The sequence below is a fragment of the Streptomyces radicis genome, assembly GCF_003626575.1.
Classification (GTDB): Bacteria; Actinomycetota; Actinomycetes; order Streptomycetales; family Streptomycetaceae; genus Streptomyces; species Streptomyces radicis.
Genome location: NZ_RBDY01000002.1, coordinates 508,215 through 561,357, shown reverse-complemented (window position 1 = coordinate 561,357; position 53,143 = coordinate 508,215). Strand labels below are relative to the sequence as shown.

At 73.4% G+C, this 53,143-nt stretch carries 57 protein-coding genes, 3 tRNA genes and 1 pseudogene (1 of these 61 running past the window's edge); 36 read left to right on the top strand and 25 right to left on the bottom strand.

Annotated features, from left to right (window positions below):
- Positions 1–148: 148 nt before the first annotated feature.
- The 3 genes from D7318_RS05570 to D7318_RS05560 all read left to right on the top strand — a co-directional run bounded on the left by D7318_RS05570 (position 149) and on the right by D7318_RS05560 (position 3,018).
- On the top strand, positions 149–715 hold the full coding sequence (locus tag D7318_RS05570) for a hypothetical protein (protein ID WP_120745055.1): 567 nt from the start codon (positions 149–151) through the stop codon (positions 713–715).
- Positions 708–2,441: a hypothetical protein gene (locus D7318_RS05565; protein WP_147437623.1), complete on the top strand. Its 1,734-nt coding sequence runs from the start codon at positions 708–710 to the stop codon at positions 2,439–2,441. Before D7318_RS05570 ends, D7318_RS05565 begins: the two co-directional genes overlap by 8 nt.
- A gap of 199 nt (positions 2,442–2,640) precedes the next feature.
- Positions 2,641–3,018: a hypothetical protein gene (locus D7318_RS05560; protein ID WP_120695675.1), complete on the top strand. Its 378-nt coding sequence runs from the start codon at positions 2,641–2,643 to the stop codon at positions 3,016–3,018.
- Positions 3,019–3,077: 59 nt separating this feature from the next.
- On the opposite strand, the gene D7318_RS05555 is transcribed toward D7318_RS05560, so the two are convergent.
- Both D7318_RS05555 and D7318_RS05550 read right to left on the bottom strand, forming a co-directional pair.
- Entirely contained in the window at positions 3,078–5,270 is a 2,193-nt protein-coding gene (locus D7318_RS05555) for a terpene synthase family protein (RefSeq protein WP_120695674.1), read from the bottom strand.
- A 93-nt stretch (positions 5,271–5,363) separates the two neighbouring features.
- Complete coding sequence (locus D7318_RS05550) at positions 5,364–5,507, bottom strand: helix-turn-helix domain-containing protein (protein ID WP_230423399.1); 144 nt, start codon at positions 5,505–5,507, stop codon at positions 5,364–5,366.
- 211 nt (positions 5,508–5,718) lie between these two features.
- Between D7318_RS05550 and D7318_RS05545 the strand changes: the two genes are divergently transcribed.
- The 3 genes from D7318_RS05545 to D7318_RS05540 all read left to right on the top strand — a co-directional run bounded on the left by D7318_RS05545 (position 5,719) and on the right by D7318_RS05540 (position 7,947).
- Positions 5,719–6,633 carry an SDR family oxidoreductase gene (locus D7318_RS05545; protein ID WP_120695672.1) on the top strand — a complete coding sequence of 305 codons (915 nt, stop codon included), beginning with the start codon at positions 5,719–5,721 and terminating at the stop codon, positions 6,631–6,633.
- A 112-nt stretch (positions 6,634–6,745) separates the two neighbouring features.
- Positions 6,746–6,943: a hypothetical protein gene (locus D7318_RS33690; protein WP_230423375.1), complete on the top strand. Its 198-nt coding sequence runs from the start codon at positions 6,746–6,748 to the stop codon at positions 6,941–6,943.
- A gap of 158 nt (positions 6,944–7,101) precedes the next feature.
- Positions 7,102–7,947: a hypothetical protein gene (locus D7318_RS05540; protein ID WP_230423374.1), complete on the top strand. Its 846-nt coding sequence runs from the start codon at positions 7,102–7,104 to the stop codon at positions 7,945–7,947.
- Here D7318_RS05540 and D7318_RS05535 read toward each other — a convergent pair.
- Both D7318_RS05535 and D7318_RS05530 read right to left on the bottom strand, forming a co-directional pair.
- Positions 7,944–8,204 (bottom strand): annotated as a pseudogene (locus D7318_RS05535) (zinc-binding dehydrogenase); the annotation flags it as partial. The gene D7318_RS05540 and the pseudogene D7318_RS05535 overlap by 4 nt on opposite strands.
- 144 nt (positions 8,205–8,348) lie before the next feature.
- Positions 8,349–8,834 carry an RrF2 family transcriptional regulator gene (locus D7318_RS05530; RefSeq protein WP_120695671.1) on the bottom strand — a complete coding sequence of 162 codons (486 nt, stop codon included), beginning with the start codon at positions 8,832–8,834 and terminating at the stop codon, positions 8,349–8,351.
- A 167-nt stretch (positions 8,835–9,001) separates the two neighbouring features.
- Between D7318_RS05530 and D7318_RS05525 the strand changes: the two genes are divergently transcribed.
- Both D7318_RS05525 and D7318_RS05520 read left to right on the top strand, forming a co-directional pair.
- Positions 9,002–9,733, top strand: a complete 732-nt coding sequence (locus D7318_RS05525) for an SDR family oxidoreductase (RefSeq protein ID WP_120695670.1) — start codon at positions 9,002–9,004, stop codon at positions 9,731–9,733.
- A gap of 84 nt (positions 9,734–9,817) precedes the next feature.
- Entirely contained in the window at positions 9,818–10,429 is a 612-nt protein-coding gene (locus D7318_RS05520; protein ID WP_120695669.1) for a DinB family protein, read from the top strand.
- Here D7318_RS05520 and D7318_RS32665 read toward each other — a convergent pair.
- Complete coding sequence (locus D7318_RS32665) at positions 10,410–10,571, bottom strand: hypothetical protein (protein ID WP_183091495.1); 162 nt, start codon at positions 10,569–10,571, stop codon at positions 10,410–10,412. The genes D7318_RS05520 and D7318_RS32665 overlap by 20 nt on opposite strands.
- 41 nt (positions 10,572–10,612) lie before the next feature.
- Entirely contained in the window at positions 10,613–10,975 is a 363-nt protein-coding gene (locus D7318_RS05515) for an SH3 domain-containing protein (RefSeq protein WP_147437622.1), read from the bottom strand.
- A 579-nt stretch (positions 10,976–11,554) separates the two neighbouring features.
- On the opposite strand from D7318_RS05515, the gene D7318_RS34740 reads away from it, so the two are divergent.
- A complete protein-coding gene (locus D7318_RS34740; RefSeq protein WP_329604596.1) occupies positions 11,555–14,107 on the top strand; it encodes a rhamnogalacturonan lyase in 2,553 nt (850 codons plus the stop codon).
- 121 nt (positions 14,108–14,228) lie between these two features.
- On the opposite strand, the gene D7318_RS05505 is transcribed toward D7318_RS34740, so the two are convergent.
- Both D7318_RS05505 and D7318_RS05500 read right to left on the bottom strand, forming a co-directional pair.
- Positions 14,229–14,780 carry a GNAT family N-acetyltransferase gene (locus D7318_RS05505; RefSeq protein WP_183091497.1) on the bottom strand — a complete coding sequence of 184 codons (552 nt, stop codon included), beginning with the start codon at positions 14,778–14,780 and terminating at the stop codon, positions 14,229–14,231.
- A complete protein-coding gene (locus D7318_RS05500) occupies positions 14,767–15,231 on the bottom strand; it encodes a hypothetical protein (RefSeq protein WP_120695666.1) in 465 nt (154 codons plus the stop codon). The genes D7318_RS05505 and D7318_RS05500 overlap by 14 nt, the downstream gene beginning before the upstream one ends.
- A gap of 227 nt (positions 15,232–15,458) precedes the next feature.
- Between D7318_RS05500 and D7318_RS05495 the strand changes: the two genes are divergently transcribed.
- Both D7318_RS05495 and D7318_RS32660 read left to right on the top strand, forming a co-directional pair.
- Positions 15,459–16,751 (top strand): helix-turn-helix domain-containing protein, encoded by a 1,293-nt coding sequence (locus tag D7318_RS05495; RefSeq protein ID WP_120695665.1) that lies wholly within the window; start codon positions 15,459–15,461, stop codon positions 16,749–16,751.
- A gap of 160 nt (positions 16,752–16,911) precedes the next feature.
- On the top strand, positions 16,912–18,024 hold the full coding sequence (locus D7318_RS32660; protein WP_183091498.1) for a hypothetical protein: 1,113 nt from the start codon (positions 16,912–16,914) through the stop codon (positions 18,022–18,024).
- A 63-nt stretch (positions 18,025–18,087) separates the two neighbouring features.
- Here the strand turns inward: D7318_RS32660 and D7318_RS05485 are convergent, their stop codons facing one another.
- Positions 18,088–19,422 carry a cryptochrome/photolyase family protein gene (locus tag D7318_RS05485; RefSeq protein ID WP_120695664.1) on the bottom strand — a complete coding sequence of 445 codons (1,335 nt, stop codon included), beginning with the start codon at positions 19,420–19,422 and terminating at the stop codon, positions 18,088–18,090.
- Between the two features lie 102 nt (positions 19,423–19,524).
- Between D7318_RS05485 and D7318_RS05480 the strand changes: the two genes are divergently transcribed.
- A complete protein-coding gene (locus tag D7318_RS05480) occupies positions 19,525–20,805 on the top strand; it encodes a pyridoxal phosphate-dependent aminotransferase (RefSeq protein ID WP_120695663.1) in 1,281 nt (426 codons plus the stop codon).
- Here D7318_RS05480 and D7318_RS05475 read toward each other — a convergent pair.
- Entirely contained in the window at positions 20,765–21,697 is a 933-nt protein-coding gene (locus D7318_RS05475; RefSeq protein WP_120695662.1) for a MurR/RpiR family transcriptional regulator, read from the bottom strand. The genes D7318_RS05480 and D7318_RS05475 overlap by 41 nt on opposite strands.
- 107 nt (positions 21,698–21,804) lie before the next feature.
- Between D7318_RS05475 and D7318_RS05470 the strand changes: the two genes are divergently transcribed.
- The 3 genes from D7318_RS05470 to D7318_RS05460 are packed head-to-tail and all read left to right on the top strand — an operon-like array spanning position 21,805 to position 24,646.
- The gene (locus D7318_RS05470; RefSeq protein WP_147437621.1) at positions 21,805–22,527 is read left to right on the top strand and encodes a hypothetical protein; all 723 of its coding nucleotides are present in this window, start codon (positions 21,805–21,807) and stop codon (positions 22,525–22,527) included.
- A gap of 12 nt (positions 22,528–22,539) precedes the next feature.
- Positions 22,540–23,724, top strand: a complete 1,185-nt coding sequence (locus D7318_RS05465) for a 4-hydroxybenzoate 3-monooxygenase (protein WP_120695660.1) — start codon at positions 22,540–22,542, stop codon at positions 23,722–23,724.
- Positions 23,708–24,646 (top strand): UbiA family prenyltransferase, encoded by a 939-nt coding sequence (locus tag D7318_RS05460; protein WP_230423373.1) that lies wholly within the window; start codon positions 23,708–23,710, stop codon positions 24,644–24,646. Before D7318_RS05465 ends, D7318_RS05460 begins: the two co-directional genes overlap by 17 nt.
- 22 nt (positions 24,647–24,668) lie before the next feature.
- Here the strand turns inward: D7318_RS05460 and D7318_RS05455 are convergent, their stop codons facing one another.
- Positions 24,669–25,592 (bottom strand): AEC family transporter, encoded by a 924-nt coding sequence (locus D7318_RS05455; RefSeq protein WP_120695659.1) that lies wholly within the window; start codon positions 25,590–25,592, stop codon positions 24,669–24,671.
- 97 nt (positions 25,593–25,689) lie between these two features.
- Between D7318_RS05455 and D7318_RS05450 the strand changes: the two genes are divergently transcribed.
- The 3 genes from D7318_RS05450 (at position 25,690) to D7318_RS05440 (ending at position 28,290) form a co-directional block, all read left to right on the top strand.
- Positions 25,690–27,150 (top strand): M28 family peptidase, encoded by a 1,461-nt coding sequence (locus D7318_RS05450; protein ID WP_183091499.1) that lies wholly within the window; start codon positions 25,690–25,692, stop codon positions 27,148–27,150.
- A 94-nt stretch (positions 27,151–27,244) separates the two neighbouring features.
- Complete coding sequence (locus D7318_RS05445) at positions 27,245–27,541, top strand: type II toxin-antitoxin system VapB family antitoxin (RefSeq protein ID WP_049576857.1); 297 nt, start codon at positions 27,245–27,247, stop codon at positions 27,539–27,541.
- An 89-nt stretch (positions 27,542–27,630) separates the two neighbouring features.
- Positions 27,631–28,290 (top strand): LytR C-terminal domain-containing protein, encoded by a 660-nt coding sequence (locus tag D7318_RS05440; protein WP_230423372.1) that lies wholly within the window; start codon positions 27,631–27,633, stop codon positions 28,288–28,290.
- A gap of 25 nt (positions 28,291–28,315) precedes the next feature.
- Here the strand turns inward: D7318_RS05440 and upp are convergent, their stop codons facing one another.
- On the bottom strand, positions 28,316–28,951 hold the full coding sequence (gene upp, locus D7318_RS05435; protein WP_120695658.1) for a uracil phosphoribosyltransferase: 636 nt from the start codon (positions 28,949–28,951) through the stop codon (positions 28,316–28,318).
- Positions 28,952–29,183: 232 nt separating this feature from the next.
- On the opposite strand from upp, the gene D7318_RS05430 reads away from it, so the two are divergent.
- From D7318_RS05430 to D7318_RS05410, 6 genes are all read left to right on the top strand, one after another.
- A complete protein-coding gene (locus D7318_RS05430) occupies positions 29,184–29,717 on the top strand; it encodes a tRNA adenosine deaminase-associated protein (RefSeq protein WP_120695657.1) in 534 nt (177 codons plus the stop codon).
- 16 nt (positions 29,718–29,733) lie between these two features.
- Positions 29,734–30,246 carry a tRNA adenosine(34) deaminase TadA gene (tadA, locus tag D7318_RS05425; RefSeq protein WP_408055445.1) on the top strand — a complete coding sequence of 171 codons (513 nt, stop codon included), beginning with the start codon at positions 29,734–29,736 and terminating at the stop codon, positions 30,244–30,246.
- 10 nt (positions 30,247–30,256) lie between these two features.
- Positions 30,257–30,343: transfer RNA gene (locus D7318_RS05420), tRNA-Ser, on the top strand.
- 84 nt (positions 30,344–30,427) lie between these two features.
- A complete protein-coding gene (locus tag D7318_RS32655) occupies positions 30,428–30,589 on the top strand; it encodes a hypothetical protein (RefSeq protein WP_183091500.1) in 162 nt (53 codons plus the stop codon).
- Between the two features lie 140 nt (positions 30,590–30,729).
- Positions 30,730–31,512, top strand: coding sequence for an RNA polymerase sigma factor SigF (locus D7318_RS05415; RefSeq protein WP_120695656.1), 783 nt, complete (start codon positions 30,730–30,732; stop codon positions 31,510–31,512).
- 211 nt (positions 31,513–31,723) lie between these two features.
- Positions 31,724–32,596, top strand: a complete 873-nt coding sequence (locus D7318_RS05410; RefSeq protein WP_120695655.1) for an RNA polymerase sigma factor SigF — start codon at positions 31,724–31,726, stop codon at positions 32,594–32,596.
- Positions 32,597–32,693: 97 nt separating this feature from the next.
- On the opposite strand, the gene D7318_RS05405 is transcribed toward D7318_RS05410, so the two are convergent.
- Entirely contained in the window at positions 32,694–32,918 is a 225-nt protein-coding gene (locus tag D7318_RS05405) for a hypothetical protein (protein WP_120695654.1), read from the bottom strand.
- A gap of 164 nt (positions 32,919–33,082) precedes the next feature.
- Here D7318_RS05405 and D7318_RS05400 point away from each other — a divergent pair, with 164 nt between their 5' ends.
- Positions 33,083–34,396 (top strand): glycoside hydrolase family 16 protein, encoded by a 1,314-nt coding sequence (locus D7318_RS05400; RefSeq protein WP_120695653.1) that lies wholly within the window; start codon positions 33,083–33,085, stop codon positions 34,394–34,396.
- Positions 34,397–34,430: 34 nt separating this feature from the next.
- Here D7318_RS05400 and D7318_RS05395 read toward each other — a convergent pair whose 3' ends face one another.
- From D7318_RS05395 to D7318_RS05385, 3 genes are read right to left on the bottom strand one after another with little or no spacing between them, the layout of a single operon-like run.
- Positions 34,431–35,066 (bottom strand): anti-sigma factor family protein, encoded by a 636-nt coding sequence (locus D7318_RS05395; RefSeq protein WP_120695652.1) that lies wholly within the window; start codon positions 35,064–35,066, stop codon positions 34,431–34,433.
- Positions 35,063–35,575 carry a sigma-70 family RNA polymerase sigma factor gene (locus D7318_RS05390; RefSeq protein WP_120695651.1) on the bottom strand — a complete coding sequence of 171 codons (513 nt, stop codon included), beginning with the start codon at positions 35,573–35,575 and terminating at the stop codon, positions 35,063–35,065. Before D7318_RS05390 ends, D7318_RS05395 begins: the two co-directional genes overlap by 4 nt.
- Positions 35,572–35,976, bottom strand: a complete 405-nt coding sequence (locus tag D7318_RS05385; RefSeq protein ID WP_120695650.1) for a hypothetical protein — start codon at positions 35,974–35,976, stop codon at positions 35,572–35,574. The genes D7318_RS05390 and D7318_RS05385 overlap by 4 nt, the downstream gene beginning before the upstream one ends.
- 119 nt (positions 35,977–36,095) lie before the next feature.
- Here D7318_RS05385 and D7318_RS05380 point away from each other — a divergent pair, with 119 nt between their 5' ends.
- The 8 genes from D7318_RS05380 (at position 36,096) to D7318_RS05345 (ending at position 41,990) form a co-directional block, all read left to right on the top strand.
- Positions 36,096–36,578 (top strand): Rieske (2Fe-2S) protein, encoded by a 483-nt coding sequence (locus tag D7318_RS05380; protein ID WP_120695649.1) that lies wholly within the window; start codon positions 36,096–36,098, stop codon positions 36,576–36,578.
- Positions 36,579–36,607: 29 nt separating this feature from the next.
- Entirely contained in the window at positions 36,608–37,495 is an 888-nt protein-coding gene (locus D7318_RS05375) for an LLM class F420-dependent oxidoreductase (protein ID WP_120695648.1), read from the top strand.
- A complete protein-coding gene (locus D7318_RS05370; RefSeq protein WP_183091501.1) occupies positions 37,492–38,121 on the top strand; it encodes an HhH-GPD-type base excision DNA repair protein in 630 nt (209 codons plus the stop codon). Before D7318_RS05375 ends, D7318_RS05370 begins: the two co-directional genes overlap by 4 nt.
- Positions 38,122–38,160: 39 nt before the next feature.
- Positions 38,161–38,568, top strand: coding sequence for a phosphotransferase (locus D7318_RS05365; RefSeq protein ID WP_230423371.1), 408 nt, complete (start codon positions 38,161–38,163; stop codon positions 38,566–38,568).
- 181 nt (positions 38,569–38,749) lie between these two features.
- The gene (locus tag D7318_RS05360; RefSeq protein WP_120695647.1) at positions 38,750–38,983 is read left to right on the top strand and encodes a hypothetical protein; all 234 of its coding nucleotides are present in this window, start codon (positions 38,750–38,752) and stop codon (positions 38,981–38,983) included.
- Between the two features lie 57 nt (positions 38,984–39,040).
- Positions 39,041–39,322 carry a hypervirulence associated TUDOR domain-containing protein gene (locus D7318_RS05355; protein WP_120695646.1) on the top strand — a complete coding sequence of 94 codons (282 nt, stop codon included), beginning with the start codon at positions 39,041–39,043 and terminating at the stop codon, positions 39,320–39,322.
- A 144-nt stretch (positions 39,323–39,466) separates the two neighbouring features.
- Positions 39,467–41,452, top strand: a complete 1,986-nt coding sequence (locus tag D7318_RS05350) for a bifunctional glycosyltransferase 87/phosphatase PAP2 family protein (protein ID WP_120695645.1) — start codon at positions 39,467–39,469, stop codon at positions 41,450–41,452.
- Positions 41,453–41,660: 208 nt separating this feature from the next.
- Positions 41,661–41,990 carry a hypothetical protein gene (locus D7318_RS05345; protein ID WP_120695644.1) on the top strand — a complete coding sequence of 110 codons (330 nt, stop codon included), beginning with the start codon at positions 41,661–41,663 and terminating at the stop codon, positions 41,988–41,990.
- 50 nt (positions 41,991–42,040) lie between these two features.
- On the opposite strand, the gene D7318_RS05340 is transcribed toward D7318_RS05345, so the two are convergent.
- The 3 genes from D7318_RS05340 to D7318_RS05330 form a co-directional block, all read right to left on the bottom strand.
- Positions 42,041–42,262 (bottom strand): hypothetical protein, encoded by a 222-nt coding sequence (locus D7318_RS05340; RefSeq protein ID WP_120695643.1) that lies wholly within the window; start codon positions 42,260–42,262, stop codon positions 42,041–42,043.
- A gap of 181 nt (positions 42,263–42,443) precedes the next feature.
- A tRNA-Arg gene (locus tag D7318_RS05335) sits at positions 42,444–42,516 on the bottom strand.
- Positions 42,517–42,648: 132 nt separating this feature from the next.
- A tRNA-Ser gene (locus D7318_RS05330) sits at positions 42,649–42,738 on the bottom strand.
- Between the two features lie 179 nt (positions 42,739–42,917).
- Between D7318_RS05330 and D7318_RS05325 the strand changes: the two genes are divergently transcribed.
- Together D7318_RS05325 and D7318_RS05320 are read left to right on the top strand one after the other, a co-directional pair.
- Positions 42,918–43,328, top strand: coding sequence for an SSI family serine proteinase inhibitor (locus D7318_RS05325; RefSeq protein WP_120695642.1), 411 nt, complete (start codon positions 42,918–42,920; stop codon positions 43,326–43,328).
- A gap of 114 nt (positions 43,329–43,442) precedes the next feature.
- On the top strand, positions 43,443–46,835 hold the full coding sequence (locus D7318_RS05320; protein ID WP_120695740.1) for a hybrid sensor histidine kinase/response regulator: 3,393 nt from the start codon (positions 43,443–43,445) through the stop codon (positions 46,833–46,835).
- 15 nt (positions 46,836–46,850) lie between these two features.
- Here the strand turns inward: D7318_RS05320 and D7318_RS05315 are convergent, their stop codons facing one another.
- The 6 genes from D7318_RS05315 to D7318_RS05290 form a co-directional block, all read right to left on the bottom strand.
- Positions 46,851–48,512 carry a long-chain fatty acid--CoA ligase gene (locus D7318_RS05315; RefSeq protein ID WP_120695641.1) on the bottom strand — a complete coding sequence of 554 codons (1,662 nt, stop codon included), beginning with the start codon at positions 48,510–48,512 and terminating at the stop codon, positions 46,851–46,853.
- 130 nt (positions 48,513–48,642) lie between these two features.
- Complete coding sequence (locus D7318_RS05310) at positions 48,643–49,197, bottom strand: SigE family RNA polymerase sigma factor (protein WP_120695640.1); 555 nt, start codon at positions 49,195–49,197, stop codon at positions 48,643–48,645.
- Between the two features lie 138 nt (positions 49,198–49,335).
- Positions 49,336–50,274: a DUF1906 domain-containing protein gene (locus tag D7318_RS05305; RefSeq protein ID WP_183091502.1), complete on the bottom strand. Its 939-nt coding sequence runs from the start codon at positions 50,272–50,274 to the stop codon at positions 49,336–49,338.
- Between the two features lie 299 nt (positions 50,275–50,573).
- The gene (locus tag D7318_RS05300) at positions 50,574–50,891 is read right to left on the bottom strand and encodes a hypothetical protein (protein ID WP_120695638.1); all 318 of its coding nucleotides are present in this window, start codon (positions 50,889–50,891) and stop codon (positions 50,574–50,576) included.
- A gap of 169 nt (positions 50,892–51,060) precedes the next feature.
- Positions 51,061–51,819 (bottom strand): hypothetical protein, encoded by a 759-nt coding sequence (locus D7318_RS05295; RefSeq protein ID WP_120695637.1) that lies wholly within the window; start codon positions 51,817–51,819, stop codon positions 51,061–51,063.
- Positions 51,816–52,448 (bottom strand): RNA polymerase sigma factor, encoded by a 633-nt coding sequence (locus tag D7318_RS05290; RefSeq protein ID WP_230423369.1) that lies wholly within the window; start codon positions 52,446–52,448, stop codon positions 51,816–51,818. Before D7318_RS05290 ends, D7318_RS05295 begins: the two co-directional genes overlap by 4 nt.
- A 386-nt stretch (positions 52,449–52,834) precedes the next feature.
- Here D7318_RS05290 and D7318_RS05285 point away from each other — a divergent pair, with 386 nt between their 5' ends.
- A protein-coding gene (locus D7318_RS05285) for a TIGR03668 family PPOX class F420-dependent oxidoreductase (RefSeq protein ID WP_120695636.1) crosses the window boundary here: on the top strand, positions 52,835–53,143 show its 5' portion. The gene runs 111 nt beyond the window's last position; only the first 309 of its 420 coding nucleotides appear in the window; its start codon is at positions 52,835–52,837; its stop codon lies off the right edge, out of view.

The window sequence follows — 53,143 nt, the reverse complement described above, 5'->3', positions numbered from 1 at the left end:
GGGGGGCGCGGGGCTGCGCGGGGGGGGGGGGGGCTCCGGGGGGGGCGGGGCCCACATTCCGGGGGGTTGTCTCCGGCGGCCGGGCGGGCGGGGGACCGCCCCCCCCCCCCCCCCCCCCCGCCCCCCCCCCCCCCCCCCCCCCCCCGCGATGAACGCCGATGCGGTGCGCCGCCTGCACAACCTTCCGCCGTCCGACAGCGAGGTGTTCGAGGGGCGCGAGGCGGAGCTGGCCGCGCTGGCCGCGCTCCCCGCGACGGGCACCGGCGTGGTGGCGCAGGCGGTGCGCGGCATGGGCGGCGTGGGCAAGTCGACGCTGGTGCAACGCTGGGCCCGCGCCCGACTCGACGCCGGGCGAGGGCCCGTGTGGTGGATCGTGGCGGAGAGCCCGGCCCAGGTGGTGGACGGCCTGGCCGGGCTCGCGGTCGCGGTGAGCCCGGTGCTCGCCGCGGTGCCGCTCGAGGAGGCCGCCGACTGGGCGGTCACCTGGCTCCAGGGCCGGGGTGACTGGCTGCTGGTCCTGGACAACGTCGAGGACCCCGAGCATGTGGCGCCCTGGCTCGGCCGGTTGGGAACGGGCCAGGTCATCGTGACCACCCGCCGCGACGCCCCCTGGCCGGGGGTGGGGACGGTGCTGCGCCTTGGGCGGCGACGCGGCGACCCTGCCGCGCATCCTGTCCCGCTGCGCGCCAACACCCCTGCCGCGGACGGTGCTTGACACCGCCCTGAGCACGCGGGACGCGGTGGACGAGGCCCTCGGCCTGCTCAACGCCTACGGCCTGATCACCCTGACCGACACCACGGTCACGGTGCACCGCCTGCTCCAGGCCGTCGTCCGCGCCACGACCTCGGCGCCACCGCGGCGTTCCCGCTGGTCACGGCTGTGGCGCCGCGGGGCGTCACCCGGGCCTGAGGCGATGGCCTTCGCCCTGCTGCTGCGCTCGGTGGAGGCGCACCAGCCGGGAGAGCACACCACCTGGCCGAACGCGCCGCGACCGTCACCGAGTCGGTCCGCGGACCGCACCACCCCGACACCGCCGCACGCCGGGACAGCCTCGCCGCGATACGGCAACACGCCGTCGGGGAATGACCTTCCGCGCCGGGGACGGGTCCCCTTCCCTCGTGGCTACCGTGGGGGGCAAACGGGCGAGGGCGAGGGGCGTGGCATGGCGCGTGGGGTCGTGGTCGACGACGAGACGGGGCAGCAGCTGGGCGTGGACGGGGTCGCCGAGCTGCTGGGGACGCTGCGTCCCGTGGACTGCCAGACGTGTGGCGAGGGGTTCGGGCGGTGGGAGAGGCCCGCGTTGTTCGTGCAGGTCGCCGAGGATGTCGACGGCGGGGACGCGTCGTTGCACCATCGGCGCTGCCGTGCGCCGTCGTGGGCGGAGGTCGGTCCCGGTGACCGGCCCACGCTGCCCGGCTTCCCCCATGCCACCTGGCGCGCGACCCTGTCCGTCCTGCCGACGGGGAACACCCCTGTCATGGTGGTCAACCCCTCCTGCGAGGTGGCCATCCTCCGCCGGAAGAACGGGCGTTGGCGGGTGGCGACGCTCGAACGTTACGCGGCGTACGGTCTCGGCACGGACCTGATGGACGGGGTGTTCGTCGTGCCGTCGCTGGCCCTGGTGGTCGCCGACGACCGGATCTCGGTGCGGATCACCCATGAGGGGAGCGTCGCGCACAGCTGGTCGGTGCCCGCGCCCACGCCCGAGATCCGGAAGGTGCTCGACGTGCGCGAGTGGCTGACCATCGCGGTGACCACCTCCGCCGACCCGCGCGCGCTCGGGCGCGCCAACCCCCTGCCCTCGCTGATCGCCGCGGGTGCCGTGCGGCTGGGCGCCGCGCGCGTCCTCTACACCGAGGAGGCCCAGCTCCCCCGGGCGTCGGACTTCGAGAAGCGGACGCGGGCCGAGATGATCGCGCTCACCGCGGAGTTCGCCCGTCGCTCGCTCGACGTCCAGGCCGACGACACGACGCTGCTGGCGGCGATCCAGTGCGCCCACGGGGAGACCGACCTCCTTCGGGCGCTCGACGACCCCGCCAAGCGGCTGGCGTCGCTGCTGGTCGTCCAGCTCTACGCGACCGGCGCGCGCTCCTCGGCCGGGCGGCCCAACCCCGGGGGCGGCGTGCACGTGATGTGCGCCGACGCGGCCGGGGCCGACGCCTACCGCGCCGACGCCGTCACCCTGGCCCGGCTGACCCAGGGCACCGTGGCCCGTCTTGTCCCCGAGCCGACGCGCGAACAGCTGGCGGAGGCGTATCTGGCCGACACCGTGATCGGCACGCCCGAGGAGTTCCGTGCAGCCTATGCCTTCTACCGCGACGACGCGGGCGACTGGGGCCTGCACCAGTCGCGCGGCAAGCTGGCCCTGGTCCGGGGAACCGACGCCCGGGACCGCGCGGGCGACCTGATCCACCGCTACCCCAGGGTCGTCGTGGTGTGAGGTCAAGAGGTCATGTTCTCCCGATACTTCACCTTGCGTTTCACATTCCCTCCATGAATTCCATGCGCCCTCCATGAGCTTCACGTGCACCCCGCGTGCGTCGTGTGCGCCCTGCTGTGAGGCGCTCTCGCTCAGTAGCGTCTGAGGGGATCCTCCGAGCCGCGGAGGACGCGCTCACCCAGCGCCCCACGGAGGTGCAATGAAACGCGCCAGGATCCTCGCCTTGACGGCCACCGCGATTCTCGTGGCCGGCACCGCCACCGCCGCCGCCCAGGGCGGCGGGAGCGGCCCCGCCCCCGACGTCAAAAGCACGCCCGGCGTCGCAGAGGTGGCGCCGTCAGCGGCTCACAACCAGTACTGGAGCACCCCCGTCACCATCACGCCGGGCTCGTCCGCGTTGGCGTCGGTGACCTGTCCCACCGGCCAGGTGCCCACCGGCGGCGGCGCCGGCACCAGCTCCTTCGACATCTACCTGCTCGACACCCGCCCCTCGGGCAACTCCTGGATCGCCTACGGGAAGAACACCGGCACCTTCGACCAGAGCCTGACGGCGTACGTCATCTGCACGGTGCCCTGACCCTGAGGGGTCCGTCCCCATCCGCACCGCCCGTCTGCCTCCGCCGACGGGCGGTGTCCTCATGCCGCCGGGAGCCTGATCCGGGCGGCCGCCGTGCCAAGGCCGGTGGGGCGCGAGGGCGGCGCCCATGGGCCGAAGGCGTGGCGGCGCAGGTCGGTCTCCCGGTAACGGCGGCAGTGGCGATGCCAGTTGAGGATGCCGACGAGCCAGCTCCGCAACTCGCGCACATAGCCGTCCAGGATCTCCCTGGCCTCCGCGTCCAGCGCGAAGTCGTCGTACATCACCGGGAACTCGTGGGCGGCGACATGCTGGAACTGGCTCATCCTGGACCGCATCAGGTCATCGATGATCCGCAGCCCCGCGGGATAGTCGCAGTCGAAGAAGTCCTGGACGACCAGCACGCCGTTGTGGATCTCGCCCTCGTACTCGATCTCCTTCTGGTACGAGAACACGTCGTTGAGCAGGCAGGCGTAGTCGGCCGCGGCGTTCTCCAGCGAGCGCATCGGACCGGCGTCGTAGACGGCCTCGGGCACGCGCTTGCCGTGTCCGAGGCGGCACAGCGCCATGGTGAGGTCGGAGCCGAACGTCAACCGCCGCATCTCCATGTAGTCGACCGGCTCGGGGATGCGGCCCTCCGTCTGGTTCTCCAGCTCCCACAGCCAGCTCTCCGTCATGACCACGATGGCCTCACGGAACCGGCGCCGCGCCCCCACGTCCATGGGCGTCGCCGTCCGCGTCCACAGGTCGGCGAGGGAACGCTCAAGGGGCGTGACCGGCGCGGGCGTGGCGGCGAGATCCTCGACGGGCATCAACGCCGCGAGGCGCGCCGTGCACAGCTTGGCCCCGGCGAGGTCGCGGGCGCGCCCGTACTGCACGGGGTAGAGGTCGTCGCCATAGGTGCCCCACGCCAACCAGGCGCTCGCGAGGTCCAGCTGATCGGGGGTGGCGTCCGGGTGCAGCCCGGCCGCGCACAGCGGCAGGTCGTAGTCGGCGAGCTTGTCCTCGTCCCACGGCGGCGCGTCGAGGATCCCGAAGCGCCGCGCCCATGTGGCCAGCCGCACCCGCGCCCCCTCCAGGTGCGGGCTGAGCCTCAGGGTGAACGGGATGTCGAACTCGGGCAGCAGCGAGGGCCCGACGCGCTGGTGGGGAACGTGCGTGAAACGTCGGACGCGGGCGGCCTCGGCGCGCGGCGTGGTGGCGACCCCGGCGACCCCGGGCACCGCGAGCGCGCCGGGCGCGGTGCCGAAGGAGCGGTTGGCCCGCTTGTTCATGTACCGGCTGGATCGCATGTGCCACTCGTGGCCGCCGGACTGCCAGTCCTGGAGCCCCTTCACATAGCGCGCCACGGAAGCGGCCCCTTCGCCGTCCACCCCCTTCTCGGCGAGGAGCGGCGGCAGCTCGGTGAGCGCGGTGTGCTCGAACTGCTGGAGCCGCGAGGTCAACAGGTCGTTGACGGCCTCGGCCGCCTGCTGGGTGGAGCAGCCGAGGAAAGTCTCGAGGACGAGGACGCCGTTGGACATCTCGCCCTCGTCGCCGACCTCGCGCTCGTAGGAGAACAGGTCGTTGCGCAGGTGGACGCCGTCGGAGAACGCGTCCCGCAGGACGCGCAACGGGCGGCTGTGCGCGATGACTTCGGGCACCTCGGCGCGCGCGGCGTACTCCACGAGCCCGGCCGACCAGGGCGCACCGCCGACCTTGCGGCGCATCTCGATGTACTCGACGGGGTTGGGCACGCGCCCGGCGTTGATGTTGGACAGCTCCCACAGCGACTCGTTCAGCAGGTTCGCCGTGGAGAGGGCGAACCTGCGGCGCCAGTCGAGCGACATGGCGGGCACCGTGCGCGCCCACAGGTCAGCGAGCCCGGCCTCGACCGGGTTCGTCGGCTCGGGAACGGCCGCCGCGTCGTCCATGGGCATGAACAGCGGCAGCCGGTCCAAGTACGCCTTGCCGCCCGGGCGGTCCTGGGTCCGCTTGAAGATCTCCAGGAAGTGGTCGTCGAAGAAGAAGACCCACACATACCAGTCCGTGACGAGGGACAGGTCGGGCCCGCTGGCGTCGGGGTGGGTGTAGGCACAGAGCAACGCGTAGTCGTGCGCGTCGAGATCGGCCCGGGTCCACACCCCGGACCCCTCAAGCATCCCCATCTCGGCGGCCCACCGCGCGGAGTGCTCGCGCGCCTCCTCCACGTGGGGATTGAGCCGCGCCGGGTACGGCACGTAGAACTCGGGGAGTTCGAAAGGCTGGCTGCTCATGTGAGGCTCCCGGCGAGACGTAACGTAGCGTGTTCGATCTACGCCCCAACGTTACCCTCAGCTACGCCCCCATCATCATGACCCAGCCCATTTTCACCCCTCCGAGTGAATCTTCCGCCCGAATTCCTCGGACGGAGTCAGCACGCCCGACTCGACCGTGCTCACATAGGCCCGCGTATAACCCACTGCCTTGGCGAGCTTGAGCTGCGTGAGCGTCAGTTCATGTGTCCGCACCATGCCCCCGCTGTGATGAGCCATGCGCCCACAAACACCCGACAACACCCAAGGACGAATCGCCGCGCCCGTCGAGCCGCGCCCGTTGAACGGACGCCCCGGCACCACGACACCACACGACCCCACACGCCACGACCCCACACGCCACGCCACGGAGCCGAGGCGGTGGCGATACCCGACACAAGGTGTCGGGTATCGGTGTCACGATCACCGCATGTCAACACCTCTCCACAGCAAGGTCGCGCTCGTCGCGGGGGCGACGCGCGGCGCGGGTCGCGGGATCGCGGTCGAGCTCGGCGCGGCCGGGGCCACCGTGTACGTCACGGGGCGCAGCACACGGAAGCAGCGCTCGGAGTACGACCGCCCCGAGACCATCGAGGACACCGCGGACCTGGTGACGGCGGCGGGCGGGCGCGGGATCGCCGTTCCCACGGACCACCTCGTTCCGTCGCAGGTCAAGGCGTTGGTCGAGCGCATCGACGCCGAGCAGGGCCGCCTCGACATCCTCGTGAACGACATCTGGGGCTCCGAGAACCTGTTCGCGTGGGACGCCCCCGTCTGGGAGCACGACCTCGACAACGGGCTGCGGCTGCTGCGGCTCGCGGTGGACACGCACGCGATCACCAGCCACCACGCGCTTCCGCTCCTCCTGCGCGACGAGGGCGGGCTCGTCGTCGAGATGACCGACGGCACCGCGGCGTACAACCGGGACACCTACCGCAACTCGTTCTTCTACGACATCGCCAAGGCCACCGTTCTGCGCATGGCGTTCGCGCTGGGCCACGAGCTGGGGCCGCGTGGCGCCACGGCCGTCGCGCTGACGCCGGGGTGGATGCGGTCGGAGCTGATGCTCGATCACTTCGGGGTGACCGAGGAGACATGGCGCGACGCGCTGGAGCGCGAGCCGCACTTCTGCATGTCGGAGAGCCCGTCGTACGTGGGACGCGCGGTCGCCGCGCTGGCCGCCGACCCGGGCGTCGCCCGCTGGAACGGGCGGTCGTTGTCCAGCGGGCAGGCCGCGTCGGAGTACGGCTTCACGGATCTCGACGGCAGCCGCCCCGACTTCTGGCGCTACCTGGTGGAGGTGCAGGATCCGGGCAAGCCCGCGGACGCGACGGGCTACCGCTGACGTCAACGGGCGGCGGGGCTGGCGGAGTTCGGCGACGCGCTCCCTTTTCGGACGGATGCTCGACCCCGAGAATCCGACCGAACGCCACATCGTTGGACCACAGGAGCGCCGGATGACCTCTTCGCCCCGTCGTCTGTCCCGCCGTGGTCTCCTGGGGGCCTCGGCCGTCCTCGGCGCGGCCACGGCCCGTGCGACGGGCGGCCCGAGGGCCGTGGGGCGTGCGGCGGGCGCCGCCGCCGCGAGCGAGGTCGTGCCCATCGACTGGGGCGGTCTCGGCTCGTACGACGCGCGGGACGCACCCGCAACCTGATCCGCACGCTCGCCGCCCGGCACACGGCGAACAACGCGGACGCCGCCACCCGTTGGGGCGGTGGCTGGCAGACCGCGCTGTGGGCGTACTACACCGCTCTCGCCGCCTGGCTGTTCTGGGACGAGCTGGACGCCGCCGAGCGTGGCCACGTCGCCGCGATGGCGGCCTGGGAGGCGGACCGGCTGACCACGGGCGACGACGTCCACCTGGTCGGGACCAGCGGTCACCAGCTCTACGAGCGGCGCCGCGACGGGACCGTGGTGACGCCGGGCGACAGCAAGGCCGAGGAGAACAGCTGGAGCGCCGCCGTGCTCTCGCTGGCCGAGATCATGATCCCGGGCCATCCGCACGCCGAGGCGTGGCAGCGCCGCAACGTCGAGCTGCTGATCGCCGCCGCGGCCTGCCCCGCCGACCTCACGGGCGGCGAAACGATCAACGGCATCGAGCTGTCCCGCTGGCTGCGGGGCACGAACATCGCCGACGACGGCACCCTCGACAACCACGACCGCCTTCACCCGCTCTACATGGTCTCCTTCGACCAGAGCGTCTACCAGGGCTTTGTCCACGGCCTCGCGGACCGCGTCGCGCCCCGCGCCGCCCTGCACAACATCACCCGGGTCTACTCCGCGCTGGTCGACAAGCCCTTCCCGGCCGACGACGGCACGACGACGACGATCTACCAGCCGGGCTCCGGCGAGATCCACTACCCCGAGGGCAACGACGGGGGCACTCACTTCCCCTTCTACTTCGGCAACTTCGACCTCCTGGTGTCCCTCACCGCCCAGGACACGGGCATCGACCCGGCCGCCGCCGTGTGGGAGCGGCTGCACAACGAGGAGCAGCTCAGGCTGATGGACCGCTTCACGGACGGGCGGACGTACGACGCGCCGGGGGAGAACACGTACTACGGCCGCGAGCACCGCATCGGCGCGATGGCGGGGCAGGCGTTCCTCACACTGTTCGTGGCGCGGAACGACACGGAGAACAGGCTGCGTTTCTCCTAGCACGCTTCCCGCGTGTGTCCGCGCTCGGCGTAGGCGTACGCTTCCGCGACCTGTTCGAGCGGGTAGGTCCGCTCGACGCGCGGTGTGTAGCGGCCTTGCCGACCGAGTTCGCCCGCTTCGGCGAGGAGCGTGGAGTCGTTCTCCGCGTCGGCCGGACGCACCCCCAGGCGACGCGCGTTGGCGTGGTCGGCGACCGTCGACACGCGGGCGGGGTCGCCCACGATCGCGACGAGATCGGCCAGGGACCCGGGGGCCGCGACGCGGACGCGGATCTCGCCGGGCCCGGGACGGGGGTCAGGCACCTGCTCGACCACGAACGGGCTCTCGTGCGCGGCGCGTTGGGGCGTGGGCGCCAGGCGCGTGGGGTGGGCCACCGGCGCGTGGGGGTGGGCCCGGCGCGTTCACTCCTCGGGTGCGCCCCCGGGGCGCAGCCACGCGCCGATGCGGGACAGGGCGCCCTCGCCGTATCCGGCCTCGACCTGGCCCGCCAGGTCGGCGATCGTCACGGCCCGCAGGGCCGCACGCCAGGCCGACTCCGCCGAGGCCATGGCGGCGGCGATCGCGCAGGGCGTGGTGCACGCCTCGGGCGGGGTCGCCATCGGGCCGCGCCGGCGGATCTCCGTGCACACGAACGCCGGGCCCGGCCCGTCGATCGCCTCGACCACGTCGAGCACCGTGATCCGCTCGGGCGAACGGCCCAGCACATAGCCGCGCGAGGGACCCACCACCGACCGCACCAGCTCGGCGCGCGAGAGGGCCTGGAGCTGCTTGGCGAGATACGTGGGCGAGACGTCGTGCAGCCGCGCCAACCGCGCGGCGGGAACGGGCCCTTCCGTCGAGGTCAGCACCACACAGCAGTGCAGCGCCCACTCCACGCCGCCCGACATCCTCACGCCCTCACCCTACCCGGGGCGCCCTTGACTCGGACAACACATGTCCGAGTACTATCTCGGATAGCGCATGTCCGAGCATGCACATAAGGTGCATATACGGTCTGAACGGATCGGATCAGATCGGATGCGGCACGCGCGTCGATCAAGAGAAGAGGCATGCCATGAAGGTCGCGGTCATCGGCGGAACGGGACTGATCGGGTCACAGGTGGTGACCAACCTCAACGCATCCGGGCACGAGGCCGTGCCGCACTCCCCGTCCACAGGTGTGGACAGCGTCACCGGCGAGGGCCTGGCGGCGGCCGTCGCGGACGCGGACGTCGTCGTCAACCTGACGAACTCACCGACGTTCGACGCCGCTTCGGCCGACTTCTTCCGGACCTCGATGGACAACCTCGTCGCGGCGTGCGAGAAGAGCGGGGTCCGGCACGTCGTGATCCTCTCCATCGTCGGCGCGGACCAGGTCCCCGAGCTGGACTACTACCGGGCGAAGGTGCTCCAGGAGGACATCCTCAAGGCCGGGCCGATCCCGTACTCGATCGTGCGCGCCACGCAGTTCATGGAGTTCGTCGAGGCGGTCATGTCCTGGACGGCCGACGGCGACACGGTCCGCCTGCCGCACACGCCCGTCCAGCCGATCGCCGCCGCCGACGTCGCCCGCGCCGTGGCCGATGTGGCGGTGGGCGACCCGCTGAACGGCGTTCTCGACATCGCGGGGCCCGACGTTCTCCCCCTGGACGAGCTCGGCCGGATCACCCTCGACGCCAAGGGCGACGGGCGCGCCGTCGTCACGGATGACGGCGCGGGGATGTTCGCGGCCGTGCGCGGCGACGTTCTCACGGCTCCGACCGACGCGCGTATCGCGCCGACGCGTTACCGCGACTGGCTCTCCTGAGGCGGCGCCCCCGCTCCCCCGCCGCTCCCCCGTCGTCGGGGCGACGCGGGTCGGCTGTCAGTGGCGGGTGCGAGACTCCGGGGTATGGACGAGACAAGGCCGAAGGCCGACCTGCGGCGCTATCTCCAGGAGGCCAGGGACGCGCTCCTGTGGAAGCTGGACGGGCTCTCGGAGTACGACATACGCCGCCCGATGACGGGCACAGGCACCAACCTGCTCGGGCTGGTCAAGCACATGGCGGCGAACGAGATCGGCTATTTCGGCTGGACGTTCGGGCGGGCGTTCGGGCGGGAGCTCGCGGAGGAGCTGCCGTGGATATCGGCCGACGCCGAGCCCAACGCCGACCTGTGGGCGACGGCGGAGGAGTCGCGGGAGGACATCGTCGGGCTGTACCGGCGGGTGTGGGCGCACGCGGACGCGACGATCGAGGAGCTGCCGCTCGACGCGCCGGGGCGCGTTCCGCACTGGACGCGGCAGGAGGTCACGCTGCACCGGATCCTGCTGCATGTCACCGCCGAGACACACCGGCACGCGGGCCACGCGGACATCGTGCGGGAGCTGATCGACGGCGCGGTGGGCCTCAGGTCGAACGGGGACAACCTCCCGGAGGTCGACGCGGCCTGGTGGAAGGGGTACCACACGCGGCTCGAGGAGGTGGCGCGGACGGCGGGCGGCCTCACCCCTCCTCGGGCGTGAAGCCGAGGACGGCCGTGCCGTCCTCGACCCCCAGCACCTCGAACGCGACGAGCCCGGTGTTGACGTTGCCGAAGCTTCCGCTTCCGCCGAGTCCCGCTGAGGTGTAGGCGTGGACGCCGTCCTCGTCGGACAGTTCGGTCACGGTCGCCAGGGCGGGGTCCCGGTGCGGCCTCCCGCGCGGGGTCAGCAGTCGATGAAGTCCCGCTTGATGTAGGCGAAGCGGCGCCCCTCGACATCGCCGCCCATCCACATCTGCTGGTTGGTGTCCCAGTAGGTCTTGGCGTTGAACATGCGGTGGCCCCGGTGCACCTGGCCGTAGGACGTGTACCCGGCGCCGGGGCCCGAGCGGTAGTTGACGTTGTTGCTGTTGACCGTGCAGGTGATCGCGGCGGCGGTGCTGCCTGCCCGCGAGAAGTCCCGCCCGAAGTCCCGCCCCGTCGCCTCCGCCGCGGGAACGGCCGTCAGGGACACGCCGATCGCCGCGGCGGCCACGGCGACCCCCCTGGCCATCCGGCGCACGCGCGTTCCGCCATGTGCTTTCCGCATCCTCGTCTTCCTCTCTGTGGGACATGGGCGTTGTTCCGCCCTCACCCTCCGCGCGAGCGCGTGCGGCGACAAGGGAATCCGGCTACGCACAAGTGCGGCATCGCCTTGTCCCGCTGGTCAGCGGGCCACGAAGAGTGGTTGGCGGGCCTGCCTGGCCGCCGCCATCGTCGTTCACCGCGCGCACGTTGAGCTCAGGTGGCGGGCCCGGTGCTCATCTGCCGCTTACCCGAGGTCGGGCTCTCTTCTGAAACGGGGCACACTTTGTTCAACACAAGCCGTGCCCAGCCTCGGAGGGGATCACCCCGCACCGGTCCACCGACGCGCCGCCACCCGCGAAGCGGTATCCGCCGCGCCCGTTCGGCGAACGGCCTCAGCGACCGAGCAGAGACCGGTGACCGGGACGGCCGCCACCCACCACGAGACGGGAACGGCGGGCGACGACACCCCACAAAGCCGGCGCAGCGCACCCCCTTGACGACCCACCCCCCACCCCATAGCGTCGCCGCCGATTGTTTGAAACGTCTCATTGAAACGAATCAAAGGGCGTCGACGATGACACCTCACAGACAACATCGCTGGTTGGCCGGTCCGTTGGCCGGGCTGGTGGCGGCCGGGCTGCTCGTCGCGGCAGGCGGTCCCGAGGCCCGCGCCGAGGACCGCGGGGCCGAGGGCCGCGGCGACCACCGCGGAGCGGTCCAGCTCGAACAGCTCGACCGCGGCCTGGTCGCCGTGTCCGCCGACGAGGGAACGTTCCTCAGCTGGCGCCTGCTCGCCACCGAGGTCACCGGCGCCTCCGACACCGGGCTGACCGGCGCCGACTTCCACGTCTACCGCGACGGCGAACGCCTCGCCACCGTCACCGACTCCACCAACTACCTCGACCCGGACGGCACCGCCACCGGCGAGTACCGCGTCGCCGCCGTCGTCGACGGCGTCGAGGTGGACCTCAGCGACCCGGTCACCGCGTGGGACCAGGGCTACTACGACCTGCCGCTGCGCAAGCCCGCCGACGGCGTCACCCCCGCGGGCGAGGCGTACACCTACTCGGCCAACGACATGAGCGTCGGCGACGTGGACGGCGACGGCACCTACGAGTACGTCGTCAAGTGGTACCCGTCCAACTCCAAGGATGTCTCGCAGGTCGGCTACACCGGCAACATCTACATCGACACCTACAGGTTCGACGGCACGCTCCTGCACCGGATCGACCTGGGCCGCAACATCCGCGCGGGCGCGCACTACACGCAGTTCCTGGTCTACGACTTCGACGGCGACGGCCGCTCGGAGATGATGTTCAAGACCGCGCCCGGCACCAGGATCACGCGCTACGACGCCAACGGCGAGGTCGCGTCGGAGCGTTACATCACGCTGCCGCGCGAGGACCGCCGCGCCGGGTACTCCCACGACGACGACTACCGCATGAGCGCCGCCGACTACTACGACCATGTCGTCGAGATGTTCCAGGGCTGGCACGAGCACCCCGAGGTCGTCGACGGGAGCTGGCCCGCCACGCTCGAAGAGGCGTTCGGCATCGATCCCGCGTACGACTACCCGCTCGCGCGCGAGGACGCCGAGGCGCTGGCCGACCACTTCATGGACGTGTACGCGCCGAGCCGCAGCAGCAGGAACAACCTGCGCGCGTTCGAGGGCTTCGTCGTCGACGGGCCCGAGTATCTGTCGGTCTTCGACGGCGCCACCGGCGATGAGCTGGAGACCATCCGCTACAAGCCAGGCCGCCACGACGACGGGCTCATGTGGGGAGACTACGCGATGAGCCGGATCGAGCCGGGCAACCGCGTGGACCGTTTCCTGGCGAACGTCGCCTATCTCGACGGCGAGCACCCCTCGGCCGTCTTCGCGCGCGGCTACTACACGCGTTCCACCCTGGTCTCCTACCGCTGGGACGGCGAACGGCTGCGCGAGGACTGGTATGTGGACAGCGGGTGGGGGCCGATGTCGAACCCGTTCAACGACTCCCCGCACGGCGTCGACGGCACCGACCCCGAGTACGGGACGCTCACCACGCAGGGCTTCCACTCGATCAGCGCGGCCGACGTGGACGGCGACGGGCGCCAGGAGGTCGTCTACGGCTCCGCGACGATCGACGACGACGGCTCGCTGCTCTACAGCTCGTTCGACGAGATGCCCGAGGGCAGCGCGACGCCCGGCGTCCAGGCGCGGCTCGGGCACGGCGACGCGATGCATGTGACCGACATCGACCCCGACCGCCCAGGCCTCGAGATCTACACCGTGCACGAGGGCGCGAGAAGCGCGCCGCTCGGCTACGCGCTGCGCGACGCGGCCACGGGCGAGGTGCTGTACGGGGGTTACACGGGCGTGGACACCGGGCGCGGCATGATCGGCGACGTGCTGCCCGACGAGCCGGGCCTCGAGACCTGGGCCAACCACCCGGAGGGCGGCGAGAATCCGGCCGGGGTCGGGCTGTGGACGGCGGACGGGCGGCGGGTCGACGGGGCGACGCCCGGCACCAACCAGAGCATCAGATGGGCCGCCGACCTCACGACGCAGCTCGTCCACGGCGCCACGACGGAGACCTACCAGACGCCGACGATCGAGGACTGGCGGCGCGGCACCCTGCTCACCGCCGATGGCACGACCACGAGCAACTGGACCAAGGGGAACCCCTCGCTGGTGGCCGACGTGTTCGGCGACTGGCGCGAGGAGTTGCTCGTGCCGCTGCGGGACAGCTCGGCGATGCGGGTGTTCACATCGACCGAGGTGACGGGCCACAAGCTCTACACGCTCATGCACGACCCGCAGTACAGGGCGGAGGTCGCGCGGCAGCAGACGACCTACAACCAGCCGTCGTACACCGGCTTCTACCTGGCCTCGGACATGGACTTCGGCGAGGTCCCCGTGCCCGACCTGTGGGCGCCCGGCGCGTTGGACGCCCTGCGGGGGCAGCTGGCCGAGCGGGTGGACGGCGCGGCCGAGCGGCGTCTCGCGGCGCTTCTCGACCGGGCGGAGCGCGCGCTCGAGCGGGGCGACGAGCGGCGGGCCGTCGATTCCCTGGAGCGGTTCATACGGGATCTGGACCGGCGCGGGGTCTCCGAAGGGGCGCGGGCGGCGTTGACGTACCACGCGCAGACGCTGATCGCCTCGCTGCGGTAACGGGACGGGCCCCGCGTGGTGCAACGGGCCCGCGCGCCTCGACTCCCCCCGCGCGCGGGCCCGTTGGTCCTGTGGGACGCCGACCGCCGTCCCTCCCCAGGGGAACGGCGGCCGGCGCGTCTCAGCCCGGGAGCAGCGTGCTCCACGGGTCGGTCGCCGCCTGCCACGCGCCGCGGGTGTGCAGGCAGGTCACCTGGTCTTCGGTCGCCTCGCGGAGCACGAACCCGGCGCGGGTCAGGACCCGGCGGGCTGCCGTGTTGTCCCGGTGGTGCCTGGCCCTGAGGATGATCAGGTCCAGATCATCGAAGGCGCGGGGCAGGACCAGGGCGAGGGCGCGGGTCGCGTGGCCGCGGCCCCACACGTCCTCGTGGAGGATGAACGCGATCTCGGCGGCGTAGCGGGCGCGGCGCACAAGCCTGATGACGCCGATGAGCGGGGGCTTTTCATGGGGCACCGCGGCGGGTCCCGCGGTGATGCCCCATGTGGTCAGCCGCCAGGGGCCGGGGCGTTCCCGCAGATGCCGGGCGAGCCACGCGTCGGCCTGGCGGGCGTCCATCGGTGGCCGCGGCAGATGGCGGACGGCGCCGGGGCCGTAGATCCGCCTGATCGCGGCGGCGTCGGTCGTGGCCAGCGGGCGCAGCGCGGTGCGGCCCCCGGGGTCAGGCGGCGGCACCGCTGGCGCCAGGGCCAGGGCCGCGGGCGGCGCCGCGGCGTTCGACGAGGTGGGTGGGGCGGGGCGAGCAGATCCACTCGGCGCGGGTCACGGTGCCGGTGCGGTGGTACTCGCGGCGCAGCGGCTCGTTGACCACGCCGTCGGCGCCCATGAACCACGCGTCGGGGAGGGTGCCGAAGCGGCGTTCGTAGTCGACGATCCAGTTCACCGGGCCGCTGCCGGTCACGGGGGCGTGCGCGACGGGCTCGCCCGCGTGCGCGGCGCACAACTCCGCGTAGGCCACCGGGTCCTGCATCTTCTCGTGCCAGACGCGGTCGATGAGCCCCGAGAACATCTGCGGTGACTCCTGGCCGGTGGCGAAGCGGTGTCCTGTGATGCTGAGGTAGCGGGCCAACTCGGCTTCCAGTTCGGCCCGGGTGATCCGGGTGGCCCGGGTCGTCCGCGCGGTCATGCGCCCTCCGTTGCTCAGGCGGTGCTCGGAAACGGTGCTCGGTCGTGGTGCTGGGTCGTGCTGGGTCGTGCACGGTCGTGGGGGTGCGGACACAGCCAAGCAGGGGCGCGCGGGGGCGCGTAAGGGCCGCACTGTCGTCCACGTGTCGTCCATTCGCCGTCGGGCCCCTCCCCAGGGAGCGCGTGCGATGGTCCAATGAGTAGGTGGATTTCCCGATCCGCCATCCCTTGACTTATTTACGCCTCCAGCGCGGCTGGAGCCTGGAGGAGCTGGCGCGGCGCGTTCGGCTGGCCGCGGGGGCGCACGGCCTGCGGTCGGGCATCACGCGCCAGCGCATATCCCACTTCGAGCACGGGAAGCGCACGCCGAACGAGGAGACGCAGCTGCTCTTCGCGGAGGTGTTCGCCGTTCCCGCTCGCGAAGTGAACCCGTTCACCTGGCCCGAGTGGCTGCCCGCCACCGACTCCCCTCTCTCCCTGGGCCCGCGTAGCACACTCGCCGCCGTACGAGAGGCCAAGACCGTGGATCGCCGAGCATTCGCCGCCTACACCGGGGCCGCCCTGACCTCCCTCGCCCATCAGTGGACCCTGCTCGAACCCGCCCGGCTCACCGGCGCGTTGGGGGGCAAGAGCGTGGACAGCGAGCTGCTGGCCTGGCTGGAGAGCTCGACCGCGCGCCTCGCCGAGCTGGCCACCGCGCAGCGGCAGCACACGGTGCGGCTCCTCGACGCGCACCTGGCGACGCTGACGGATCTGCTGCGCGAGGCGCGCTATCCGGAGGAGACCGGGCGGCGCCTGCACATACAGGTGGCGCGGGTGGCGCAGACGATCGGCTGGCACCGTTTCGACCAGGACAGGCACGGGGCCGCGAGCCGGTTCTGGCACGCCGCGCTGCACAGCGCGCACGCGGCGGGGGACCGGGACCTGGGCGCGGGGATCCTGAGCGATCTCGCCTACCAGGCGGTGTGGTTGCGGCAGCCGGGGACGGCGGTGGAGATCCTGGCGCACGCGATATCGCGCGCCGGGCACCCGGCGTCGCGTTCGCTCCTGCATCTGCGCCGCGCGCGGGCGTACGCGCTCCTCGACGATCCGCGGGCGTGCCACCGGGACATCGCCGCGGCCGAGGCGCGCCTGGGCGCGGCGGCGCACCGGTCGCCGCCGAGCTGGTGCGCGTGGCTCTCGCCCGCGGATCTGAGCGTGGACACGGGCCGGTGCTTCCTCGACCTGGGCGCGGAGCGGGAGGCGCACCGCCATATCGCGGACGGCGTACGGCAGTTGCCCGAGGCGCGGGCGAAGACAAAGGCGGTGTTCCTGGCGTACGAGGCGGACGGGTACCTGCGTTCGGGCGAGGTGGAGCGCGCGGTGGACAGCGCGCGCCAGTCGCTCACGCTGGCGAGCAGCCTGGGCGCCGACCGCTGCCTCGGGCTGCTGCGCGAGCTGATGCCGGGCTTCTCCGGGCACCAGCGGGTGGCGGGGGTGCCCGAGCTCGAGGGCGAGGCGCGGATCGCGCTGGCGTCGTGAGGCAACGCGCTCGACACCGCGTGCGACACCGCGTCCACCGCCGAGCCGCCCAACTCTGAGCTGGATCTGAGGCTTCGGCGGAACCGCGGGGCCCCGTCGGCGCGCCTTCTCCCCTGAACGTGCCCGACGAACGTGCCCGACGGCGGAACAGGGGCCTGACATGCGGAACCTCGGCGTGACGCACTACGAGGAGCGGTCGCGCAACCCGCTCGCGGGAGTCGTGTCGCTCAGCGACAGGGAGCTGCGGACGCAGCGGCGCACGGTGCCGCTGACCCAGCTGAACACGCCGGCCACGGCGGAGGCGTATCTGCGCGGCCGGTGGATCGGCAGCGGCGGGACGGAGCGGCCGCTCGAGATGATCCCGTCCGGGCCCGGGAAGGTGCCGCTCATCAGGCTGAGCGGCTCGGCCTGGCCCGTCAAGGTCCGGCAGGCGGCCGAATTCGCCCATGCCTACGGCGAGTTGGCGGTGCGGCTGAGCGGCGGCCCGGACGCGGTGCGCGCGGCGGCGGAACGGGCGGCGCGCGAGGAGGTGCCGCTGTGGATCGCCCGCCGGGTGGCGGACAGCCCCGCGGGCCTGGTGCTTGTGGCGGTGGACCGGCGGCTGGTGCGCGCGGACGTGTGGCCGGGGAACGGGTCGACGCCGCCGCTGCGGCTGCGCGGGCCCGAGGGGATCCGCGCCTCCGACCTCCAGGTGGAGGCGCCGCCGCTGACGGTGCTCGTGGGGACCGAGCGGGCGGCGTTGACGACCGAACGCGGCTGGCGGAAGGCGCGGCGGTCCGTCACCGTGCGCACGTCGTCGGCGTCGTGGACGCTGCGGCGGCACAACGCGACCGGCTCGGTCCTCGAACGGGACGGCCTTCAGGTGGCGTTGATCACGCGTCCGCGCACGCGTGCGACGCGCCCCGGGGTGCTGCTGCCGCTGGCCGCGCTGACGCACTACCACGCGGACCCGCTGGACGCGGTGATGGCGCACTTCTTCGCGGTGGTGTGCGCGGTCGGCGACGGAACGGGCGGCATCCGCTTCGGCGTCGCCAAGCCGCTGCCCGAGCTGGACGACGAGATCTGGGCCGAGCCCTGGTACACCGGGGTGGCCTGGGGCAGCCACGACTCGGGCCCCGGCGGGGGCGGCGACGGCTGGGGCGGCGGGGACAGCGGGGGCGGCGACGGCGGAGGGGGCTTCGGCGGCGGAGGCGACGGCGGTGGGGGCGGGGACGGCGGTGGGGGCGGGGACGGCGGTGGCGGCGGGGGCGGCGGTGGGGGCGGCGGCGACTGACCGCGGGGGGGGACCGACGGCGGCGGCGGGCGCGCGGGGGTACGGGCGCGCGCGGGGGCGCGTTCAGTCGGGTGGCTGGACGATGGGCGCCGGGTAGTCGAGTCGCTCGGGCACCCGCCAGGGGCGGTGCACGGCCGAGCCCCTGAGGGCGGCGAGCTCCGGCACCCAGCGCCGCACGAAGGGGCCGCCGCGGTCGTGACGCAGGGCCTGAGTCAGGGGGTTGAGGACTCGGTTCGGCCGGGTGTCAGTGCCGGTGCCCGCGGCCCACTGCCAGTTCAGCTGGTTGTTGGCCAGGTCGCCGTCCACCAGCAGGTCGAGGAAGTAGCGGGCGCCGACGCGCCAGTCGACGTCGAGTGTCTTGGTCAGGAAGCTGGCGACCAGCAGCCTGGCGCGGTTGTGCATCCAGCCCTCGTGCCGCAGCTGGCGCATCGCCGCGTCGATGATGGGGAAGCCGGTGCGGCCGTCGCGCCAGGCCGCCACCCCCGCGGGGTCGTCGCGCCAGCCGGTGCGGCGGCGGTAACGGAAGTCCTCCCACGAGGAGTTCGGGCGGGCGGCCAGCATCTGGTGGTAGAAGTCGCGCCAGGCCAGCTGGCGCACGAACGCCTCGGCCCCGTCGCCCCCGCGCTTCCTGGCGCGCGACACGAGCTCCACGGGCGAGACGCAGCCGAAGTGCAGATAGGGCGAGAGCCGCGACGTGCCGTCCTCGGCCCCGGGGGCGTCGTGCCGCTCGGCGTAGCGGTCCAACGGGCCGCGCTCCCACGCGCGCAGTCTGCGCCGCGCCTCGTTCTCGCCGCCGCGCGGCAGCGCGGGCGACGCCTCGCCCGGCGCCAGCTCGCCCGGCGTGGGCAGGGGCGCGGAGCGCACATCGGGGATGCGCACCACGCGCGGCGCGCCCCTGACGGCGCGCAGGCTCTCCACGTCCCACCGTCGGAAGTACGGCGTGAACACGACGAAGCGGTCCTTGCCCCTGCCGCCCGGCGTGAGCGCTCCCGGCGGCACGGCGGTCAGCGACGCCTCGTGGACCGTGAGCCCCCGGCCCGCCTCGGCGAGCGCGGCCCGCAGCCGCCGCTCGCGGCGCGTGGCGTAGCCGCTGACCCCGGCCGCCAGATGGACCGTCGCCGCGCCGGTCGCCTCGGCCACCCGGCATGTCTCGGCGACCACGTCCCCGCGCGCCACGACGAGCCGCCCGCCCCGGTCGCGCAGCGAGGCGTCGAGGTCGGCGAGGCAGTCGGCGAGGAACGCGGCGCGGTTGGGCGCGGGGAAGCCCGTGCGGGCGATGCCGGAGTCCACGACGAACAGCGGCACCACGCGCTCGGCCTCGCGCAGGGCGGCGCGCAGCATGGGATTGTCATGGACGCGCAGGTCCGAGGTGAACAGCGCGACGGCCACATCGCTCATGCCCTCATGTTTCGCCCGCCCCCGGGTAGGCGCAATTCGGCGACCCCAGATCCACGCAAGGAATATTGCATTCACCTATCTGTATGCAGTAGAACCTGCATCATGGTGATCCACTCGGCAACCCTGGCCATCGACGAGACCATTCGCGCCCGGCGCGCGGCCGGGGAGCGGCTGCTGCATCTGGCGTTCGGCGAGGCCGGGTTGCCGGTCCCCGACGAGATCGCCGAGCGCCTTGCCGCCGCGGCGGGCCGCAACGGCTACGGCCCCGTGGTCGGCTCCGCCGAGGCGCGCGAGGCGGCGGCCGGGTGGTTCACCCGGCGCGGGCTCGACACCGGGGCGCGCCAGATCGTGTTCGCGCCGGGCAGCAAGGCCCTGCTCTACGCCCTCATCGCCGCGCTCCCCGGCGATGTCGTCCTGCCGCGCCCGGCCTGGGTCAGCTACGCGGCGCAGAGCGCGCTCGCCGGGAAGCGCGTCATCGGCGTGGACATCCCGGCCGAAGGGGCGGGCGGCGTTCCCGACCCCGAGCGGCTGGCCACCGTGCTGCGCGAGAGCCGCCCCGGCGTGCTGGTGCTGACCGTCCCCGACAACCCCACGGGCACCGTCGCCGACCCCGAACGGCTGCGTGCCGTGTGCGCGTTGGCCGAACGGCACGGCCTGGCCGTGATCGCCGACGAGATCTACGCCGAGCTCGTCCACGACGGGACGCGCCCGCCGGGCGCCGCCGCGCTCCACCCCGAGCGCACCGTGGTGACCAGCGGGCTCAGCAAGTCCCTCGCGCTCGGCGGCTGGCGCATCGGCTTCGCGCGGCTGCCCGCCGGGCCCTGGGGCGACGCGCTGCGGTCGGAGCTCACCGGCGTGGCGAGCGAGGTGTGGTCGAGCCTGGCCGCCCCCATGCAGGCCGTCGCCGCCCATGTCCTCGCCGATCCGCCCGGCGTGACGGCGCACATAGCGGCGGCAAGACGCCTGCACGCAACGGTCGCGCGCGCCGTGCACGCCGAGTTCACCGCCGCGGGGGCGCTGTGCCGCCCGCCCACCGCCGGCTTCTACCTCTACCCCGACTTCGCACCCCTGCGCGACGCCCTCGCCGCCCGCGGCGTCACCCAAGGCGCCGCGCTCGCCACCGCGTTGCTCGAGCGGCACGGGGTCGGCGTGCTGCCGGGCGAGGCGTTCGGCGACGCGCCCGAGGCGCTGCGCGTCCGGGTGGCCACGAGCCTGCTCTACGGCGAGACGGACGAGGAGCGTTGGCGCGCGCTGCGCGCCCCCGACCCCCTGGCCCTGCCCTGGGTCGCCGACGCGCTCGCGCGGCTGCGCGCCGCCCTGGCCGGTCTCACGACGGGGCCCGTCACCGCGTCGACGGGGGAAAGCGCGCCTCGTACACGCTGAACCGTTCCAGCAGCTCCTCCTCGCGCAGCAGCGAGGAGCGCACGTCCTGCCCACGCGCCCGCGCGACCCCGGCCGCGAGCGCCTGCACGAGCGCCGTGAACGCCGTCAGCGAGCGCAGCACCGAGGGCCCCGACGCCTCGACGTAGAAGACGTGGTCCGCGGGGGCCACGAGCGGCGACGCGGGGTTGTCCGTCAACACCACGCAGCGCGCGCCCCGTTCCCTCGCGAACTCCAGCGCGCGCACCGTCTCGGCGGTGTAGCGGTATATCGAGAGCGCCACGAAGCAGTCGCCCTCCCGCACCCGCCGCAGATCGTCGGTGAGCGTCCCTGCCCCGGTCGTCAGCGTCGCCACCTCGTCGCGCACCATCCGCAGCAGATAGCCCAGCAGATAGGCCGGGGCATGGCACTTGCGCAGCCCCATCACGTGCACCCGCGGCGCCTCGGCGAGCGCCCGCACCGCCGCGGAGAACGTCTCGCGCTCGACCCGCGCGAAGGTCCGCGCGATGTTCGCGCTGTCCAGCGCCACCACGCGGTCGAGCAGGTCGCCCTCGCCCTCCTCGCCCTCCGTGTCGAGCTGTTCGAGCGTGCGGTAACGCCGCAGCAGCTGCGCCTGTTCGCGCAGCCGCTCCCGGCACAGCCGGGTCAGGCCCGGGTAGCCCTCGAGCCCGAGCCCGGTGGCGAAGCGCACGACGGTCGCCTCGTTGACGCCGACGGCCGCGGCCAGCTCGGAGACGGTCATGAACGCCACGCCCTCGGGATCCGCCATCACCCGCTCCGCGAGGAGCCGCTGGGACCGGGTCAGCGCGTCGCGCCGGTCCTGGAGGGCGGCGAGCAACTCGTCGTAGGTGCGCGGCGCGGGCGACGGCGCGCGGGAGGAGTCTGCGGGAGCCATGCCATGGATTCTCCACCCGCGCCCCCGTGCGGGCGGGGCCGGGCCGTGACCTGAAGGGCCGACGCGCGTTGGCCCTTGAGGATGCATGCCGGTGAGGAGTGATCAAGATGTCGGTTCCGACGCCGTGTGGCGTCTTCCAACCCGCCCATCCCGCGGGCCGCCCCGCCGATCCCGCGCGCGGCCCCGCCCGCCCGGTGGGCGGCCCCCCGCTCCCCCCCTCGGTCCCACCCCGATCGTTCCCCCTGGAGTTCCCGCTCGACGTCCCCCTCGACGTCCCGCTCGACGCCATCTTCGGCGCCGCGCTCGGCGGCGCCGCCGACCCGCGCACCAAGATCCGCCGCTTCGCCTCCCCCCTGACCCGCATGCTGCTCACGAGCGAGGGGCTGACCACCACGTTGCTCGAGGCCATGGCTGGTGAATCGTTGCATCTCCGCTGTCTCGCGCAATTACGAGCCCCCGCCCACGCGACCGGCGACGGCGTTCCGCCGCTGCTCCGGATCGACGCGGGCGGGGACGTCCTGGTGCGGTACTCCGCCACGACGCGGCGCGGCGGCCCCGCCCTCTCGGTGAACCACGTCGTGGCGCGCCTCGGCCTCGCCCCGGGGATCCAGGCGTGTCTGACCAGCACCTCGATCCCGCTCGGGCCCGCGCTGCACGCGGCGGGCACGGGCCACCGGCGCACGCTGCTCGACGCGGGCCGGCGCGCGTGGCGCGGCGAGGGGGGCGTGACAAGACCCGCCTGCTACAAGACGTATCTGGTCTGGCACGGCGACGAGCCGCTTGCCCTGATCGACGAGCTGTTCAACCCCGGCACCGTTCCCGCCGGGTGAGGTGGAAGAGTCATGCGGCGGCTGCGTACCCAGGTGGCCATCATCGGCGCGGGACCCGCGGGTCTGGTGCTGGCGAACGTGCTCACGCGCGCGGGGGTGGACTGCCGTGTGGTGGAACGGCGTTCGCGGGCGCATGTCGAGGCGCGGGCGCGCGCCGGGCTCCTCGAGCACCGCACGGTCGCCACGCTGCGGCGCCACGGTCTCGCCGGGCGGCTGCTCTCCGACGGCGTGCGGCACGGCTGGTGCGACTTCCGGTGCCTGGACCGATCCGTCAGGGTGGACTACGGAACGCTCTCGGGCGGCCATGCGCACTGGGTCTATCCGCAGCAGTTCCTCGTCCGCGACCTGATCGAGGCGCTGGGGCGCGGGGGCGTGCGGCCGTTGTTCTCGCAGACGGTGCGCGCCGTCGCGGACATCGACACCACCCGCCCGCGCGTCCGGTGCGACACCCTGGAGATCGCCTGCGACTACGTCGTCGGCTGCGACGGCTTCCGCGGCGTCTCGCGCGCCGCGCTGCCGCGCGCGCACCGCGTCGTCCCGCACCGCTACCCGTACGACTGGCTGACGGTGCTCGCCGAGGTGGACGAGGCGGCCCCCGGCGTGGTCTACGCGGTGGGCGCGGAGGGCTTCGCGGGGATGATGCCGCGCACGAGGCACCTGAGCCGCTTCTACCTCCAGTGCGCCGCCGGTGACACGGAGGCGCACTGGCCGGCGCGCAGGATCCGCGAGCAACTGCACGCGCGCCTCACGCCGTTGCCGCGCATCGAGAGCCTCCCCGAGGTGCGCGTGCTGCGGATGCGCAGCAGCGTCACCGAGCCGCTGCGCCACGGGCGGCTGCTGCTGGCCGGGGACGCGGCGCACGTGCTGACGCCCTCGGGCGCCAAGGGCATGAACCTCGCGATCGCCGACGCCGCGGGCGCGGCCGAGGCGCTGGTGCGCGGCCTGCGGGAGGGCGACGCCGGGGCGCTCGCCGCGTACTCGGGGCGGCGGCTGGCCGAGATCTGGCGCGTCCAGGAGTTCTCCGACCGGCTGTTGCGGCTGCTGCACCTGCCGCCGGGCGAGGACCCGCGGTTCGCGCTGCGGATGCGGCTGGCCGCGATCGAGCGGCTGGCCGAGCCGGGGCCGCACGCCGCGGCGTTCGCCCACCAGTACGTCGGCTCGGGCGCCGAGGGGAGTGGCGATGGCCGCCCTGACTGACCTGCCGGGGCAGGTCCGCGCGCTGTACGGCTTCTCGCGCGGGACGCAGGCGACGCTCAGCGTGGCGCAGCCGCTCATGGGCGCGCTGCTCGCCGACAGCACGCCGCCGCCCGAGCGGCTGCTGCTGTGCCTGGGCGCGGCGTTGGCGGGCTATGTCGCGGTGTTCGCGTCGAACGACCTGATCGACGCGCGCCTCGACCGGCAGCGTTTCCGGCACCTGCGGGCGTACTCGGGCTTCGACATCGACGGCGCGGGGGGCCGACACCCGCTGGCGCAGGGGCGGTTGAGCCCGGCGGTGGCGACGACGTGGGTGCTGGGCCTCGGCACGATCGCGCTGGTGCTCGCGGCGATGCTGAGCTGGGTGTGCGCGGTGCTGCTCGCGGTGGCGGCGCTGCTCGAGGCGATCTACTGCGCGCTGGCGCGGGTGACGCCGTTCAAGTTCCTGCTGACGGGCGTGATGGTGGCGCTGGGCGGGTGCCTGGGCTGGTTCGCGATGACGCCACACGTGGACAGGCCGCAGCTGTGGCTGTTCTGCGTGTGGCTGGCCGCGTGGGAGATCGGCGGCCGGAACATCGTCAACGACTGGGCCGACGTCGAGGAGGACGTGCACCTGGGCGTGCGCACCGTGCCCGTGGTCTACGGGTACCGGGTGAGCGGCCTGCTCACGGTCGGCGCGCTGCTGCTCGCCGCGGTGGCGGGCGCGGGGATGGTGTGGACGGCGTTCCCCTCGGCGGGCGCGCCTGGCGTCGCGGTGGTGCTCGCGCTGGGCGCGTACGCGCTGCTCGCGCCGGGCGTGCGCCTGTTGCGCGACCCGGCGCCCGCCCTGGCGATGGCGCTGTTCAACCGCGCGAGCCTCTACCCCGCCGTCACCCTGGCGGTCATCACGTCGGGCCTGCTGACGCACCGCCTGCTCGAGGTGTGACTCCGCCGCGCGGGCGCCCCGCTCAGCCGAGGAGGGCCGCCGTCACCGTCAGGGTGGGGACGGAAAGGGCCGTGGACAGGAGGATGGACTCGCGGGCCAGTTGGGGCGCCGTGCCGTAGTGCGACGCGTAGGTGAAGAGGTTCTGGGCGGCGGGCAGGGCGGCGGTCACCACGACGTTGAGCCGGTCGTCGGGCGACAGGTCGAACACCCACGTGGCCAGCGCCCACGCGATCAGCGGCTGCGCCCAGGACTTGAGGACCACGGAGAGCAGCACGGGCCCGCGCTCGGGGCCCCGGCCCGGCACGGGGCTGCCGCGCAGCGAGATGCCGAACGCCAGCAGCACGGCGGGGACCGCCATGTTCCCGAGCAGCGTGGCCGGTTCGAGCAGGACGCCCGGCGGGGTCCAGCCGGAGAGGGCGACCGAGACCCCGGCGAGCGAGCCGAGGACGACGGGGTTGCGGAACGGCGTGGTGATCCGCTGCCAGGGCGTGCGACGGCCCGCCGACGGGCCCGTGAGGTCGAGGACCGTCAACGCGACCGGGGACAGGACCAGCTGCTGGAAGAGCAGGATCGGGGCGACGAGCGAGGCGTCGCCCAGGACATAGACGGCGATGGGGATGCCGAGGTTGCCCGCGTTGACATAGGACGAGCACAGCGCGCCGATCGTGGTCCGGCCCGCGCCCCAGCGGCGCAGCGCCCCGACGGCGATGAAGACGCCCGCCGTGGCGAGCGTCGCGATCGCGCTGAGCAGCAAGGGTGGCGAGAACAGCTGCGCCGGGTCGGAGTGGGCCAGGGTCACGAACAGCAGTGCGGGCGTGGCCACATGGAAGCCGAGCCTGGTCAGCACCTCGCGGCCGTTGTCGCCGAGGGAGCCGCGGCGGCCCAGGAGGTACCCGGTGGCGATGACGGTGGCGATGATGGCGAAGCCGGTGATCACACCACCCACGTCGCCACCCTTCCGCTCACATTCGAACGATCGGACGTATTTTCCCCGAGGTCAATGGGCGCTCACATGGCGAGATCGAGGGATACAGTCCCATTTCATGACTTTCTTCTCCCGGCTGATCGTGCCCGTGGTCCTGGCCGCCGCCGCGCCCGCGCTGCTGTTCGCGGCCCCGGCCGAAGGACGGGGGGCGGTGAACGAGGGGGCGCTGAACGAGGCGGCGCTGAACGAGGGGGCGAACGGCGCGCGCGACGATGACGCGCTGGCGCGCGCGCTGGTCGACTCGGTCACGGCCGAGGGCGCGATGCGCCACCTGGCCGCCTTCCAGCGGATCGCGGACGGCGCCGACGGCACCCGCGCGGCGGGCACCCCGGGCCACGAGCGCTCGGCGCGCTACGCCGGCGAGCTGCTCGAAGAGGCCGGATACGACGTCACCTACCAGCGCTTCGACTTCCCCTACCGCGAGGCGGTCACCCAGCGGCTGACCGCGCTGGATCCCGAGCCGCGCGACATCCCGGTGCGCGCCCTGACCTACACCACGAGCACCCCGCCCGGCGGCGTCGAGGCCGAGCTCGCCCCCGCGGGAACAGGCTGCGCCGCCGAGGACTTCGACCCCGCGGCGCACCGCGGCCGCATCGCCCTGATCGAACGCGGCACGTGCACGTTCGCCCAGAAGGAGGCCAACGCGGCGAGCGCGGGCGCACTCGGGGCGCTCGTCGTCAACAACACGCCCGGCGCGCTCTCCGGCAGCCTCGGCGGCCCCGACGACTCCACGATCCCGGTCGGCGGCCTCACCCGCGAGGACGGCGCCGCCTTGGCCGACGCCGTCGAACGCGGCGAGAGGGCAGGCGAGACGGTGGAGGTCAGGCTCGAGCTCGAGGAGGTCGCGGAGCGCCGCGAGACGTTCAACGTCCTGGCCGAGAGCCCGGGCGGCGACCCCGACCACACGGTGATGGCCGGCGCGCACCTCGACTCAGTGCCCGCGGGCCCCGGCGTCAACGACAACGGCTCGGGCTCGGCCGGTGTCCTGGAGACCGCGCTGCGCCTCGCCGAGGCGGACCCGCGGGGCCGCCACCCGCACCGCGTGCGGTTCGCGCTCTGGTCGGCCGAGGAGTTCGGGCTGCTCGGCTCCGAGCACTATGTCGACGGGCTGTCCCGGACGGAGCGCGACGCCATCGACGTCTACCTCAACTTCGACATGATCGGCTCGCCCAACCACGGGCACTTCGTCCACGAGGGCACACCAGGCGTCGCCGCCGACATCAGCGCCTTCCTCGGCGAGCGCGGCGAGACGACCCGCCCGGCGGCGCTCGACGGCCGCAGCGACTACGCCCCCTTCGTGGCCGCCGGCATCCCGGTGGGCGGCACGTTCACCGGCGCCGAGGGCATCAAGTCCGCGGCGGACGCGGAGGTTTGGGGCGGCGAGGCGGGCGAGCCCCACGACCCCTGCTACCACGCGGCGTGCGACACCTTGGAGAACGTCAGCCCCACGGCGTTGGGCACCCATGCGAAGGTGATCGCGCACCTGGTCGGCGGCTACGCCTGGCGGCTGCCCGAGTGACGCGCGCGGCGCGGCGCCCCGGCGTTTGACGCGCCCCACTCCTCCCCCTGACATGAGGCTGCGACGGAAGCGTCCCTCCCGGTAGGCTCTCCGTGTGATCTTCAAGCGCATCGGCAACGGACGACCGTACCCCGAACACGGCCGGGACCACACCCGGCAGTGGGCGGACGTCGCCCCGCGCCCGGTGCGCCTCGACCAGCTGATCACCACCAAGCAGCAGCTCGACCTGGAGACGCTGCTGGCCGAAGACTCCACGTTCTACGGCGACTTGTTCGCCCATGTCGTCAAGTGGCAGGGCGATCTCTACCTGGAGGACGGCCTCCACAGGGCCGTGCGGGCCGCGCTCCAGCAGCGCCAGGTGCTGCACGCCCGCGTGCTCGAGCTCGAGTGAGGGGCGCGGCGTTGCTGCGTTCGGGTTCCCCGGGCAGGTGAGCTGATCATTTAGTAGGCGGGCGCGTCTCATCTGACTACGCTGCGGCCATGAGCATGCTGACGCCCCCGGGCATGGGCGGCAAGAAGTTCCGCGTCACGGGCGACCGATACCCCAGGATGCGCCCTCGTCGGCGCCGCGGCCGCGCCGCCTTCCTGCTCGTCGCCGGCGTCACGGCGCTCGGCATGCTCGGCTACGGCACGCTCCAGCTCGTCGACGTCTTCTCCGGTGACGACGACGGCGGCCGCGCGCCCCGCGCACAGGCCGGCGCGCGCGCCGGTGAGGACTGCACCCCCGCGAGCACCGCCGAGCGACTCCCCGAGCCCGCCGCCATCACCGTCAACGTGTTCAACGCGACGGCGCGCACCGGACTGGCCCAGGACACCGCCGACGCCCTGGCCGAACGCGGCTTCACCATCGGCGAGGTCGCCAACGCCCCCGAGGAGTACGACGGCCAGGTGAACGCCTCAGGGCTGCTGGTCGGCACCGCCCAGACGGAGGAGTCGGGCGCCCTGACGGTGCTCGCGACCCAGCTGGACGGCGTGGAGACCGCCGAGCCGAGACAGCCCGCGGGGGAGGAGGAGCCCCCGCGGGTCGTGGACCTGATGATCGGCGAGGGCTTCACCGAGCTGACCGCCGCGGACGAGGCCGAGCGCCGCCTCGCCGAACTCACCGCGCCCCCCGCGGCGGACGCCTCCCCCGCCTGCTGAGGTCCCCGCCCCGGGAACGCCCGCGTCAGTCCGCCGTGCCGTACATGCGGTCGCCCGCGTCCCCGAGCCCCGGCACGATGAACCCCTGCTCGTTCAGCCGCTCGTCCAGCGCGCCGGTGACCACCGTCACCGGCGCCCCCGCGAGCTCGCGCTCGAGGCGCTCGACGCCCTCGGGCGCGGCGAGCAGGCAGATCACCGTCACATCGTCGGCGCCCCGCCCCATCAGCTCCCTGATCGCCGCGACCAGCGTCCCGCCCGTCGCCAGCATGGGGTCGAGGACATAGACCTGACGCCCCGAGAGGTCCTCCGGCATCCGGCTCGCGTACGTCGACGCCTGCAACGTCTCCTCGTCGCGGATCATCCCGAGAAAGCCCACCTCGGCGGGCGGCAGCAGCCTGACCATCCCGTCGAGCATGCCGAGACCGGCCCGTATGATCGGCACGACCAGGGGTCGGGGATGGGACAGCCTGACACCCGTGGTGTCCGCCACCGGCGTCGTGATGTCGACCAGCTCGGTGCGGACGTCGCGGGTCGCTTCGTAAGCCAGCAAGGTGACCAGCTCGTCGGCCAGCCGCCGGAACGTCGGGGAGTCGGTACGCGTGTCGCGCAACGTGGTCAGCTTGTGCGCCACCAACGGGTGGTCGACGACATGGGTCCGCATGGGCCCGACAGTATCGAACGCGTATGACACTCGCGCTGACCGGCCGTTTCACAGCCCGCCCCCCTGGTGGACAATGAGCGACGGTGCCGTGGAGAGTGGTGTCCGGAGGTGAGGACGAGCCGGGCGCGGCCCGCGCGGACATTCCGTTGGTGAACTGCCGAGTTACCCGACAGCGCACCCCTTTTCTGCCACGATGCAGGTGGCACTGCCTAACCGAGTGGGGAGAGTCACGGTGTACTTCACCGCACTGCTCGCGCGGACCGATGATGGTTGGGAAGCGAGTGACACAGAGCTCGATGACGTGGAGAGCCTGGACGAGCTGGCAGAGCTGGCCCGTGCCTCGGCTCCGGACGACGAGACCGTTCTCGTCTGCATCGAGCAGGAAGGCGCGTGGTTCGGCCTCGTCCGCGTGGACGGCGAGGACGACCCGAGGGTCTTCGTATCGGATGCCGCACGGGCGATGCGCAGCGCGTACGGCGAGATCCTGCTCACCGACGAATTGCTCGGCCGGGAGCCCGACGACCAGGACGTGCTCGACCAGCTCGTCGACCTCGACGGCACCGAGGACGGCGCCGTGGACGAGGACGAGGGCGACGACGAGCCCGCGGGGCCCGATGCCGTGCCGCGTGGGCCGCTCGGCGACGCCGACATCCTCGCCGACCTCGGCATCGAGGCCGGGACCGTGCTCAAGCTCGCCCCCGACGACGCGCTGAGCGAGATCGCGGACGCGCTCGGCTGCGCGGACGTCCTCGAGGCCGTGAGGTGAGGGCGGCCCGGCACCGGTGAACGCGCCCGACCCGCTGCGCGACCCATGGGTCCCCGCGATGCGGCAGGCGCTCGCCGAGGCCGAGGCCGCCCCAGGCACGGGGGACGTGCCCGTGGGGGCGGTGCTGCTCGGCCCCGGCGGATCCCGCGGCCCCGTGCTCGCCCGCGCGCGCAACGAGCGGGAGGCCACCGGCGATCCGACGGCCCACGCCGAGGTGCTCGCCCTCCGCGCCGCGGCGTCGTCGTCGGGCGCCTGGCGCCTGACGGGCTGCACGCTCGTGGTCACGCTCGAGCCGTGCGCCATGTGCGCGGGCGCCGCCGTGCTCTCCCGCGTGGAGCGCGTGGTGTACGGCGCGATCGACCCCAAGGCGGGCGCGGCGGGCTCCCTGTGGGACGTGCTCCGCGACCGCCGCGTCAACCACCGTCCCGAGGTGATCCCCGGCGTCCTGGCGGCCGAGTGCGCCGCCCCCCTCACGGCGTTCTTCCGCGCTCGCGATACCGATTGTCGGCCGACCCCCGGCGTGGGATAGGCTTCCTCCCGGTAGCGTGTCCGAGCGGCCTAAGGAGCTCGCCTCGAAAGCGAGTGTGGGGGCAACTCCACCGAGGGTTCAAATCCCTCCGCTACCGCTCGTCAGCAGGAAGACTCCGGGGCTGGCCCGTTCGACGGGTCGGCCCCTTCGTCCATCGCGGCGCACCGATCAGGAGGTGGCCATGACCATCGCGCTGGCGCGCAGGGCCGCGCTCTATCTGCTCCTGGTGGCGGTGTTCGCCGCCGTCGTCCTCTCGCCCACGCGCTCGGCCGAGTTCGTGGCGCTCGCGTTCGAGGCCGTCTCGGGGGCCGTGGACGGGGTCGGCGACCTCGTCGCGCGTTGACCGTGGTCCGTTGACCGTGGCGCGTTGACCCCGGCCCTTGATCAACACGTCGTCGCCCGGTGCTTGCACACAGTGGACATGTCTTGTGATGCTATGACTGCTTTTGCCGGTTGTGACGGCCGTGAAGGGGTGGTCGGCAGGTGGCGGCGACGCAGAGCCCGGGTGCGGAGGCACGCGCGCTGACGCAGAGCCTGTTCGAGCGGCTGGCCGGCTGCGCGACCGGGACCGCCGAGCACGCCCGGATCCGCGGGGCGTTGATCGAGGCGAACCTTCCGCTGGTGCGCTACGTCGCCGTCCGCTTCCGCGGCCGCAACGAGCCGATGGAGGACATCGTCCAGGTCGGCACGATCGGGCTCATCCACGCGATCGACCGCTTCGACTGCGAGCGCGGCGTGCAGTTCCCGACATTCGCCATGCCCACGATCATCGGGGAGATCCGCAGGTACTTCAGGGACAGCGTGCGCAGCGTGCACGTGCCGCGGCGGCTGCACGAGCTGTGGGCGCAGGTGCGGGTGGCCGCGGACGAGCTGACGGTCGCGCGCGGACGGCGGCCCACCGCCGGGGAGATCGCCGAACGGCTGCGGGTCCCCGAGGAGGACGTGCTGGCCAGCCTGGACGCGGGCCGCGCGTACCGCGTCGCGTCCCTCGAGGCGGCGAGCGAGCGCGACGACGGGATGCCGGGGCTGATCGACCGGCTCGGCTACGAGGACCCCGAGCTCGCGGGCGTCGAGCACCGGGCGCTGGTACGGCACCTGCTGGTCCAACTCCCCGAGCGGGAACGCCGGATCCTGCTGATGCGTTACTACCGGAACCTGACGCAGTCGCAGATCTCCGCCGAGTTGGGGGTTTCGCAGATGCACATCTCCCGGTTGCTGACCCGGAGCTTCACACGGCTGCGCTCCGCAAATCCGATCGACGCCTGAGTCGGACGAGCGACCCCGGACCGGGAACTCCCGTGCGCGCTCTGCCGTTTTATCGACATGAAGCTACGTCGCGTTGATGACATGTGACATTCTGTTGGAACCGCGTTTGCCGTGGCGGCAGGACCGGTATCCACGAGAGGGCGCCCTCTCGTCGGACGCCCCATCCGTCCACCGCGCCGTCGCGACCCGTCCACGACCTCAAGGGGGTGGCATGTCCGTAGAACTGGGCAGCTCCAAGGTGCTCACCACGAACGGCACGCCGCACGTTCCCGCGCCGCACGTACCCTCGTTGCCGCACGAAGCTCCCGCGGAGACCGACAACCTCGACACCCGCACGCTCTCGCGCTCGCTGTTCCTCAGGCTCGCCACGCTCGACGTGGACAGCCCGGAGCGCGGGTATGTGCGGGACACCCTGATCGAGCTCAACCTGCCGTTGGTGCGCTACGCAGCCGCCCGGTTCCGCAGCCGGAACGAGCCGATGGAGGACATCGTCCAGGTCGGCACGATCGGGCTGATCAAGGCCATCGACCGCTTCGACTGCGAACGCGGCGTGGAGTTCCCGACGTTCGCGATGCCGACCGTGGTCGGCGAGATCAAGCGCTTCTTCCGCGACACGTCCTGGTCGGTGCGCGTCCCGCGTCGGCTCCAGGAGCTGCGGCTCGCGCTGACCAAGGCGAGCGACGAGCTGTCGCAGCGGCTCGACCGCTCCCCGACCGTCCCCGAGTTGGCCGCGTGCCTCGGCGTCACCGAGGACGAGGTCGTCGACGGCCTCGCCGTGGGAAACGCGTACACCGCGAGCTCGTTGGACTCCCCTTCGCCCGAGGAGGACGGCGGCGAGGGCTCGTTGGCCGACCGCCTCGGGTACGAGGACAGCGCCCTGGAGGGCGTCGAGTACCGCGAGTCGCTCAAGCCGCTGCTCGCCCGGCTGCCCGCGCGCGAGCGGCGGATCATCATGCTCCGCTTCTTCGGGAACATGACGCAGTCCCAGATCGGCGAGGAGGTCGGCATCTCGCAGATGCACGTCTCCCGGCTGCTGACACGGACGCTGGCCCAGCTGCGCGAGGGCCTGACGGCCGAGGAGTGAAGGGACGGACCGGCGGAGGGCGGTTCCGCCGGTCCGAGAGATCAACGGGCCCCGTCAACGGGCCTGAGCGGCCCCGGCGTTCGGCCGAGGGAGTCGTTCAGCCGAGGGCGAGCCAGGCCACGGCCGCGATCACCACGACCGCCGCCACCACCACCCCGGCGATCAGGCCGGTGCGCGAGCCCGCGCCCTGCGTGGCCGTCGGCGTCGAACGCCGCGCGGTGGAGTCGTCGTTCACGAACGCCTGGAACATCTGGGTGCTGCCCGCCGGGTCGTGGTCCTGCGGACCCTGGTGCGGCTGGGGAGTGTGAGGGTTGTGCGCCATGCCTGCCGACCCTAGCGAACGGACGCCCGCGGCCAACACCCGGCCGCCGCCGACGGGCCCGTTCGTTCCGGAACTTACCGGGTCGCACCAACCCCTTGAATTGGTCTACGCCACGCTGTGAAATGGGGCGCCCCCACAACTCCCCCTGACTGGATGTGGTGTCCATGAAGCGTGCCAGACGCGTGGTCGCCGCGGCGGTGGTCCTCGCCGTGAGCTGGACGTTGCAACAGAACGGCGCCTCGGCCGGAACGGCCGGTGAATCCGCTCCACCCGCCGCCTCCCGGCCCCTCACCGAGCAGCTCAGCTCGGCAGACCAGGCCACCTCCGATGACGCGGTGCCCATGGCCGTCGTCTTCGAGGACACCTTCGACGGCCCCGCCGGCTCGGGCGTCGACGGCGGCAAGTGGCAGCTCGAGGTCGGCGACAACGTGAACAACCACGAGCGGCAGTACTACACACCGGGCAACAACAACGCGAAGCTCAACGGCCAGGGCCAGCTGGTGATCGAGGCCCGCCGCGAGAACCCCGGCGACTACCAGTGCTGGTACGGCCGGTGCGAGTACACCTCGGCCCGGATGAACACCGCGGGCCGCTTCACGGCCCAGTACGGGCGCGTCGAGGCCCGCATCAAGATGTCGCAAGGCCAGGGCGTCTGGCCCGCGTTCTGGATGCTGGGCAACGACATCGGCGACATCGGCTGGCCCGCGAGCGGCGAGATCGACGTCATGGAGAACATCGGCTCCGAGCCGAGCACCGTCCACGGCACGATCCACGGCCCCGGCTACTCGGGCGCCGAGGGCATCGGGGCGGCGTACACGCTGCCGAACGGTCAGCGGTTCGCTGACGGCTTCCACACGTTCGCGGTGGACTGGTCGCCCGACCGGATCACCTGGTCGGTCGACGGGAACACCTACCAGACCAGGACGCCGACCGATCTGGGCGGCGACGCCTGGGTGTTCAACAAGCCGTTCTTCCTGATCCTCAACCTGGCGATCGGCGGCTACTGGCCCGGCGACCCCGACGGCTCGACGCAGTTCCCGCAGCAGCTCACGGTCGACCATGTGCGCGTCACGACGGACACCGGATCGGTCGGCCGCACCGGCCCGATCACCGGCCTCGGCGGCAAGTGCGTGGACGTCGCGGGGGCGAGCAGCGCCAATGGGACCCCTGTGCAGCTTTACGACTGCAACGGAACGAGCGCGCAGCAGTGGACGCTCGGGAGCGACGGCACGGTGCGCGCCCTCGGCAAGTGCCTCGACATCACGGGCGACGGCGTGACGGACGGGTCGGCGCTCCAACTCTGGGACTGCCATGGCGGACCCAATCAACAGTGGGTCGTCAGCGCCGCGAACGACATCGTCAACCCACGCGCCGACAAGTGCCTCGACGTGCGGGACAACACGAGCGCCAACGGCACGCGGTTGCAGCTCTGGACGTGCACCGGGGCGGCGAACCAGAAGTGGAACGCGCCCCGTTGACGCCCCGTTGACGCGCCGTCGGCGTTGACGCGGCTCAGGGCGTGAGCCGCAGCACCGTGACCCCGCTCGGCGTGCGGACCTCGAGGGCCTCGATGTCCGCGCGCCGCAGCGGGGTCCCGACCTCGAGGGACGCGGAGTCGCGCGGAAGCGCGTACCAGCGCGCGAGCTCCTCCGTGCCCCCGTCGCGCCCGACCGCGACCAGCAGGTAGTCCCCGCCGCGGTCGCCGCCGTACCGGCACTCCATCTCGACGCGCGTGCCCCACTCGGCGTCGTCGAGGCGCAGCGTCGCCGAGACGGGGTAGGAGCCGACGGGCGTCATCGCGGCCGACGCGGGGCCGTCGTCGCCGTCGAGCCGCGCGGCCGTGAACACCAGGGCCAGGCACGCCGCGAGGGTCACCGCCGAGGCCGCCACGACCGCGATCACCCGGCGCCTGCGCCGCGCCGCGGCCACCTCCCCGAGCATCGCGGGCAGCAGGCCCTCCGGCGGGCGCTCCACGACGGCCGCCGTCTCGGCCCCGGCCAGCAGCCCGGGGAGCCCGGCGAGCTCGCGCACGGCGCGCGCGCAGTCGTCGCACTCCCGCAGGTGCTCCTCGAACGCGGCCCGGTCCTGCGGCGAGAGGGCGCCGAGCACATAGGCCCCGTCGAACACGCGGTAAGGATCCCCGCTCATCGGGTCACGCCCTTCTCCTCGAGCGCCAGGCGCAGCGCGCGAAGGGCGTAGTGCGTCCGTGACTTGACCGTTCCCTCGGCGATCCCCAGCCGCGCCGCGGCCTCGGCCACCGAGAGCCCCTGGAAATAGCAGAGCACCACCACCTCCCGGTGGCGCTCGGACAGCTCGCTCAGCGCGTCGGCGACGAGCCAGCCCTGGACGGCGCGTTCGGTGTCGTCGGGCACCGCCTGTTCGGGGGGCGCGTCGGTGGTGATCTCGGCGCGCGCCGCCGCCGAGCGCCACCCGTCGATCACGATGCGCCGGGCGACCGTGAACAGCCACGAGCGGGCGGAGCGCGCGGACTGGTCCAGCACGCCGGGGTGGCGCCACGCGCGGAGCAGGGTCTCCTGCGTGACGTCCTCGGCCCTGGCCCGGTCCCCGCCGGTGAGCTGGAGGGCGAACGACCAGAGCGCCGCGGCATGTTCGTCATGCAGGGCGCGCATCAACTGGTCCTCCGCCCCCTCGCTCATGCGCGCGCGCCCTGCCGCTCCCGCGCACCCCGGCGCGGGACGTTGAACCGCAGCGCGAGGAGCGCGAGGCCGAAGAGCACGCATCCCACCTCCGTGATCACGCCCCAGACCTCCTCATCCGTGCGGAACTGCTCCTCGACCCCGAAGAATCCGACGGTCAGCGAGAGCACGTACGCCGCAAGCGTCGCCGCGCCGAACGCGACCGCGGCCAGCTCGGGCAGCCAGTGCCCGCGCCACGCGAGCACGGCGACCGCGATCACGACGCCCGCGCCGACGTTCACCAGGAACATCGGGCCCACCTCGTCGTCGTAGCGCGCCCAGTCCTCCCAGACGACCCAGTGCACCCACGCCGACCCGAGCAGGCCGAGCGCCACCAGTATCCGCAGTCCCCAGCCGATCATGGTCCGACCGCCCTCCGCTCTCGTTCCTCCCTCCCTCACGAGGCGGCGGGCGGAACGGTTCACCGTAGAACCTTTCCGCGGCGGTGAACCCGTCCCGGGGTCGCTCCGTGTGGACGGGTATGACTGCGACCCCACACACGCGCCGCGCCCTCCTCGCCGCCACGGCCGCCTCGGCCGGTGCCCTGGCCCTCACCGCGTGCGGCGACGACTCCGGCGGCTCGGGCGGCTCCGGCGGCTCGTCCGGCCCCGGCGCCGACGACGAGGCGGGCTCGGACGGCGGCTCGGGCGACGCCGACTCCGGCGGCGCCCCCGGCTCCCTGGCCGCGCTCGACGACGTGCCCGTCGGCGAGGCGTTCGCCGCCACGACCCCCGACGGCGAGGAGGCGTTCCTCTTCCGCGCCGACGAGGCGACCGTGGCGGCGTTCAGCGCGATCTGCACCCACGCGGGCTGCTCCGTGGTGGCCGAGGGCGCCGAGCTGGCGTGCCCCTGCCACAACTCGCGCTTCGACGCGGCCACCGGCGAGGTCCTCCAGGGCCCGGCGGGCGAACCGCTGCCCGCCATCGGGGTGAGAATCGAGGGCGACCGGATCGTCGCGGAATAGCGGTCTCGCGCACGCGGGTTGTGGCCCGCATGGACACTTCACTCGCGCACGACCTCGGCCGCGTCGGGATCTGGAGCACCGCGCTGCGTTCCGGGGACCCCGCTCGCGGCGGCGAGATCGCGGAGACGGCCAAGGAGCTCGAGACGCTGGGCTACGGCACGCTCTGGGTCGGCGGCAGCCCGAGCGTCGAGCAGGTCGTCCCCCTGCTCGACGCCACCACCGGCATCACCGTCGCCACCGGCATCCTGAGCATCTGGGAGCACGAACCCACGGACGTGGCCGCGGCGTTCACCGAGGTGAACGCCGCGCACGAGGGCCGGTTCGTACTGGGCCTCGGCGTCAGCCACAGCGCGCTGACCGACCGCTACCGGCGGCCCGTCGAGGCGATGGTCCGCTTCCTCGACGCGCTCGACGACGCGCCGACGCCCGTGCCCGCCGAGCGCCGCGTGCTCGCCGCCCTCGGCCCGCGGATGCTGCGCCTGGCCCGCGACCGCGCGGCCGGGGCGCACCCGTACCTGGTGACGTCCGAGCACACCGCGACCGCGCGCGAGCTGCTCGGCGAGGCGGCGGTGCTCGCGCCCGAGTTCAAGGTGGTGCTCGACACCGACGCGGAACGCGCCCGCGCGAGGGCCCGCGCGTATCTGTCCGGCTATCTCCAGCTGGAGAACTATGTCCGCAGCTTCCGCCGCCTCGGCTTCGGCGACGAGGACTTCGCGGACGGCGGGGGCGACCGGCTGCTCGACGCGGTGTTCGCGATCGGGGACGCGGAGACGATCGCGCGCAAGGTCAACGCGTTCTTCGCGGGGGGCGCGAACCATGTCGCGCTCCAGGTCGTCACCGATGACACGCGCGGCGAGCTGCCGCTCGATGCGTACCGCGCGCTGGCGCCCGCGTTCGGCCTCGGGGGCGGTGCGTGACGGCGCGCGAGCCGGGGCGGGAGCGGGCGGAGGGGGCGTCGGAGGGGCGCGGGCTGCGGATCGCGCAACGGCCCGAGGCGGACGCGCTCCTCGCGCGCAGCCCGCTCGCGGCGCTGACCGGGATGCTGCTCGATCAACAGGTGCCGATGGAGTGGGCGTTCACCGGACCCCACACCATCGCGACCCGGATGGGCCGCGACGACCTGGACGCGCGGGAGATCGCGGCGTACGACCCCGACGCGTTCGCCGCGCTGCTGGCCGCCAAGCCCGCCGTGCACCGCTACCCCGCGTCGATGGCCGGGCGCGTGCAGCGGCTGTGCCAGCACGTGGTCGACCGGTACGCCGGGGACGCGGGCGCGGTGTGGCGCGGGGTGGCCACGGGCGGGGAGCTGCTGAAGCGGCTCGAGGCGCTGCCCGGGTACGGGCCGCAGAAGGCGCGGATCTTCCTGGCGCTGCTCGGCAAGCGGCTCGGGGTGCGGCCCGAGGGCTGGCGCGAGGCGGCGGGCCCGTACGGCGACGAGGGCGTCTTCCGCTCGGTCGCGGACATCACCGGGCCCGAGGCGCTGGCCCGGGTGCGGGCGACCAAGCAGGAGGCGAAACGGGCCGCGGGGGAGCGCTCGTCGTAGCGCGGGGCGCGTTCGGGGGGCGCGCGTAGGCTGGCCGGGGTGGTGGTGCGCGCGGGAACGTTGCTCGGCCGTGGCAGGAGCGCCGATGTGTACGCGGTCGCCGGGGACGACACGCGCGTGCTGCGCCGTTACCGCGACGGCGCCGACGCGCGGGGCGAGGCGGCGCTCATGGCCGAGCTCGCCGCCGCGGGGTACCCGGTGCCCGCCGTCCACCCCGGCGCGGCCCCCGCGTTCACCGATCTGGTGCTCGAGCGGATCGAAGGGCCGACGCTGCTGGCGGCGCTCGGGTCGGGCGCCGCGAGCCCGGCAGAGGCGGGCGCGCGGCGGGCGGCCGATCCCGGGCTCGCGAACGGTGAGCACGCGGCGGTCGGGGAGGCGTTGGCGCTGGTCGCGCGGCTGCGGTGGCCGGATGTCGCGGGGGAGGCGGCGGCGGGGCTCAGCTCGTAGCCCACCCGCGGCTCGCCCATGGCTCACCCACGGCTCACCCACGGCTCAGCTCGAACCTCAGACCGAAGCTCAAATTTACCTCTGAGTAAGGCCGTGCGAATTGTCGAAGACCCCATGAGCGGGCAAGTGAGGGAAGAATGCTGATCGCACCGGCACGGAATCTCCTCCCCCGGAGTCCGCTATGACTGGCACACCCCCCACGGCCTTCCCCGAGGTCGGCACGATGGTCCGCGACACCTCACGCGACAAGGTCGGCCGCGTCATGGCCCACCTCCACGGCACCCTGTGGCTGCGCCCACCCGGCGGTGGCCAGGAGTGGACCGCGTATCCGCAGGACGTGCTGCCGCTGAGCGCGAGCGAGTCGCTCAGCTCCCGCGTCGCCGAGTTGAACCGGCGCGCTCGTCAGCCATATTGACGCGCGTTGATGCCGACACATCAACCTTTGTCGGATTTCTTTTGTTTTCTTCCGCCGATGCGGATTGACCGGGCGCCCCGTGGGCACTCGGCGACCGTGACAGGGGATGAGGGACGCGCTCCCGAGAGGCTCCGCCGGGGCGACCGTGTGTCCTGGCGGAGCCATGGGAGCGTGGCCGTGGGCACGGTCGTGCGCGAGATCACCGAGCGGACCGAGGCCGCAGGGCGCACCGTGAACGCCTCGCCCAACGCTCCCCGTTACGAGGTCGTCAGCGAGGCGTCGGGGGGCACCGCGGTGCACAGGCCCGAGGCGCTGACCCGGCTGGACGACCGTTCCTGACCGTTTCCCGCATGCCACCGCGCCACTGACCGGTCAGATCCGCTCGATCATCGCCCCACCGCGTCACCGTTCGCCACGCTCCGGGTAGGTTCGTGGTCGTCGGCCGTTCACTTCGCCGACGCGGAGCGTTCGGGTGGCGGAGACGTGACGGACAGAGCGGGAACGGCGGAGACGTCGGGGACGGCGGCGGGGGCCGGGGTGGCGACGGACGAGGGGCGGGGCGGGCCAGGGGCCTGGTCGGTCTGGTGCCTGTGGCTGCTCGCCGGGCTGCTCGCGGCGCGGCAGGCCGCGGAGGCGCTGCGGCTGCCCGTCGACGAACGGCTCGCCCTGCCGCCCGAAGGACACATCCTGGGCGGAAGCCCGTTCGCCGCGCTGCTGATCGAGCCGCTCACCGCCGTTCCCACCGCCCAGGTGGGCGCCGTCTGGGCGTTCGGCACGCTGCTCGCGCTCGTCGCCCTCGGCGTGCTCGCCGCCCGCGGGCTGCCCGAGGCGCAGCGCGCGTGGGCCACGCCCGTCGCGATCTCCCTGCTGCTGATCGTCCTGCCGGTCCGCGACACGTTCACCCTGGCCCGACCCGGCCTGCTGGCCGTGCTGTTCGCCCTGGCGGGCTGGCTGCTCGCGGCGCGCGCGTACGAGGGGGCGCGTGCGTACGGGGGAGCGCGGGCGTACGAGGGGGCGCGCGGGCGCCGAGCCGTGGGCGGGCGGCAGGTCGCGGGCGGCGTCGCGCTCGGCCTTGCGGCGGCGACGCAGCCGACGCTGCTGCTGTTCGCCGCGCTGCTGTGGCTGATGGGGCGGCGCGGGGGCGCGTTCACCATGGTGGGGGCGTTCGCGGCGGCGTACGCGCTGGGTTGGGCCGCGACGCGCGGGGGCGGGGTGGCGTGGGAGGCCGCGCCCGACGCGTTGAGCAACCAGTCACTGCACGGCGCGCTGCTGCGCCTCGGCCTCGAAGGGCCGGGCGGGACCGCCCTGTTCGTGGCGCTCGCCGTTGCCGTGTGCGCCCTGGCGCTGCGCCGCGCGACGCGCTACGCCGCCGACGGGCAGCCGCTGCTCGCCGCCGCGATCATCGGGTGCGCGGCGCTCGCGGCGACGCCCGAGGCGTGGCAGCACCAGCAGGTGTGGATCCTGTTCGCGCTCGCGGGCCGGGCGGGGCGGCGCACGGCGGACCGGCCGATGTGGCCGGTGTTCGTGGTGCTCGCGCTCGCGCTCGAGGGCACGGCGCTGGTGCCGAGGCTGGAGTCGCTCGCCGTGATCGGCGAGAACATCCCGTTGATCGCCGCCCTGTTGACGGCGTGCGCGATGCGTTTCCTGTCCCGCGACTCGGCGCTGTGGTCGCACCCGGTGCGCGCGGGCCTGGCCTCGCGCCCGAACCTCCTGCTCGAGCTGCTGCTGATCCGCGTCGGCTACTGGGCGTACTCCTGGGTCCGCTCGTACGCGCGCGGGGACCGGGAGACGGCCGAGGCGCACGGCCACCAGATCCTGGACATCCAGCGCTTCCTCCACATCGACATCGAGCACGGCCTCAACCAGCTGGTGGCCGAGACCCGTTGGCTCGCCGACGCGATGGACCTGTACTACGCGACGTTCCACTTCGCGGTCCCGCTGACGATCCTCGGCTGGCTGCTGATCCGGCACCCCGCCGACTACCGCTGGGCGCGGCGCTGGCTGGCGTTGACGACGCTGTTCGGCCTGGTCGGCTTCTGGCTCTACCCGCTGGCGCCGCCCCGCCTGATGCCGGGCCTCGGCTACATCGACACGGCCAACGGCCCGCAGGACCTCAACGACCCGCGCTACGGCGCCCTCACCGGGATCACCAACCCCTATGCCGCGATGCCGTCCCTGCACGTCGGCTGGTCGCTGTGGTGCGCGCTCGTCCTGTGGCGCACGGCCCCGTACCGCTGGCTGCGCTGGGCGGGCTTCGCGTATCCGCTGCTGACCACGGTGGTGATCATGGGCACGGCGAACCACTACCTCCTGGACGCGGCGGGCGGCGCGGCGGTGGTGGCGGCGGGCTGGGCGGCCTCGATGGCGGTGCACCGCGCCCTGACGACGATGTCCGCGCTCCCGGCGCACGCCCCGGCGCCTGCGCACAAGCCCCCGACGCCGCGCCCGACGGCGGGGCTGCCGAGCTGAGCCGACGGGCTCCGCCCGTACGGCCCGCCGCCCGCACTCCGGACAATGGACGGCATGAGCTTTCCTCGCGATCGTCCGGGGATGGCCGAGGAGGCTTCTCGGCGAGGGGGCGGTGGGTGGCGCGTTCCCCGCTCGACGACCCGTTGACGTTCGTCGCGATGGCGCGCGGCCGGGCGCGGCTGGCATCCTCGGCGGTGAGGAGGTTTCCATGGCTCTGGTCCGCAAGGGAGCGCGGCGCATCGTCGTCGACGGCACGGCCTATCGCTGGCGGGTGCGACACAAGCCGAGCTACTGCCAGGCCCTGGCCTGGAGCCCCTGTACGTTCGCGGTGGAGCACGCGGACGCCGCGGGGACCACGCTCGTGGTGACCACGGGCCAGCCGCACCCAGGCAACTGGCTCGGGCGCGAGGCCAGGCCGGTCCTGCCGTCCGACGTGGCCCGCGCCGTCCAACTCGCCCTTCGCCAGGGCTGGATCCCCACAACCCCCGGCCCTCCGGTCCGCCTCGACCTGTCCGCGGGCTTCACGCCCTCGCCCTGAACGACGAACGGCGAACGTCCGAGCCGCGGCCCGTGAACGGCACAGGGGTTCTAGAGCTTGCTCATCTTGGTGTACGGACTCAAGATCCGCTCTCGCACCGAACCGAAATCGACAAGAACCGCGATTTCGGCGTCGACGCTGAGCACTCGGCCCAGGCCGTACACGTCGTGGGTGACCTGGTCGCCCACGGCGAACTGCTTCGGGGGCGGCGCGACCGGGGCTTTGAAGGGACTGGTGGGCAAGTGGCGCTTCGGTACCGCTGACTTTGTCATCGCTGCCAGTATGCGCCTGCGTGTCGCCGTCGGCGGCGGCCGTCCGCGTCCGCTGTTCGGCGAGGGCCCCGGGCGCGCCCCCCTCGCCGCACGGTCGCCGGCGCGCGTTGGCGTCGAACGTGGGGGTCACCGCCCACGCGAAAGCCCCCGTCGAGTGATCGACAGGGGCTCTGACCTGGTGCGCGCTCGGCAGGATTCGAACCTGCAACCTTCTGATCCGTAGTCAGATGCTCTATCCGTTAAGCTACGAGCGCCTGCCCTGGGGGCCGGTGTGGGGAACACACTACATGACCTCGGGCAGAGGGTGAAATCAGTTCCGCGGGCGCGCGATCGGGGACGAGAAAAGCCCTGGTCAGCGGGGCTGGACCAGGGCTCTCGTCAAGGTGCGGAGGCTCCGGGATTTGAACCCGGGATGGGGGGTTACCCCAAACCGCATTAGCAGTGCGGCGCCATAGACCAGACTAGGCGAAGCCTCCTCGCACGCGGGCGTGCGAGCAAATGATGCCACAGCCCGAACGGCCGCAGCCAATCGGATTCCACCCTATGGGCGTGTGGCCGTCGCGTCGAGTTGCGCAACGCGATCGGGGCGGGAGCGTTAGCAGTGGGAGCGGAGGCGCGCCCGGCGCCTCCTCGATCATGGAGCTGGAGCACCCCCATGCCGCACAAGACCCTCGCCGCCGCCCTCGCGCTCGTCGCGTCCGCCGCCGCGCCCGCCGCCGCGCACGAGCCGCAGGAGCCCCGGGGGCGGCAGGACGCCCACCGGCTGGTCATCACCGTCGCCAACAGCGGTGCGGACGACGGCACCTACGAGCTGCGCTGCCACCCCGCCGGGGGCGAGCACCCGCGGCCGACCGAGGCGTGCGCGGCGATCGACGGGTCCGCGGCGCCGTTCGCCGCGGTGCCGAAGGACGCGATGTGCACCTATATGTGGGGGGGTTCGGCCACCGCCGAGGTGGAGGGCGTGTGGGCGGGCGAGCCCGTCAGGGCGACCTTCAGCCGGGTCAACGGCTGCGAGATCGAACGGTGGGACGCGCTCGTGCCCGCCTTGCCCAGGATCGACGGCTGAGCAGCGACTTCGGAACGGACCGTCGCGCCCGTTGCGCCGGGCCGTAGACTCCCTCTGATGACACGCACGGGCTACGTGCACCTGAACACGTGGGTCAAGGGAGGAACCGACGTCGTGAGCAGCAGGCCAGCGAGGGGCGCTGCTCGCCTCGCCGCCATACTCGACGCGCTGCCCGACGCACTGTTGCTCGTCAACGGCAACGGCACCGTCGTGAACGCGAACGCCATCGCCGTGGAGACCCTCGAGGTACCCGGCGCCCCCCTCGTGGGGCGCGGACTCCTCGACATCGTCCCGGACTTCGACCCGCGCCGGATCCCCGGCTCGATGCGCCGCCCCGAGGAGGATCCCAGCATCAGAACGCGGCCGACGCGGATGGTCGCGCGGCGCACGGACGGCACCGAGCTGCCCGTCGAGGTGACCAGCGCGGGGCTCAACGCGGGCCACGCCCCGTACGCTTCCGCCATCGAGGCCGCGTTCGCCGACGACTACTCCGGTGAGGAGCTCCTGGTGCTGGTGGTCCGCGACCTGTCCGACGCGTTGGACACCGAGGCCGAGCTGGTGCGCCAGCAGCGGCAGACCGAGATGATCCTGCGCGCCGCCTCCGAGGGCGTCGTGGGCGTCGACACCGCGGGCCGGATCGTGCTGGTCAACCCCGCGGCCGCGCAGATCCTCGGGCACCGGGCCAGCGCGCTCGGCGGCCAGGAGCTGCACCCGCTGGTCCAGCACTCGCGGGCGGACGGGACGCCGTTGGCGTTCGAGGAGACGCCGCTGCACGACACCCTCACCTCGGGGCGCAAGCACCGCGTGCGCGGGCAGGTGCTGTGGACGAAGGAGGGCCGCGCGGTGCCGGTGGACCTCACCACCGCGCCGGTGCGGGACGGGGACCAGCTGGTGGGCGCGGTGCTCGCGTTCACCGACCGGCGCGCGATGGACTCGCTCGTCGCGCGCAACGCGCAGCTCGTGTCGGTGCTGAGCGAGGGCCTGCGCGGCCCGCTCGAGCAGCTGCGGAACGAGCTGTCCGCCCTCGCCACCGACCCCGCGGGGCAGCTGTGGCCCGAGGCGAACCAGGTGCTGCACCATCTGGCCGCCGGGTACACGCGGATGACGACCCTGGTGGACAACGTCCTCAGCTATCAGCGGCTCGACGAGGGCCACGAGAAGCTGGCACTCGAACGGGTGTCGCTCGACGCCGTCGTGTCGGCCGGGGTCGAGGGGGCGACCGAGCTGATCGGGCCCGGGCGCGCGCAGTTCGCGGTGCACGCCCCGCCCATCGAGGCCGAGGTCGACCCGGAGCGCATGGCGCAGGCGCTGGCGCACCTGGTGGCGGATGTCGCCGGGGTGGACGCCACGGGGAGCGCGGTCACCGGGGGCGCGCCGGCGGGGGACTCGACGATCGTGGTGGCCGCGGCACAGCGCGGCGACGTGGTGCGGATCGAGGTGCGCGGCCCCTATCCGGGCGGGGACCAGGTGCACCAGCCGATCGTGCGGGGGATCGTCAAGCAGCACGGGGGTGTGCTCCAGACGCATGACGTGGCGGGAACGGCCGCGTATGTGCTCGAGGTGCCGGTGGCCGCGGGCGGTGGTACGGCGCCGGTGGCCAAGCCGCGGGACGCCAGCGGCGACACGACGGTGATGCCCGTTCCCGCGCAGCCGGTGCGGGGGACGGGGGCGGCCGCGAGGAAGGCGCCCGTGGCGATCGAGCCGGTGCCGCAGACGCCGACGGGGCGGCGGCGCAGGCGGGCGCCCGAGCAGCAGCAGCCGGAGCAGGGGCCGTCGGGGCCCGAACAGCCGGGTCAGCCAGGGCAGTCGGGACAGCCGGGACAGCTGGGTCAGCCGGGTCAGTCGCAGGAGGCGCCGGGCGACGCGGCGCGGCAGCAGTCCGGGAGCCAGGGGCGGGGTCAGGTGTACGGGCCGCTGCCCGAGGGCGCGCGGCCCGAGCTGCCGCAGCGGCAGCCGCAGCAGCAGGCCCCACAGGCGCATGAGCAGCGCGCGGAGGGCGACACGGGCAACGGCAGGCGCCGGCGTGCGCTGGCGCCCACGGCCGAGGCCCCGCGCCCCGAGGCGCCCGCCGACGAGGCGCCGACCGGGCGCAGGAGGCGGGCCAAGCCGCCGGTCGATGAGCAGGCCCCCTCGGGCGCCGCCGCGCTCGAGCCCGCCGTCGCCCAGCCCCCGCAGCAGCACCAGCACCAGCAGCAGCCGTCGCCTCCCCAGCCGCCACAGGCCGAGGAGTCCGACGAGCCGCCCGTGGTGGAGCACTCGGTGGTGGCGGCCAGCCCGATCCTCGACGGGAGCACGCCGGTCGGCCCGTCGCCGCGGCAGCCGCGCGCGTTGCCCATGCCGGGCAGCGAACGCGCCAAGTCCGACGCGCGCGCCCCCGGCGTCAGCGTCCAGACGCTCGGGCAGGGCGTGCCCGTGGTGCCCCAACTCCCCGCGCCACCCGCGCAGCACCAGCCCGCACAGCACCAGCCCGCGCCCCAGGGCGCCGTGGCGCCGCCGGCGCGCAGGCGGAAGCTGGCCACGCCCCCCGCGGAGGACCCGCGCCTCGACGCGCCCGAGGGCACGCCCCCGCACGCGCTCCCCTCCGCGCCCCCGCAGCCGGGCCAGCCAGGCCAGTCGGGACAGCCGCAGGAGACGCAGGGCCGCGGGCGGCAGTTCGCGATCGGCGCGCCCGCCGCGGGCGCCGCCGAGGGCCCCGAGCCGCTCGACGGGCCGAACGGCGCGGTCGAGGTGATCGACGAACGGCGGCTCCCGAAGCGCCCGCCCGCCCCCGCGGACGACGAGCTCCCACCCGAGCCGCTGGACAACCCCCGCCGCCTCCTGGTGTGGCCCGAGCCCGACGTGTCGACGCAGCAGGCGTTGACCGACCGCGGCTACCGCCCCGTGATCGTGCACTCGCGCGAGGAGGTGGACGCGCAGATCGCGGCGTATCCGGCGGCGTTGTTCGTGGACCCGCTGACCGGGCCGATCACGCGGACGGCGTTGCAGTCGCTGCGTTCGGCCGCGGTGGCCGCCGAGGTGCCGGTGCTGGTGACGGCCGGGCTCGGGCAGGCGAGTCGTGAGGCGGCGTACGGGGCCGATCCCGCGGTGCTGCTCAAGGCGTTGGCGCCGCGCGACAGCGACCAGCACCCGCCGCGGGTGCTGCTGGTCGAGGAGCACGACACGATCGCCAAGGCGCTGACGATCTCGCTCGAGCGGCGCGGCATGCAGGCCGCGCACGCGACGTCGGACGCCGAGGCGATGGAGGTCGCGTCCCAGCTGCGGCCGAACCTCGTGGTCATGGACCTCAACCAGGTCAGGCGCCGCCGCGCGGGCATCATCGACTGGCTGCGGGTCAACGGCCTGCTGAACCGCACGCCGTTCGTCGTCTACACCGCCGCCGAGATGGACCCCGCGCAGCTGCCGCTGCTGGCCTCGGGGGAGACGGTGCTGTTCCTCGCGGAGCGCTCCACCAACCCCGAGGTCCAGGCGCGGATCGTCGACCTGCTCACGAAGATCGGCGCGCACTGAGCCAGGGCCGGGGGCTCAGGTGAGGTGGGTGACGAGGAGGGCGCCCTCGCGGTGGAGGGCGCGCAGCGCCTTCTTGTCGAACTTGCCCACGCTCGTCTTCGGCACGGCCGCCACCCGGGTCCAGCGCTCGGGGAGCTGCCAGCGGGGGAAGCGCTCGGCCAGGTGGGCGCGCAACTCCTCGGGGGGAACGGGGGGTTCGCCGTCGTCGGCGGGGACCACGGCGGCCAGGGGGCGTTCGCCCCACTTCTCGTCGGGGACGGCGATGACGGCGGCCTCGGCGACGCGGGGGTGGGCCATGAGGTGGTTCTCCAGGGCGACCGATGAGATCCACTCGCCGCCCGACTTGATGACGTCCTTGGCGCGGTCGGTCAGGGTGAGATAGCCGTCGGGGGATATGACGCCGACGTCGCCCGTGCGCAGCCAGCCGTCCGGGCTGAACCTGTCGTCGGGGCGCAGGGGTTCGGCGTCGGGGCCGCCGTGGTAGGCGGCGGCGATCCAGGGGCCGCGGACCTCGAGCTCGCCCGCGGAGGCGTTGTCCCAGGGCAGGAACGTTCCGTCGGGGCCGGCGAGGCGGGCCTCGACGCCCGCGGGGAACCGGCCCTGCGAGACGCGGTAGGGCCACTCCTCCTCGGCGCTCAGCCCGGGCGGCGGCTGCGACGTGGTGCCGAGCGGCGAGGTCTCGGTCATGCCCCACGCGTGGCAGACGCGGACGCCGTGCCGCTCGTCGAACGCCTTCATCAGCGCGGGCGGGCACGCCGAGCCGCCGATGGTGACGGTGGCCAACGACGCGATGTCGCGGGGGCGTTCGGCGAGCTCGGCGAGGAGGCCCTGCCATATCGAAGGAACGGCGGCGGCGTGCGTGGGGCGTACGGTCTCGATCATCTCGGCGAGCGGGCCCGGCTGGAGGAAGCGGTCGGGCAGCAGCAGGCTCGCCCCCGACATGAGGGCGGCGTGCGGGATGCCCCAGGCGTTGACGTGGAACATCGGGACGACGGGCAGCGACGTGTCGGCCGCGGTGAGGCCCATGGACTCGGCCATGTTGACCTGCATCGAGTGCAGATAGATCGAGCGGTGGGTGTAGACGGCGCCCTGGGGGTGGCCCGTGGTGCCCGATGTGTAGCACAGGGCCGCGGGGGTGCGTTCGTCAAGCTCGGGCCAGTCGTGGTCGGTGGGGCGGCCTTCGATCAGGGGCTCATAGGCGTGAACGGTGGCGCGCGCGCCGTCCAGGGGCGCCGTGTCGCCGGGGCCCGCGACGATGACGTGCTCGACGGAGGGCAGGTGGGGCAGCAGGGGCGCGAGCAACGGGATCAGCGTGCCGTTGACGACGATGACGCGGTCGGCGGCGTGCCGGACGACCCAGGTCAACTGGTCCGTGGGCAGGCGCAGATTGAGCGTGTGGAGGACGGAGCCCATGGCGGGGACGGCGAAGTAGCACTCGACGTGCTCCGCGTTGTTCCACATCAGGGTGGCGACCGCGTCGCCTGGGCGGACGCCGCACTCCTCGCGCAGGGCGTGGGCGAGCCGGGCGGCGCGGGCGCCGGTCTCGGCGAACGTGCGGCGGTGCGGCGCCGCGGGGTCGCCGGTCCAGGTGGTGAGCGTGGATCCGGCGTGGACCGTCGCGCCGTGCCGCAGGATGCGGCTCACCAGTAGGGGTACGTCCTGCATCGTGCCGAGCACCGGGCCTCCCTGCGGCTTGGGTATCCGGTGATTGTGGTGCGGGGGCGCCGTCCGGCACCAGCCGTCTGCACCAACTCCGCGGCGCGACGCGGCTCTTCCCTGGTCGGCCAACGGCCGGTCGGGGGATCGGTCAGGCGGCCGCGGCCACCGGGATGGCGCGGCGGGCGACGTCGGCGAGCTCCTCGTCCTCGCGGAGCTTGGCCAGGGCGCGGGAGACGGCGCTCTTGACCGTGCCGACGGAGACGCCGAGCACCTCGGCGGTCGACGCCTCGCTCAGGTCCTCGTAGTACCGCAGGACGACCATGGCGCGCTGGCGGGCGGGCAGCTTGACGACCGCGCGCCACATGGCGTCGCGGATGGCCTGCTGCTCGGCCGGGTCGGGCTCGGGCAGCGGGTCGGGCTCGGGCAGCTCCTCCACGGCGAACTCGTCCACGCGGCGCTTGCGCCACAGCGACGTCCGTGTGTTGATCAGGGCGCGGCGGACGTAGCCGTCGACGGCCCGGTGGTCCTGGATGCGCTCCCAGGCCAGATAGGTCTTGGTGAGCGCGGTCTGGAGCAGGTCCTCGGCATCGCTGGGATTGGCGGTGAGCGAGCGGGCCGCGCGCAGCAGCACGGTGCCCCTGGCCTGCACGTATGAGGTGAAGGTGGGAGGCTCTCCCGGCTCGGCGGTCCTGGGCGTGGTCATGTCTTACAAATTAGGAGACTTCACCCCCCTCGGGGATCGGCCACAGGTTGTGATGAGGTCTCCGCCCCAGGGTGTAGAAGGGGGGCTGGCTCCACCTCCCAGAGGTGGAGGCGGCGCGTTCCCGTCCCCGGGGATGGCTCAGGGATTCACCTGATGATCGTTGTGGAGGACGGCCACGGGGGCGTGCACGACGTTGCGGTCGACGCGCATGCTCCGGCCGCCATGGGTCTCCGTGACGTCGCCCTCGTACTGGTGGATCCTGCGGTGCGGCTGCCATGCGCCGGGGTCGAGAACGGGCTCGTCGACGAGGGTGGGCGCGGTGCGCCAGCGGGCGTACCACAGGACGTCGGGGAGGTCGGCGGCGCCGGAGACGCGGGCGTCCTCCAGGTGGGCGATGCCCGAGGTCGCGCTGGAGTAGAAGCCGGGGATCCAGCCTCGGTCGGTGAGGTGGCGGGAGAACGCCTGGACGAACGCGAGCGTGGTGTCGGCGCACGCGCCGTCGCGCTGGTCGTAGTCCTCCATGTCGAGGTAGATCGGGCTGCCGGGGGCCAGGCCGAGGGACTCGGCGGCGGCGATGGCGTCCGCGGCCTCGGCGGCGCCCTGCTGGCGGGGGCGGGTGGCGTCGATGGGGACGCGGCTCTTGTCGTCGTCGCGGACGCAGGGGGCCTGCGAGCCGACGTAGAGGGGGAGCAGCCGCCAGCCCATCGAGTCGACGTCGGCGACCCAGTCGGGGGTGAGGTTCGGCTGGGCGGAACAGGCGCGGCCCCGGCCGCCGATGTAGACGCCGACGGCGCGGTAGGGGGAGTCGAGCCAGTCGCGCATGGCGGCGGCCGACGGGGCGTCACACGTGTCGAACGCGTGGCCCTCGTAGATCTCGGCGCCCGCGGCGGTGAGGTCGCCGCTCGTGGTGGCGGGTCCGCCGGGGGTGAACGCGGGCACAGGGCCAGGGCCAGGCCTGGGGTCGCGGGGCGGGCCGGCGAGCGCCGGGGTCACGGTGGCGGCCAGGGCGCCGAGCGCGAGCAGCAGGGGCAGCCAGGGGCCGCGGGCCAACAGGCCGGTGTGATGGGCATACCGCATGGGTCGATCCAAGGCCGGGGGGCGGGGGTGGCGGCGGTGACACTCTCGGTGGGGCGGCGGGTTCATCCGCACGGGGGCGGCGGGGAATCGAGCGGCCGGGGAGCCGGGTGGCCGGGGAGCCGAAGCGCGCGGGGACCCTCTCGGGCGCGCGGGGCCGTTGACGCGACCGCGCGGCCGCACCCAGCGGTGCGGCCGCGCGGCCCGACCCTTCCCGGTGTCCGAAGGGCCGGTGGCGTGTGACTCCCCGACGCACCCGGACGCACCCGGTGGCGCCATCCGGCCCTCGGATCAGCCCCGGCTCACCAGTCGAAGCCGAAGACGATCGTGTACGTCCGGTCGGACTGGTCGATGGCGGCGAAGGGGGAGTCGGCGATGCCCGCGGTGTTGCTCTCGTTGCTCGCGCCGGAGCCGATGGCGGACTGCTGGGTGGTCGCGACATTCCCGTCGTTGGCGCCGACCACCCCGCTGCCCAGCGACCCGAGATTGCCGGAGGCCCACGCGTTCGTCGTGTCCACCTCGGTGTCGGCGAACGCGTGCGCCACGCCGCCGGCCAGGCCGAGGCACAGCGGGACCGAGGCGAGAACGGCGAGGGTGCGGGCGGTGCGGATGCTTGCCATGTGGAATCCTCCGTGGAATGTGTGAATCCTGCGGTGGGCAAGGCAGTTGGCCGACTGCCTGAAACGGACCGCGACGTCGCGGAACCAGAGTTGCCCATGGGATCCCCGGGGAACCACCCGTCCCGGGAGGATTCCCCCGCACGAAGGACATCGACCGGTTGAAACCCGGTCAGGCCGTCGCCGTCAGCTCCTCGATCCGCTGCACGAAGTCGGCGACGGGTAGGGGGAGTTCGACTTCGTCGACAAAATGCACGGCGCTCGGGACGTAGTGCACCACGGCGGCGGCGGCCTCGGTCAGGTACGCGTCGTCGCCGTGCAGGAGGGCGAGCACCCTCAGGACCAGGCCGGGGTCGGGGCCGAACTCCTCCTCGTCCTCGTCGTACGCGTCGGGGTAGCCGAACGCGTCGGCCTCCCGCTCGTCGTAGGGCTCCTCGGCGTCGGACGGCTCCTCGGCGTCGGACGGCCCGAGCTCGAGCCCGGCCTGGCGGCGCCAGAACTCCGCCTCCCAGGTCTCACCGAGCGTCAGATGGTGCAGATGCAGGCAGTAGGCCGCGGCGCAGTCGCCCGCCCCCGCGGCGAACTGCCACCAGAAGCGCGCGCTGTCCTCCCGCCCGGCGAGCTGGAGCACACAGCCGAGCACGCGCGCGCCGTACGGCTGGGGGATGCGGCGGCCGAGGAACGCGGCCATGTCCTGGAGCGCGCCCTCCTGTTCGACCACGGTGCGGCAGAGGGTCGCCAGATAACGCGTCGCCTCGTCGTCGCTGCCCCCGGTGAACAGCGCCGAACACCCCGGCGGCGGCTGGTCGAGCCGGTCGGAGATCCGGGCCGCGATGCGCGTCTCGGCCGCGGCGATCTCCTGGTCGGTGTAGGTGTGCGGGCGGTGGGCCAGGATGGCCCGCGCCAGCGCCTGGTCGATCGAGCGCGTCATCCCCGGCCCCCGTCCTCCGAGGCCCCGGCGGCCCGGCCGCCCTCCGCGGGCCCTGGACTCTCGGGCGCCTCCTGGCTGTCCGGGCTCTCGCTGAGGCCGAGCGCCTCCTTCAGCCGGTGGCGGGCGTACCGCGCGGTCGAGCGCACGCCCGGCTCGCTGATGCCGAGGATGTCGGCGGTCTCCGCCACGCTGTACCCGATGCAGTAGAGCAGCACGATGACGTCGTGCTGACGCTCGGGCAGCTCGCGAATGGCCTGGTAGATGCCGAGGCTCTCCTCGAGCTCCCCTATCGGGTCGACCGCCGAGTGCAGCGCCTTGGTCTCGAACGCGGCCGTGTCCATGACGACGGGCCGCCGCCCGCTGGCCGCGACGGCCTTGAGGGTGTGGTGCTTGAGCACGCTCCAGGAGTACCCGGCGGGGCTGTCGAGCCTGAGGACGTCGCCCCACTCCGCGGCCAGCCGCTCGAAGGCGCGGTCCACTGCCTCCTCGGCGGCGGCCCGCTCGCCGAGGTACAGCTCGGCCCAGCGGACATACGCCGGGCGGTAGAGCTGGTGGAAGGCGCGGAAGTCCGCGGGCAGCGGCGACAACGGGGCCACGCCGGTGGGTCGTGCGGGCAGGTAGTCGGTCACCGGGCCTTCGGATCCTCTCTCGATGCCCGTCGCTCCGGGGGTATGTGCCCCCGCGGGACGATCGCCACCGATCGGTCATGCATGGCTTGAAGATATAAATCTTACGGAGCGGAGCGCGCCAGCTACAAAAAAGATCACTGGCGATCGGTCCGGCCCAGGTGAAGAAGGGGGCTTCCGGAACCGCCCCGGGTGCCCCGTCCTCGGTCGGGGCAACGCCGCCACGCGCGGGCCATGGGATGTGAAGCCGCTCACCCACAGCCCGTGCGCACACTTCTACCAGGTCATGAGGCTACCCCTCACCCTGTTGGCCGACCAGCCCGGTCACAGGAAGGCCACGGGTGTCGTTGCTCACCTCGGGGGCCCGCCCGGTGGGGTAGGCCGGGGGCATGCAGCTCACGAGCGACGAGGCGCGTTCGCGCCTGACCGGGGCGCGCGTGCTGCGGCTCGCAACGGTCGATGCCACCGGCGCGCCGCACGCCGTCCCCGCCACGTTCGCCGTCGAAGGCGACACGGTGGTCATCGCCGTCGACCACAAGCCGAAGCGGCATCGCGACCTCAAGCGGCTCAGGAACATCGAGGCCAACCCGAAGGTGTGCGTCCTGGCCGACGCGTACGACGACGACTGGGACCGCCTGTGGTGGGTCAGGGGCGACGGCACGGCCCGGATCGTCGACGGCGAGAACGGGCGAGAGGCC

Bases quoted from the DNA above. Each gene is read 5' to 3' on its own strand.
- D7318_RS05570 (WP_120745055.1), top strand. From the start codon at position 149: ATGAACGCCGATGCGGTGCGCCGCCTGCACAACCTTCCGCCGTCCGAC.
- D7318_RS05560 (WP_120695675.1), top strand. From the start codon at position 2,641: ATGAAACGCGCCAGGATCCTCGCCTTGACGGCCACCGCGATTCTCGTG.
- D7318_RS05555 (WP_120695674.1), bottom strand. From the start codon at position 5,270: ATGAGCAGCCAGCCTTTCGAACTCCCCGAGTTCTACGTGCCGTACCCG.
- D7318_RS05550 (WP_230423399.1), bottom strand. From the start codon at position 5,507: ATGGTGCGGACACATGAACTGACGCTCACGCAGCTCAAGCTCGCCAAG.
- D7318_RS05545 (WP_120695672.1), top strand. From the start codon at position 5,719: ATGTCAACACCTCTCCACAGCAAGGTCGCGCTCGTCGCGGGGGCGACG.
- D7318_RS33690 (WP_230423375.1), top strand. From the start codon at position 6,746: ATGACCTCTTCGCCCCGTCGTCTGTCCCGCCGTGGTCTCCTGGGGGCC.
- D7318_RS05540 (WP_230423374.1), top strand. From the start codon at position 7,102: ATGGCGGCCTGGGAGGCGGACCGGCTGACCACGGGCGACGACGTCCAC.
- D7318_RS05530 (WP_120695671.1), bottom strand. From the start codon at position 8,834: ATGTCGGGCGGCGTGGAGTGGGCGCTGCACTGCTGTGTGGTGCTGACC.
- D7318_RS05525 (WP_120695670.1), top strand. From the start codon at position 9,002: ATGAAGGTCGCGGTCATCGGCGGAACGGGACTGATCGGGTCACAGGTG.
- D7318_RS05520 (WP_120695669.1), top strand. From the start codon at position 9,818: ATGGACGAGACAAGGCCGAAGGCCGACCTGCGGCGCTATCTCCAGGAG.
- D7318_RS05515 (WP_147437622.1), bottom strand. From the start codon at position 10,975: ATGCGGAAAGCACATGGCGGAACGCGCGTGCGCCGGATGGCCAGGGGG.
- D7318_RS05500 (WP_120695666.1), bottom strand. From the start codon at position 15,231: ATGACCGCGCGGACGACCCGGGCCACCCGGATCACCCGGGCCGAACTG.
- D7318_RS32660 (WP_183091498.1), top strand. From the start codon at position 16,912: ATGCGGAACCTCGGCGTGACGCACTACGAGGAGCGGTCGCGCAACCCG.
- D7318_RS05485 (WP_120695664.1), bottom strand. From the start codon at position 19,422: ATGAGCGATGTGGCCGTCGCGCTGTTCACCTCGGACCTGCGCGTCCAT.
- D7318_RS05480 (WP_120695663.1), top strand. From the start codon at position 19,525: ATGGTGATCCACTCGGCAACCCTGGCCATCGACGAGACCATTCGCGCC.
- D7318_RS05475 (WP_120695662.1), bottom strand. From the start codon at position 21,697: ATGGCTCCCGCAGACTCCTCCCGCGCGCCGTCGCCCGCGCCGCGCACC.
- D7318_RS05470 (WP_147437621.1), top strand. From the start codon at position 21,805: ATGTCGGTTCCGACGCCGTGTGGCGTCTTCCAACCCGCCCATCCCGCG.
- D7318_RS05465 (WP_120695660.1), top strand. From the start codon at position 22,540: ATGCGGCGGCTGCGTACCCAGGTGGCCATCATCGGCGCGGGACCCGCG.
- D7318_RS05460 (WP_230423373.1), top strand. From the start codon at position 23,708: ATGGCCGCCCTGACTGACCTGCCGGGGCAGGTCCGCGCGCTGTACGGC.
- D7318_RS05450 (WP_183091499.1), top strand. From the start codon at position 25,690: ATGACTTTCTTCTCCCGGCTGATCGTGCCCGTGGTCCTGGCCGCCGCC.
- D7318_RS05440 (WP_230423372.1), top strand. From the start codon at position 27,631: ATGAGCATGCTGACGCCCCCGGGCATGGGCGGCAAGAAGTTCCGCGTC.
- upp (WP_120695658.1), bottom strand. From the start codon at position 28,951: ATGCGGACCCATGTCGTCGACCACCCGTTGGTGGCGCACAAGCTGACC.
- D7318_RS32655 (WP_183091500.1), top strand. From the start codon at position 30,428: ATGACCATCGCGCTGGCGCGCAGGGCCGCGCTCTATCTGCTCCTGGTG.
- D7318_RS05410 (WP_120695655.1), top strand. From the start codon at position 31,724: ATGTCCGTAGAACTGGGCAGCTCCAAGGTGCTCACCACGAACGGCACG.
- D7318_RS05405 (WP_120695654.1), bottom strand. From the start codon at position 32,918: ATGGCGCACAACCCTCACACTCCCCAGCCGCACCAGGGTCCGCAGGAC.
- D7318_RS05400 (WP_120695653.1), top strand. From the start codon at position 33,083: ATGAAGCGTGCCAGACGCGTGGTCGCCGCGGCGGTGGTCCTCGCCGTG.
- D7318_RS05395 (WP_120695652.1), bottom strand. From the start codon at position 35,066: ATGAGCGGGGATCCTTACCGCGTGTTCGACGGGGCCTATGTGCTCGGC.
- D7318_RS05390 (WP_120695651.1), bottom strand. From the start codon at position 35,575: ATGAGCGAGGGGGCGGAGGACCAGTTGATGCGCGCCCTGCATGACGAA.
- D7318_RS05385 (WP_120695650.1), bottom strand. From the start codon at position 35,976: ATGATCGGCTGGGGACTGCGGATACTGGTGGCGCTCGGCCTGCTCGGG.
- D7318_RS05380 (WP_120695649.1), top strand. From the start codon at position 36,096: ATGACTGCGACCCCACACACGCGCCGCGCCCTCCTCGCCGCCACGGCC.
- D7318_RS05375 (WP_120695648.1), top strand. From the start codon at position 36,608: ATGGACACTTCACTCGCGCACGACCTCGGCCGCGTCGGGATCTGGAGC.
- D7318_RS05360 (WP_120695647.1), top strand. From the start codon at position 38,750: ATGACTGGCACACCCCCCACGGCCTTCCCCGAGGTCGGCACGATGGTC.
- D7318_RS05355 (WP_120695646.1), top strand. From the start codon at position 39,041: ATGCGGATTGACCGGGCGCCCCGTGGGCACTCGGCGACCGTGACAGGG.
- D7318_RS05345 (WP_120695644.1), top strand. From the start codon at position 41,661: ATGGCTCTGGTCCGCAAGGGAGCGCGGCGCATCGTCGTCGACGGCACG.
- D7318_RS05340 (WP_120695643.1), bottom strand. From the start codon at position 42,262: ATGACAAAGTCAGCGGTACCGAAGCGCCACTTGCCCACCAGTCCCTTC.
- D7318_RS05325 (WP_120695642.1), top strand. From the start codon at position 42,918: ATGCCGCACAAGACCCTCGCCGCCGCCCTCGCGCTCGTCGCGTCCGCC.
- D7318_RS05310 (WP_120695640.1), bottom strand. From the start codon at position 49,197: ATGACCACGCCCAGGACCGCCGAGCCGGGAGAGCCTCCCACCTTCACC.
- D7318_RS05305 (WP_183091502.1), bottom strand. From the start codon at position 50,274: ATGCGGTATGCCCATCACACCGGCCTGTTGGCCCGCGGCCCCTGGCTG.
- D7318_RS05300 (WP_120695638.1), bottom strand. From the start codon at position 50,891: ATGGCAAGCATCCGCACCGCCCGCACCCTCGCCGTTCTCGCCTCGGTC.
- D7318_RS05295 (WP_120695637.1), bottom strand. From the start codon at position 51,819: ATGACGCGCTCGATCGACCAGGCGCTGGCGCGGGCCATCCTGGCCCAC.